At 40.2% G+C, this 57,671-nt stretch carries 52 protein-coding genes and 5 tRNA genes (1 of these 57 running past the window's edge); 12 read left to right on the forward strand and 45 right to left on the reverse strand.

Annotated features, from left to right (window positions below):
* From BLR11_RS06275 to BLR11_RS06300, 6 genes are all read right to left on the reverse strand, one after another.
* The coding region (locus BLR11_RS06275) for a GTP-binding protein (RefSeq protein WP_143006409.1) at positions 1 to 603 on the reverse strand (603 nt) is incomplete at its 3' end.
* Positions 604 to 761: 158 nt separating this feature from the next.
* Positions 762 to 838, reverse strand: a tRNA-Met gene (locus BLR11_RS06280).
* Positions 839 to 843: 5 nt separating this feature from the next.
* Positions 844 to 919: transfer RNA gene (locus tag BLR11_RS06285), tRNA-Thr, on the reverse strand.
* Positions 920 to 957: 38 nt separating this feature from the next.
* Positions 958 to 1,033: transfer RNA gene (locus tag BLR11_RS06290), tRNA-Met, on the reverse strand.
* An 8-nt stretch (positions 1,034 to 1,041) separates the two neighbouring features.
* Positions 1,042 to 1,127: transfer RNA gene (locus tag BLR11_RS06295), tRNA-Tyr, on the reverse strand.
* Between the two features lie 5 nt (positions 1,128 to 1,132).
* Positions 1,133 to 1,208: transfer RNA gene (locus BLR11_RS06300), tRNA-Thr, on the reverse strand.
* 272 nt (positions 1,209 to 1,480) lie between these two features.
* Here BLR11_RS06300 and BLR11_RS06305 point away from each other — a divergent pair.
* Complete coding sequence (locus tag BLR11_RS06305) at positions 1,481 to 2,785, forward strand: LL-diaminopimelate aminotransferase (protein ID WP_091649572.1); 1,305 nt, start codon at positions 1,481 to 1,483, stop codon at positions 2,783 to 2,785.
* A 14-nt stretch (positions 2,786 to 2,799) separates the two neighbouring features.
* Positions 2,800 to 3,906: a redox-regulated ATPase YchF gene (ychF, locus tag BLR11_RS06310; protein WP_091649575.1), complete on the forward strand. Its 1,107-nt coding sequence runs from the start codon at positions 2,800 to 2,802 to the stop codon at positions 3,904 to 3,906.
* Positions 3,907 to 4,325: 419 nt separating this feature from the next.
* On the opposite strand, the gene BLR11_RS06315 is transcribed toward ychF, so the two are convergent.
* The 11 genes from BLR11_RS06315 to BLR11_RS06365 all read right to left on the reverse strand — a co-directional run bounded on the left by BLR11_RS06315 (position 4,326) and on the right by BLR11_RS06365 (position 15,377).
* Positions 4,326 to 4,916 carry a DNA-3-methyladenine glycosylase I gene (locus BLR11_RS06315; RefSeq protein ID WP_091649577.1) on the reverse strand — a complete coding sequence of 197 codons (591 nt, stop codon included), beginning with the start codon at positions 4,914 to 4,916 and terminating at the stop codon, positions 4,326 to 4,328.
* Positions 4,917 to 4,961: 45 nt separating this feature from the next.
* Positions 4,962 to 6,893 carry an ABC-F family ATP-binding cassette domain-containing protein gene (locus tag BLR11_RS06320; RefSeq protein WP_091649579.1) on the reverse strand — a complete coding sequence of 644 codons (1,932 nt, stop codon included), beginning with the start codon at positions 6,891 to 6,893 and terminating at the stop codon, positions 4,962 to 4,964.
* A 146-nt stretch (positions 6,894 to 7,039) separates the two neighbouring features.
* Positions 7,040 to 8,149 carry a type II secretion system protein GspD gene (locus tag BLR11_RS06325; protein ID WP_091649581.1) on the reverse strand — a complete coding sequence of 370 codons (1,110 nt, stop codon included), beginning with the start codon at positions 8,147 to 8,149 and terminating at the stop codon, positions 7,040 to 7,042.
* 78 nt (positions 8,150 to 8,227) lie between these two features.
* A complete protein-coding gene (locus BLR11_RS06330) occupies positions 8,228 to 8,917 on the reverse strand; it encodes a hypothetical protein (protein WP_143006410.1) in 690 nt (229 codons plus the stop codon).
* On the reverse strand, positions 8,841 to 9,836 hold the full coding sequence (gene galE / locus BLR11_RS06335) for a UDP-glucose 4-epimerase GalE (RefSeq protein WP_091649587.1): 996 nt from the start codon (positions 9,834 to 9,836) through the stop codon (positions 8,841 to 8,843). Before galE ends, BLR11_RS06330 begins: the two co-directional genes overlap by 77 nt.
* 5 nt (positions 9,837 to 9,841) lie before the next feature.
* Positions 9,842 to 11,281 (reverse strand): glucose-6-phosphate isomerase, encoded by a 1,440-nt coding sequence (locus BLR11_RS06340; RefSeq protein WP_091649592.1) that lies wholly within the window; start codon positions 11,279 to 11,281, stop codon positions 9,842 to 9,844.
* A 285-nt stretch (positions 11,282 to 11,566) separates the two neighbouring features.
* Positions 11,567 to 12,334: an amino acid ABC transporter ATP-binding protein gene (locus BLR11_RS06345; protein ID WP_091649595.1), complete on the reverse strand. Its 768-nt coding sequence runs from the start codon at positions 12,332 to 12,334 to the stop codon at positions 11,567 to 11,569.
* A gap of 15 nt (positions 12,335 to 12,349) precedes the next feature.
* Positions 12,350 to 13,000 carry an amino acid ABC transporter permease gene (locus BLR11_RS06350; protein ID WP_091649598.1) on the reverse strand — a complete coding sequence of 217 codons (651 nt, stop codon included), beginning with the start codon at positions 12,998 to 13,000 and terminating at the stop codon, positions 12,350 to 12,352.
* Positions 13,001 to 13,112: 112 nt separating this feature from the next.
* The gene (locus BLR11_RS06355) at positions 13,113 to 13,916 is read right to left on the reverse strand and encodes an amino acid ABC transporter substrate-binding protein (RefSeq protein ID WP_091649600.1); all 804 of its coding nucleotides are present in this window, start codon (positions 13,914 to 13,916) and stop codon (positions 13,113 to 13,115) included.
* Positions 13,917 to 13,933: 17 nt separating this feature from the next.
* A complete protein-coding gene (locus BLR11_RS06360) occupies positions 13,934 to 14,731 on the reverse strand; it encodes an amino acid ABC transporter substrate-binding protein (RefSeq protein ID WP_091649602.1) in 798 nt (265 codons plus the stop codon).
* 160 nt (positions 14,732 to 14,891) lie between these two features.
* A complete protein-coding gene (locus tag BLR11_RS06365) occupies positions 14,892 to 15,377 on the reverse strand; it encodes a hypothetical protein (protein WP_091649604.1) in 486 nt (161 codons plus the stop codon).
* 144 nt (positions 15,378 to 15,521) lie between these two features.
* Here BLR11_RS06365 and BLR11_RS06370 point away from each other — a divergent pair, with 144 nt between their 5' ends.
* Positions 15,522 to 16,229 carry a GntR family transcriptional regulator gene (locus BLR11_RS06370; protein ID WP_091649606.1) on the forward strand — a complete coding sequence of 236 codons (708 nt, stop codon included), beginning with the start codon at positions 15,522 to 15,524 and terminating at the stop codon, positions 16,227 to 16,229.
* Complete coding sequence (locus BLR11_RS06375; RefSeq protein ID WP_091649609.1) at positions 16,222 to 17,094, forward strand: epoxyqueuosine reductase; 873 nt, start codon at positions 16,222 to 16,224, stop codon at positions 17,092 to 17,094. The genes BLR11_RS06370 and BLR11_RS06375 overlap by 8 nt, the downstream gene beginning before the upstream one ends.
* Here BLR11_RS06375 and BLR11_RS06380 read toward each other — a convergent pair.
* The 3 genes from BLR11_RS06380 to BLR11_RS06390 all read right to left on the reverse strand — a co-directional run bounded on the left by BLR11_RS06380 (position 17,091) and on the right by BLR11_RS06390 (position 19,309).
* The gene (locus tag BLR11_RS06380) at positions 17,091 to 17,657 is read right to left on the reverse strand and encodes a YIP1 family protein (RefSeq protein ID WP_091649612.1); all 567 of its coding nucleotides are present in this window, start codon (positions 17,655 to 17,657) and stop codon (positions 17,091 to 17,093) included. The genes BLR11_RS06375 and BLR11_RS06380 overlap by 4 nt on opposite strands.
* A complete protein-coding gene (sppA, locus tag BLR11_RS06385) occupies positions 17,654 to 18,604 on the reverse strand; it encodes a signal peptide peptidase SppA (RefSeq protein ID WP_091649615.1) in 951 nt (316 codons plus the stop codon). The genes BLR11_RS06380 and sppA overlap by 4 nt, the downstream gene beginning before the upstream one ends.
* Before the next feature lie 93 nt (positions 18,605 to 18,697).
* Positions 18,698 to 19,309: a LysE/ArgO family amino acid transporter gene (locus tag BLR11_RS06390; RefSeq protein ID WP_091649618.1), complete on the reverse strand. Its 612-nt coding sequence runs from the start codon at positions 19,307 to 19,309 to the stop codon at positions 18,698 to 18,700.
* 165 nt (positions 19,310 to 19,474) lie between these two features.
* On the opposite strand from BLR11_RS06390, the gene BLR11_RS06395 reads away from it, so the two are divergent.
* Positions 19,475 to 20,956: an aminotransferase-like domain-containing protein gene (locus BLR11_RS06395; RefSeq protein ID WP_091649620.1), complete on the forward strand. Its 1,482-nt coding sequence runs from the start codon at positions 19,475 to 19,477 to the stop codon at positions 20,954 to 20,956.
* Positions 20,957 to 21,090: 134 nt separating this feature from the next.
* On the opposite strand, the gene dnaB is transcribed toward BLR11_RS06395, so the two are convergent.
* The 10 genes from dnaB to BLR11_RS06445 all read right to left on the reverse strand — a co-directional run bounded on the left by dnaB (position 21,091) and on the right by BLR11_RS06445 (position 32,457).
* Positions 21,091 to 22,437: a replicative DNA helicase gene (gene dnaB / locus BLR11_RS06400; protein ID WP_091649623.1), complete on the reverse strand. Its 1,347-nt coding sequence runs from the start codon at positions 22,435 to 22,437 to the stop codon at positions 21,091 to 21,093.
* Between the two features lie 11 nt (positions 22,438 to 22,448).
* Positions 22,449 to 24,362 carry a Lon family ATP-dependent protease gene (gene lonC / locus BLR11_RS06405; protein ID WP_091649625.1) on the reverse strand — a complete coding sequence of 638 codons (1,914 nt, stop codon included), beginning with the start codon at positions 24,360 to 24,362 and terminating at the stop codon, positions 22,449 to 22,451.
* Between the two features lie 18 nt (positions 24,363 to 24,380).
* Positions 24,381 to 24,827, reverse strand: a complete 447-nt coding sequence (gene rplI, locus BLR11_RS06410; RefSeq protein ID WP_091649628.1) for a 50S ribosomal protein L9 — start codon at positions 24,825 to 24,827, stop codon at positions 24,381 to 24,383.
* A gap of 1 nt (position 24,828) precedes the next feature.
* The gene (locus tag BLR11_RS06415) at positions 24,829 to 26,835 is read right to left on the reverse strand and encodes a DHH family phosphoesterase (RefSeq protein WP_091649630.1); all 2,007 of its coding nucleotides are present in this window, start codon (positions 26,833 to 26,835) and stop codon (positions 24,829 to 24,831) included.
* A 19-nt stretch (positions 26,836 to 26,854) separates the two neighbouring features.
* Positions 26,855 to 27,817, reverse strand: a complete 963-nt coding sequence (locus tag BLR11_RS06420; protein ID WP_245675103.1) for a YybS family protein — start codon at positions 27,815 to 27,817, stop codon at positions 26,855 to 26,857.
* Between the two features lie 81 nt (positions 27,818 to 27,898).
* Complete coding sequence (locus BLR11_RS06425) at positions 27,899 to 29,560, reverse strand: ribonuclease J (RefSeq protein ID WP_091649633.1); 1,662 nt, start codon at positions 29,558 to 29,560, stop codon at positions 27,899 to 27,901.
* A 319-nt stretch (positions 29,561 to 29,879) separates the two neighbouring features.
* Entirely contained in the window at positions 29,880 to 30,722 is an 843-nt protein-coding gene (locus BLR11_RS06430; RefSeq protein WP_091649636.1) for a hypothetical protein, read from the reverse strand.
* Between the two features lie 39 nt (positions 30,723 to 30,761).
* Positions 30,762 to 31,562: a bifunctional hydroxymethylpyrimidine kinase/phosphomethylpyrimidine kinase gene (thiD, locus tag BLR11_RS06435; RefSeq protein ID WP_091649765.1), complete on the reverse strand. Its 801-nt coding sequence runs from the start codon at positions 31,560 to 31,562 to the stop codon at positions 30,762 to 30,764.
* A gap of 25 nt (positions 31,563 to 31,587) precedes the next feature.
* Entirely contained in the window at positions 31,588 to 32,070 is a 483-nt protein-coding gene (sixA, locus tag BLR11_RS06440) for a phosphohistidine phosphatase SixA (RefSeq protein WP_091649639.1), read from the reverse strand.
* 27 nt (positions 32,071 to 32,097) lie between these two features.
* A complete protein-coding gene (locus tag BLR11_RS06445; protein ID WP_091649643.1) occupies positions 32,098 to 32,457 on the reverse strand; it encodes an ArsR/SmtB family transcription factor in 360 nt (119 codons plus the stop codon).
* Between the two features lie 261 nt (positions 32,458 to 32,718).
* On the opposite strand from BLR11_RS06445, the gene BLR11_RS06450 reads away from it, so the two are divergent.
* Positions 32,719 to 33,243 (forward strand): nitroreductase family protein, encoded by a 525-nt coding sequence (locus tag BLR11_RS06450; protein ID WP_091649648.1) that lies wholly within the window; start codon positions 32,719 to 32,721, stop codon positions 33,241 to 33,243.
* A gap of 136 nt (positions 33,244 to 33,379) precedes the next feature.
* Here BLR11_RS06450 and BLR11_RS06455 read toward each other — a convergent pair whose 3' ends face one another.
* The 3 genes from BLR11_RS06455 to BLR11_RS14120 form a co-directional block, all read right to left on the reverse strand.
* The gene (locus BLR11_RS06455) at positions 33,380 to 35,107 is read right to left on the reverse strand and encodes a putative bifunctional diguanylate cyclase/phosphodiesterase (protein ID WP_091649650.1); all 1,728 of its coding nucleotides are present in this window, start codon (positions 35,105 to 35,107) and stop codon (positions 33,380 to 33,382) included.
* A 166-nt stretch (positions 35,108 to 35,273) separates the two neighbouring features.
* Positions 35,274 to 35,909: a methyltransferase domain-containing protein gene (locus tag BLR11_RS06460; RefSeq protein ID WP_091649652.1), complete on the reverse strand. Its 636-nt coding sequence runs from the start codon at positions 35,907 to 35,909 to the stop codon at positions 35,274 to 35,276.
* The gene (locus BLR11_RS14120; RefSeq protein ID WP_176762893.1) at positions 35,849 to 36,007 is read right to left on the reverse strand and encodes a hypothetical protein; all 159 of its coding nucleotides are present in this window, start codon (positions 36,005 to 36,007) and stop codon (positions 35,849 to 35,851) included. Before BLR11_RS14120 ends, BLR11_RS06460 begins: the two co-directional genes overlap by 61 nt.
* 142 nt (positions 36,008 to 36,149) lie before the next feature.
* On the opposite strand from BLR11_RS14120, the gene BLR11_RS06465 reads away from it, so the two are divergent.
* The 5 genes from BLR11_RS06465 to BLR11_RS06485 are packed head-to-tail and all read left to right on the forward strand — an operon-like array spanning position 36,150 to position 40,983.
* A complete protein-coding gene (locus BLR11_RS06465) occupies positions 36,150 to 37,088 on the forward strand; it encodes an ABC transporter permease (RefSeq protein ID WP_091649654.1) in 939 nt (312 codons plus the stop codon).
* Between the two features lies 1 nt (position 37,089).
* Positions 37,090 to 37,899, forward strand: coding sequence for an ABC transporter permease (locus BLR11_RS06470; protein WP_091649657.1), 810 nt, complete (start codon positions 37,090 to 37,092; stop codon positions 37,897 to 37,899).
* A gap of 13 nt (positions 37,900 to 37,912) precedes the next feature.
* A complete protein-coding gene (locus BLR11_RS06475) occupies positions 37,913 to 39,460 on the forward strand; it encodes an ABC transporter substrate-binding protein (protein ID WP_091649660.1) in 1,548 nt (515 codons plus the stop codon).
* Between the two features lie 16 nt (positions 39,461 to 39,476).
* A complete protein-coding gene (locus BLR11_RS06480; protein WP_091649663.1) occupies positions 39,477 to 40,241 on the forward strand; it encodes an ATP-binding cassette domain-containing protein in 765 nt (254 codons plus the stop codon).
* 1 nt (position 40,242) lies between these two features.
* Entirely contained in the window at positions 40,243 to 40,983 is a 741-nt protein-coding gene (locus tag BLR11_RS06485; protein ID WP_091649666.1) for an ABC transporter ATP-binding protein, read from the forward strand.
* 159 nt (positions 40,984 to 41,142) lie between these two features.
* Here the strand turns inward: BLR11_RS06485 and BLR11_RS06490 are convergent, their stop codons facing one another.
* Genes BLR11_RS06490 through BLR11_RS06500 form a run of 3 tightly spaced genes read right to left on the reverse strand, consistent with a single transcriptional unit; the run spans position 41,143 to position 43,076 of the window.
* Complete coding sequence (locus BLR11_RS06490) at positions 41,143 to 41,580, reverse strand: Fur family transcriptional regulator (RefSeq protein WP_091649668.1); 438 nt, start codon at positions 41,578 to 41,580, stop codon at positions 41,143 to 41,145.
* A gap of 4 nt (positions 41,581 to 41,584) precedes the next feature.
* Entirely contained in the window at positions 41,585 to 42,406 is an 822-nt protein-coding gene (locus tag BLR11_RS06495) for a metal ABC transporter permease (RefSeq protein ID WP_091649671.1), read from the reverse strand.
* Positions 42,399 to 43,076: a metal ABC transporter ATP-binding protein gene (locus tag BLR11_RS06500; protein ID WP_091649673.1), complete on the reverse strand. Its 678-nt coding sequence runs from the start codon at positions 43,074 to 43,076 to the stop codon at positions 42,399 to 42,401. The genes BLR11_RS06495 and BLR11_RS06500 overlap by 8 nt, the downstream gene beginning before the upstream one ends.
* Positions 43,077 to 43,192: 116 nt before the next feature.
* On the opposite strand from BLR11_RS06500, the gene BLR11_RS06505 reads away from it, so the two are divergent.
* Positions 43,193 to 44,134 (forward strand): metal ABC transporter solute-binding protein, Zn/Mn family, encoded by a 942-nt coding sequence (locus BLR11_RS06505; RefSeq protein WP_091649676.1) that lies wholly within the window; start codon positions 43,193 to 43,195, stop codon positions 44,132 to 44,134.
* Here BLR11_RS06505 and BLR11_RS06510 read toward each other — a convergent pair.
* The 9 genes from BLR11_RS06510 to ldhH form a co-directional block, all read right to left on the reverse strand.
* On the reverse strand, positions 44,125 to 47,235 hold the full coding sequence (locus tag BLR11_RS06510; RefSeq protein WP_091649677.1) for an efflux RND transporter permease subunit: 3,111 nt from the start codon (positions 47,233 to 47,235) through the stop codon (positions 44,125 to 44,127). The two genes, BLR11_RS06505 and BLR11_RS06510, sit on opposite strands and share 10 nt — an antisense overlap.
* A gap of 53 nt (positions 47,236 to 47,288) precedes the next feature.
* On the reverse strand, positions 47,289 to 50,414 hold the full coding sequence (locus BLR11_RS06515; protein WP_091649680.1) for an efflux RND transporter permease subunit: 3,126 nt from the start codon (positions 50,412 to 50,414) through the stop codon (positions 47,289 to 47,291).
* A 19-nt stretch (positions 50,415 to 50,433) separates the two neighbouring features.
* A complete protein-coding gene (locus tag BLR11_RS06520) occupies positions 50,434 to 51,594 on the reverse strand; it encodes an efflux RND transporter periplasmic adaptor subunit (protein WP_091649684.1) in 1,161 nt (386 codons plus the stop codon).
* 254 nt (positions 51,595 to 51,848) lie between these two features.
* The gene (locus BLR11_RS06525; protein WP_091649686.1) at positions 51,849 to 52,133 is read right to left on the reverse strand and encodes a ferredoxin family protein; all 285 of its coding nucleotides are present in this window, start codon (positions 52,131 to 52,133) and stop codon (positions 51,849 to 51,851) included.
* A 1-nt stretch (position 52,134) separates the two neighbouring features.
* A complete protein-coding gene (locus BLR11_RS06530) occupies positions 52,135 to 53,427 on the reverse strand; it encodes an FAD-dependent oxidoreductase (protein ID WP_091649690.1) in 1,293 nt (430 codons plus the stop codon).
* A 104-nt stretch (positions 53,428 to 53,531) separates the two neighbouring features.
* Complete coding sequence (locus tag BLR11_RS06535; RefSeq protein ID WP_091649692.1) at positions 53,532 to 54,257, reverse strand: ubiquinone/menaquinone biosynthesis methyltransferase; 726 nt, start codon at positions 54,255 to 54,257, stop codon at positions 53,532 to 53,534.
* Positions 54,250 to 55,185, reverse strand: a complete 936-nt coding sequence (locus BLR11_RS06540; protein WP_091649694.1) for a prenyltransferase — start codon at positions 55,183 to 55,185, stop codon at positions 54,250 to 54,252. The genes BLR11_RS06535 and BLR11_RS06540 overlap by 8 nt, the downstream gene beginning before the upstream one ends.
* Before the next feature lies 1 nt (position 55,186).
* Positions 55,187 to 56,212 carry a polyprenyl synthetase family protein gene (locus BLR11_RS06545; RefSeq protein WP_091649696.1) on the reverse strand — a complete coding sequence of 342 codons (1,026 nt, stop codon included), beginning with the start codon at positions 56,210 to 56,212 and terminating at the stop codon, positions 55,187 to 55,189.
* Between the two features lie 116 nt (positions 56,213 to 56,328).
* Positions 56,329 to 57,671, reverse strand: partial view of an L-lactate dehydrogenase (quinone) large subunit LdhH gene (ldhH, locus tag BLR11_RS06550; RefSeq protein ID WP_091649699.1) — the 3' portion only. It continues 814 nt past the right edge of the window; 1,343 of the gene's 2,157 nt are visible here — the last part of the coding sequence; its start codon lies beyond the right edge, outside the window; its stop codon occupies positions 56,329 to 56,331.

A 57,671-nucleotide genomic window follows, 5' to 3' on the forward strand; every position in this document is an offset into this window, starting at 1 on the left:
CGGGATATATTCATCTACCGCATCCATCAATTTCAAAATGCTGGCTTCTGCTTCCGGATCTTCTTCCAATGCCTTTAGCGCAGATCCTACGATAATAGGAATTTCATCGCCTGGAAAATCATAGCTGGAAAGAAGTTCGCGAACTTCCATTTCTACTAATTCAATCAATTCCGGATCATCTACCTGATCGGCTTTGTTCAGATATACTACCATTGCCGGTACTCCTACCTGGCGGGCCAGAAGGATATGTTCACGCGTCTGCGGCATTGGGCCGTCTGCTGCGCTTACTACCAATATTGCTCCATCCATCTGTGCGGCACCGGTGATCATGTTCTTTACATAATCGGCATGCCCCGGGCAGTCTACATGTGCATAATGACGCTTATCTGTTTCGTATTCTACGTGTGCTGTATTGATCGTAATACCGCGTTCACGTTCTTCTGGTGCTTTATCAATGTCAGCATACGCTTCAAACTTGGCATAGCCCTTTTTCGACAATACTTTCGTAATAGCTGCTGTCAATGTCGTTTTGCCATGGTCTACGTGTCCGATGGTTCCAATATTGACATGCGGTTTGGTTCTTTCGTATTTTTCTTTAGCCATTTTACTGTTCTTCCTCCTTTAGGAAAAAATAATCTACTTCTTATTGTACATTATTTTACAAAATTATTCTACTATTTTTGATGCGGCATCGGCTGCTTATTTAGTTTCATCTGTCCGCATACAGAAATAACCTCGTTAAAACGAGGTTATATGAAGTATGGTGGCGGCTCGGAGATTCGAACTCTGGACACTGCGGGTATGAACCGCATGCTCTAGCCAACTGAGCTAAGCCGCCATGTGTGGAGCTATTGACCGGGATTGAACCGGTGACCTTATCCTTACCAAGGATACGCTCTACCGACTGAGCTACAACAGCTTATACCGTTCAAAGCAGATATAAAGTTGTGAAAAATATGGTAGCGGGGGCAGGACTTGAACCTACGACCTTCGGGTTATGAGCCCGACGAGCTACCAACTGCTCCACCCCGCGACAAAAAATGGTGGTGGGGGAAGGATTCGAACCTTCGAAGGCGAACGCCGGCAGATTTACAGTCTGCTCCCTTTAGCCACTCGGGAACCCCACCAATTTTGGAGCCGACGATAGGACTTGAACCTACAACCTACTGATTACAAGTCAGTTGCTCTACCAATTGAGCTACGTCGGCAATTATTCCGTTGCATTGTTCAACAGAACATAAATAATTATACTTTCCAGATTCGTTTCTGTCAATAGTATTTCTATATTTTTCTTCGTTTTTTATTATTTTTCTATTCTTATATCATTATATTTTTTTGTATGGCTGCATATCTTAGTATATTACGCATTTTACTATTTATTTGTATTGCCAAGAATTCTCTTTGCAAGCCTCTCCGAATGTAGTAAAATGAATTGTACGCCATTATATCAATACTATTGTATATAAGGAGGGGCTATATTATGGCACATATTAATGAAAATTACTTAAAACTCCCCGGTAATTATTTATTTGCAACAATTGCAAAAAAAGTAGCCGATTTTTCACAAAAAAATCCTAATGCCAATATTATTCGTCTAGGTATCGGCGATGTGACTCGACCCTTAGCGCCGGCAGTTATTGAAGCTATGCATAAAGCTGTCGATGAAATGGGTAAAGCGGAAACATTTCGCGGCTATGGTCCGGAACAAGGTTATGAATTTCTTATCAACAAAATTATCGAATGGGATTATGAAACACGCGGTATCCATCTCGATACAGATGAAGTATTTATTGGTGATGGAGCCAAGACAGATGTCGCATGTATTCAGGAAATATTTGATAAAAATATGACATTTGCTGTTGCCGATCCCGTATATCCGGTATATCTCGACTCTAATGTCATGGCTGGCCACACAGGTGAATTCATTGATTTAAAGGGAGTTTATAAAGATGTTGTTTATCTTCCCTGCACAGAGGAAAATGGGTTTAAGGCAGAACCTCCAAAAGATAGAATTGAATCAATGGAATTAAAAAACTGCTGTTTCCCAGTACCTGCAAATAAGAAAAAAGAACATGTTGACCTCGTTTACCTTTGCAATCCAAGTAATCCTACAGGCACCGCAATGAGCAAAGAAGAACTTGCGGCGTGGATATCCTATGCAAAAGAAACCAACGCTATCTTGTTATATGATTCGGCCTATGAATCTTACATTACGGAACCGAATATACCGCATAGTATTTATGAAGTAGAAGGGGCTAAAGATGTCGCTATCGAATTCCGTTCTTACTCCAAATCAGCAGGATTCACCGGAACTCGCTGCTCTTATGTTGTTGTCCCAAAAACGGTTTTAGCATATACTGCAAAAAATAATGCCATTTCCTTAAATCAATTTTGGAACCGACGTCAATGTACCTGCTTCAATGGAACTCCTTATATTATTCAGCGCGCTGCCGAGGCAGTTTACTCAGAAAAAGGTCGAAACCAGTGCAAGGCTGATGTTGATTATTATATGGAAAACGCCCATATTATACGCGATGGTTTACAGGCTGCCGGCTATACAGTATACGGTGCCACTAATTCTCCTTATGCTTGGGTCAAGACTCCTGCGAACATGAAAAGCTGGGATTTTTTTGATCTTCTCTTAGAAAAAGCACACGTTGTCACCACTCCAGGGTCCGGATTTGGTCCTCATGGCGAAGGGTTCCTGCGTCTTACCGCTTTTGGCACAAGAGAAAATACTATTGAAGCAGTCCATCGTATTGCTGATTTAAAATTGATTAAATAAAAGGTGGAATATCATTGAGTACCAATCTGGAAGTCGGCATCGTCGGTCTGCCGAATGTAGGAAAAAGCACATTATTCAACGCAATTACCAAAGCCGGTGCAGAAGCTGCAAATTACCCCTTCTGCACAATAGAACCTAATGTTGGTGTTGTAGAAGTTCCTGATCATCGTATCCAAGTACTTACGGACATGTATAAGCCCAAAAAGACAATTCCTGCAGTTATGCGGTTCGTTGATATCGCCGGTCTTGTTGCCGGTGCTTCAAAAGGAGAAGGCTTGGGAAATAAATTTTTAAGTCACATTCGCGAAACAGATGCTATTGCTGAAGTTGTCCGTTGTTTCGAAGATTCTAATATAACTCATGTCTCAGGTTCTATTGATCCCTTGCGGGATATTGATATCATTAATACAGAGTTATGTTTAGCCGATATAGAAACTGTCCAAAAACGGGATGATCGTATCAAAAAAATTGCACAATGCGGTGATAAGGAAGCTAAAACAGAAGACGCTATCTTAATGAAGGTCTTATCGTGTTTAGAAATTGGCAACCCTGCACGCAAAGCAAGCCTTACCAAAGACGAGCTGGATATCATAAAAGATTTGAATCTCCTAACACTGAAACCCATTATATACATTGCAAATGTTGCTGAAGACGAAGCTGGCCATCCCAATGATAATCCATATGTCAAAAAGCTCGAAACATTTGCCACCGAAGAAGGGGCTAAAGTGGTTGCCGTATCAGCGAAGATTGAAGCAGAAATTGCGGAACTGCCAGAAGATGAAGCTGCCATGTTTTTAGAAGAATTAAACCTTCCCGAAGCCGGTCTTGACAAACTGATTAAAGCCAGTTATTCATTATTAGGTCTCATTAACTTTTTTACAGCCGGTGCCGATGAAGTCCGTGCTTGGACTATTGTCAATGGCACTAAAGCGCAAAAAGCTGCGGGCAAAATCCATTCCGATATTGAACGAGGTTTTATCCGTGCCGAAATCGTTTCATATAATGATCTCATTGCCTGCGGCAGTGAAACAACCGCTAAGGAAAAAGGACTTGTAAGACTGGAAGGGAAAGAATATATTATGCGTGACGGCGATGTTACGTACTTCCGTTTCAATGTATAACTTTATCCCCATGAGAACAACGTCATATCCGTTAATTTTCCTTTTTGTATTTATTCTACACACGTAGTACCTTCATGTGTTCGTTGTAATTTACATTATTTGAACAACTATATTTTTATACATACATATTGTATTTGAAAAACTTGTTATGTTGCTATATAGTAAAAAGCGCTCACCTTTGATTCATATGGGGTGAGCGTTTCTTGCTATATAGCTTTTTATTTTAAAAATATAATCTTATTTCTAATATTATACATAAACTGCTTGATATCGTATATTATAGGGTACATTTTTCACGCAGTCCAGTCTCCCATAACAAGAGTAGAAAAGTTGTAATATACAGAGTGTTACACAACCGTCATATCAACACACTACTATTTTCATCATCAGGAAGCCTTAAAACAAACAGACTAATATAATTATATTAGTCTGTTAAAGCAGCAATCGATGACATGATCATTTATTATCCCTATCGCCTGTAAAAAAGAATATATAATAACCGGCCCAACAAAAACAAATCCTCTTTTTTTTAAATCCCTGCTGATTTTTTCCGAAATGTCATTTTTATCAGGTATGCTTGATTCCTTTTCCCAATCTCCCTTAATTATATGATTATCTGTATAGTCCCATAAATACGAAGAAAAACTTCCATATTCTTTCTGTATTTGAATAACCGCCAATGCATTCTGTCGGACAGAATAGACTTTTTTTCTATTTTTTACTATACCATAATCAGTAATAATCCGTTCTAACTCATCATTATTCATTTCAGCACATCGCTGAATATCAAAATCATGAAAAGCTGCACGATAAGCATCTCGTTTGCTCAAAATAGTAATCCAAGAAAGCCCCGCTTGTGCCCCTTCCAAAGAGAGCATTTCGAATATATAGCGCTCATCATAGTTGGGAACACCCCATTCTTCATCATGGTATTGCCGCAACAAAAGATTCTTTTCAGCCCAAGGACAGCGTTGTACATGACTCGAAGTCACTACCTGTTGTTTTCTCATATACTGCTCACTTTCTTAAAATACAAAAAAATTTCATTTTCCATCTTACTCACTCAGAGTTTCCCATTTTTCATAAGCTTCATCAAGTTTTTTTTGTGTGTCTTCATACTGTTCCGTCAATGTTATCATTTTTTCAGCGTTAGTTTGATTTTCAGACAAATTCATTTGAAAATCATACATTTTTAAAGTTGCTTCCAATTCAGCAATTTTCATTTCTATATTTTCTATTTTTTTAGCTGCGCCATACAAAGGTGTTTTACGAATAGTTGCTTCCGTATTGTTTTTTTTAGGCGTTTTTTCTTTATCTTTTGCAGCAGACAAAATAGCATCTTCTTTTTTGTGTGTTGTATCTGTCTTCCCCAGTAATTCTTGAACGGCTAATTCTTCTTTTTCCCGCTCTTTTTCTCGATAATATGTATAATTCCCCAAATATTCCTTAAGTTTTTTATTTTCCAATACTAACATTCGTCCCGCAATTTTATCAAGAAAATACCTGTCATGAGACACAACAAGATAGGTACCACCAAAATCAATAAGTGCCTGTTCAAGAATTTCCCGAGTAGGTATATCAAGATGATTCGTTGGTTCATCGAGAATCAAAAAGTTCGGTCCGTGCAAAAATAATTTGAGCAAAGCCAGCCGTGCTTGCTCTCCCCCACTCAACGTGTCAATATGCTTATACACATCATCGCCGCGAAAAAGAAAACCACCCAAAACAGAGCGGGCATCTTCTTCACTATAACTAAATTCGTTCATAATTTCTTCCATGACTGACCATGTACCATGAAGTTCTGTATGTTCTTGAGCAAAATAACCAACATGCACACGGCTTCCCAATGTAATATGACCACTGTCAAATTCTTTTTCTCCCATAATCATCTGAAAAAGTGTTGTTTTTCCTGCCCCATTAGGCCCAATAAGTGCAGCTGACTCCCCTCGGCGCAGTAATAAAGATAAATGGTTAAAAAGTTGTTTATCTCCATAGCCACCGCAAATATCATCAAGAACAAGTACCTTTTGCCCGCACTCTTCTACTGGTTTAAATGCAAAGTGGAGAGAAGTACCTTCTGAAATTAATTCAATTCGTTCCACACGATCTAGTTGAGATTGACGTCCTCGAGCCTGTTTGGATTTAATACCGGCTTTATATTTACGAATATACTCTTCTGTTGCCTTGATCTGCTCCTGCTGTTTTTCATAAGCGCTTTCCATCGCTTTACGGCGCTGATTCCGCTGTTGAACATAGTGAGAGTAATTACCTTTATACTTTGTTATGCTCCCATTTTCCATCTCTAAAATTCCCGTTGTCACTTTATCAAGAAAATAGCGATCATGAGATACGATAAGTATGCCGCCACCATAAGACAATAAATAACTTTCCAACCATTCAAGCATTTCCATATCAAGGTGATTCGTCGGTTCATCGAGAAATAAATAATCAGGGCGGCATACCAGAGCTTTTGCCAAATTAATTCGTGTCTTCTGTCCTCCTGAAAAGCTCTGCACGGGACGATCCATATCTGCTTCCGCAAAACCTAATCCATGAATAATTTTTCGTGACATTGCTTCGTATTCATACCCACCAAGCCATTCAAACCGTTCTTGTAAACGGGAATATCGATTCATAAGTTCCTGAGAATCCGGATGATGCTGCATAGCTTGTTCCGTTTCTTTTAACTGTATTTCACAGCGAAGTACATCCTGCCATGCGTCGCTAATGGTTTGACGCAGTGTAACTGCAGCATCAAATGTTATATTTTGCTGCAGATAGCCGATCGTTTCTCCTTCAGAAATGACAAATGCTCCCGCATCATATTCTTCTTCTCCCATAAGACATTTCAAAAGAGTTGATTTTCCCACACCGTTAGCTCCGATAAGTCCTATTCGTTCACCACGATGTAGTTCAAAAGAAACATTTTGAAATACTGTATGTATACCAAATGACTTTGTTAATTTTTGTACCCTAATACTTCCCACAATATAGCCCTCTTATCTTTCCATAATCTATCGATTATTATATCATACATTACGTATAGCAGCATTGAAAAATCATAGATAATACCTATACGTATTCGTTATCAAGCAGTATATCGCAAAGACAACGGATTCTCAAAATTTTACTTTTATCCGTCTTTTACAATTTCAGCTTTGACCATAATAACAATTTCAGTTTCTTTGCTGGACGTATATTGACTGCGAAACAGCCGACCTATAAACGGCAAACTACTCAAAATAGGAATTTTTCGAAAATTTTCTATATCTTCTTTATCAATAAGTCCTCCAATAACAAGCGTTTTTCCTTGTTCAATCCGTACTTGTGTTTCTGCCTGCCGAGTCATGAACCGATATGCCTTAAGTTCTGTTACCAGAACAGGCGTACTTACTTCTGCTTGAATGTGCGCGGTAATAGATCCGTCATCGTGAATCCATGGTGTATAAATAAGTTTAATCCCTGCATCGGTATAGTCTGTCGTTGTAGTCATTTGTCCATTCTGCAAATGTTCCGTAAGAATGGGAATTCGATCGCCAATAAGAATTTTTGCCATTCTGCCATTACTTGCCATCATATGCGGTTTAGCCAAAATCTTAGCTTTTCCCTGGGTTTCCAGTGCATGAATCTGTGCGGTATAAGCAAAACTGTTCTCATGTCCCGGACCCCCCTCTGCATTCCGCCAATCCCAGTTAAGGCCTAACTCTTTAATAGCTTCTTGATTTAAAGCAGCAATCTCTACTTCAACATTAACTTGACGGGGTGGTATATCAATTTTTTTTAATAAATTTTGTACAGCTGCAAGCTCTCTGCTATTTCCTCGGATAACCAAAGAATTAGTTTCTTCATAACATCGGATATGAGAATCAGATATAATCGCCTGTGCTGCTTTCCGTGCTTCCTCCGCTGAAGCATACGCAAGGTCAAAGGTACGCAATTCTTTACCTCCCTCTGTCTTTCGTCCAGCTGTTATCATATAAATATAACCGCTTTTATCATAATACAGATTTTGACTGGAAGCGATAGCCGTTAACGCCTCTTCAACCGTCACATCAGAAAGATACATGGTTATATTTCCTTGGACAGTATCATCAACAATAAGGTTAAGTCCTCCGCTGCGAGCAAGTCCTTCTACAACAGACCGAACAGGTACATCATGTACATCAATGCAAATTGTCGACGCATGAATCTGCATAATACCCGATAAAAAAATCAAATTTGCCCATATAATCTTTTTTAACATGTTATATATCCTTCTCTGCCGTCACATTTATTCATAGATACATTCATTTTTACCGTATTTACTGTTGCAAATCTGATACTATATCTGTATTTCAATTAGTTTCCCCTCTTTTTTTAACCCAATTGCATTCATATGAATATACATTACAACCCAGTCGGCTATCTGGTCTCCTACAGCACAAGGACGTGTATCTTTTCCTGATTGCAGCAAAACCAAACGTTTCCCCGATGATTCCATAAATCCACAATATCGAGGAAATCGCTCATGTGATATTTTTTCCTGTAATTCTTCTGCATTTTTTTCTTTTGTTTGACTGCTACCTGTTTTTTCCATATGCTGCATATGTTTTTCAAACAAATCCGGCATATGTCTATTTCGCCGCACCGCAGATACATCATACACACAAATTGCCGGTTCAACAGATTCTGCCCCTGCTGCTCCTTCATTTTTATAATGTTGTTTCGAACTTGGTTGATCTTCTATTGTTTTTTGTTCTTGGGAAACAAAAACAGGGGATGAAACATTCCCTGAATGTTTCACTTCCCCTGTTGTCTTTCGGATTTGATTTATAGAATTATCATTTTCAAAAAAACATATTCCCGCAAGAAAAATCAAAATAGCTCCGTACGGAAACCACTTTTTATATTGTTTGGCTATATAATGCTTAACATCAAGCATCACAGCCTGCCGCTTATCTTGAAGTCCCATAACCATGCGGATGACCACTGTGCCACTGCCATGCATCGGCAATAATATTTTCCACATCACTATATTGTGGCTGCCAACCGATGACTTTTTTTATTTTCTGAGATTCTGCCACAAGAACCGCCGGATCTCCGGCACGCCGCGGTGCTTCTTCTACAGTGAAATTCCTGCCCGTTATTTTTTTCGCTGCATCAATAATTTGCCGAACACTAAAACCATGCTGCGAACCTAGATTAAAAGATTGCGATATCCCGCCCATAATGAGATAATCCAGTACCCGACAATGCGCATTTGCTAAATCAGTCACATGAATATAATCGCGAATGCAAGTACCATCTTCCGTCGGATAATCGGTTCCGAATATTTTAATGCTTGATCTTTGTCCCAACGCCGTCTGCAGAACAAGTGGTATAAGGTGTGTTTCCGGCATATGGTCCTCCCCAATTGTACCATCATGATCGGCCCCCGCCGCATTAAAATAACGAAGCGCCGCATACCTTAACCCATAGGCACGACTGAATTGGGCCAACATGCGTTCAATCATAAGCTTGGTCTGCCCATAAACATTAGTAGGTTTATACGGCATATCTTCTGTAATTGGTATTTTTCCCGGTTCTCCATAAACCGCCGCTGTCGAAGAAAATACAAAATACTGTACTCCAGCCTGCCGTGCCGCCTCTAAAAGGCAATAAGAGCCAACAATATTATTATCATAATATATGGTTGGATTATCCATTGATTCTCCAACTTGACTGTGTGCAGCAAAATGAACAACAGCTTCTATTTTATTCAGTTCCATTATATCCCGAACCGTATCTATATGATGAATATCTTCCGTAATCAAGGTTACCTCTGCCGGCACAGCTTGACGATGTCCACGAGACAAATTATCCAATACGAGAACTCTATGCCCTTGTGCCAACAATGCTCTTACAGTATGGCTTCCAATATACCCAGCCCCACCAGTCACTAATATATGCATCTATATCATTCCTCCTGCAATTCTTTTAATTTTTGCTTCAAGAAAGATTTATAAACCTCCACCCCTGGTTGATCAAAGGCATCCACATTGGCAAACTCTCCTTCATAAGCAATAGATATACAAAGCATAAACATAAGCTCACCCAAGTGGAACGGGGTCAATTCTGGAATAATAAATGCTGCATTATATCGATTTTCTTTTGCCAACGCATACGCATTTGATTTTTGTGCGGCCTCCAATATACTGCTTAGCGGCAATCCGCTAAAAGAAGACAAGGCTCCATATTCATCATAAATATGTGGAACCACGATATCTTGCTGCCACTTTTTCACCACCACAAACTGCACGACCTTATTTAAAGGACCTTCTTGATGTTCTTGTGTTTGAGCATGCATATCAGTTGTCCCGACAGCTACTACAGGAGTACGTCCGTAATGAATAATTTTACCATTTTTATCTACACGTTTTCCCAGTGATTCAGCGAGAAGTTGAACATACCATTCCGATAAAGATCTCAGGCAATCTCCATAGGGCATAAAAACTTCAATAGTACGTCCGTGATTAACTCCCGCCAAATATTTCAAAACACTATTAAGAAGTGCCGGGTTTTTCCAAATATCTGCAGACTGGCAAAGCAAATCCATCGCTCTTGCTCCGGAAAGAAAAGATTGAAAATCAAACCCAATCAACGCTCCTACAATAAGTCCTACCTCTGAAAATACGCTAAACCGTCCGCCCACTCCGTCAGGCACACAAAAAACAGGCCATCCTGATTTGCGGGCAACTTCATGAAGAAGTGTTTCCCGACTCCCCGTATGAGGATCGGTAACAGCTATCACCGCTAGTTCAATACCACTATCTTCCAGTTCTTTTTTACAAATCATAAAATTTGACATCGGCTCAATAGTAGAACCCGACTTAGATATAACAACTGCCATAACCTTATATCCGATTTTACAGCGGCTGTCCGATTTAAGATATCGGATCAATTCATTAAGCCTATGGGAATCTACATTATTGCCGGCAAAAAAAACTTTAGGCCATCCGTTCCGTTCTACATCACTTTTCAAATTCCAAAATTCACCGCACTGCACATCGAACAAAACCTTTCCCCCTAGATATGAACCACCTATACCAAAGAAGATTACCGCATCAATTTGTCCTTTAACAGAACGTCCCAATTCCTCTAATGCCATCATCCGTTCCGGACTATTTATATTTCCCTCCGCTATATAAGGAAGCTGTGTGTACAAAACACGTTCCGGTTCTCCGTCTTTAGATACGTGTCCTGATACTATACCGGTTTTACGCATGTTCATTACTGTATGATGAGCTTTAGTATACACCGGGGAAAATTTTCCCAGTTCTTCTTCCGTAATTTTTCCCGGTCCATATAAATTTTCCGTGTCAAAAACAAACCCTGTTTCTAGTGTAATCCCCGACATTATAATCACTACCCTTCGCATTCGATACATTCTGTTTTCATTATACCATAGCCAAAAGGAACATGCAGAAAAACCATTGTATCTGTTATTATTTTATTTTTAACTTTTAAGTCAATATATCATGTATATTAATTTTATTCAATCCATTTCCTATTTTTTTAATTATTAAATGAAAATTTTAAGTTAGTTCCAATTAAATATTAATCTGTTTTTAACGCGGTCAACAAAAACAAGGTGTGCATATAAAAAAAGCGATTCTGCCAACTTGGCGAATCACTTTTTTTATCAGAAGCGCAGCATAGATTTTAGAAAATTTTTAGTCCGTGCTGATTTAGGATGTTCAAAAATTTGTTCCGGCGTTCCTTCTTCTTCAATAATCCCTTCTGCCATAAATAAAATACGCTTAGAAACTTCTTTGGCAAAAGCCATTTCATGTGTAACAATAATCATCGTCATATTGTCATCAGCTAATTGCTTGATCGTCCGCAATACTTCCCCCGTTAATTCCGGATCCAATGCAGATGTCGGTTCATCAAAAAGCATAATGTCCGGATTCATTGCTAAAGCCCTGGCAATCGCTACTCGTTGTTTTTGTCCGCCAGACAGTCGAGAAGGATAAACATTGCACTTATCCCATAAGCCCACTTTTTTAAGCAGTGCTTCTGCTATTGGCATTATTTCTTCTGTTTTCTTGCCTTGTACAACACGCGGAGCTTCCAGAATATTGTCGAGCACCGTCATATGTGGAAACAAATTAAAATGCTGAAAGCACATTCCCATACGAAGGCATATTTTATGCACTTGTGAAGAAGGTGCATAAATAGACCTGTTCACGCCCTGCGGCTGCCGTGTCATAACATCTCCGCCGACTATAATAGTACCTCCGTCAATAATTTCCAAATTGCATAAACAACGCAAAAATGTACTTTTCCCGCTTCCAGAAGGCCCTATAATGGAAACCACTTCCCCTTCTTCCACATGCATGGTACAATCTTTTAATACTTCTAAACTGCCAAATCTTTTATGTATGTGATCCATTTCAATTAAGCTCATAATTACATTCCTCTCTTATTCATCGTATACGGCATAGCGTGCTTCCAAATAGCTAAATATTTTTGTCAGGATGAATGTAAAAAACAGATAAAATAGGGCGGCGACAATAAATGCCGTTGTATCGAAATCTCGTTGTACAATAGAGCGTGTAATGCGCAAAATATCATTCATTGCTAAAATATATACCAGAGAGGTATCTTTCAAAAGATTAATCGTTTCATTTGCTATCGGCGGCAAAACTCGTTTAACAACCTGCGGCAAAATAATACGGCGCATAGTTTGTACATATGTCAGTCCTAACACCTTAGCGCCTTCATACTGTCCCCGTTCGATAGACTGAATACCGCCTCTAAAAATTTCCGCAAAATACGCCGCATAATTAAATACAAACGCGATAATAGCGGCCGGAAAATCAGGAAGTCTTAATCCTTCAATAATAAACGGCAATCCATAATAAATAAACAAAATCTGCAACATAAGCGGAGTACCGCGCATAACATAAATATAAGCACCCATAAACTTGCGTAAGGGAGTCAGTTCAGAAATACGAGCCAATGCCATGAATATTCCCAAAGGCAGGCTTAACACAATTGTTATTACAAATATTTTCAAAGTAATTTGCAAACCTACAGCAACAGCAGGTACAATATTTAATAAATAATCCATGTAAACACTCCTTACATAATACTATCCCGGTAAAAAAACAAAGCTTATAAATGCTTAAATGAGGGGCCATCTGGTCCCTCATTTATCAGCATTCAAAACCTATACTTTTAATTTACTGCACAGGAATTGTAATATCTGTTTTAAACCATTTTTCCGATAACTTCTTCATTGTACCATCTGCACTCATTTCCTTCAATACAGAATTTAGTTTATTCACCAACACTGTATCATCCTGCCTCATTCCGACTCCAAACTCTTCATCCCCCATACTGCCTGCAAGTACTCGGAATTTTCCTTCTTTTTTGGTCATATAGTACCGGCCAACGACGCTATCGACTAAGACGCCATCCGTACGTCCTACTTCCAAATCCATCAAAGCTGCCACAAAATCACCGTACAATTTCACATCTTGTAAGGAATTTTTAAAACCTTGGTCTTTATCCAACGCATCTACAGAACTGCTTCCTTCCTGCGTACCAATAACTTTCCCTTTCAAATCATCCTTGGTCTGAATTGATGAATCTGCCCGAACAATAAGGATCTGCGCATTCTTCATATACGGTTTAGAAAAAGCAATTTGTTTTTTACGGCTATCTGTAATAGTAAGACCATTCCACAGCATATCTACTTTTTTACTCTTTAAAGCAGCTTCCTTACTATCCCAATCAATCGGTTTAAATTCAACCTTTACACCCATCCGCTTTGCCGCTTCATTAGCTAAATCAATATCAAAACCAATAAGCTTGCCGCTTTCATCCCGAAAACCCATCGGCGGAAAATTATCATCAAGACCAATAACAATTTTATCGGGCATTTTTTGACTATCTTGTTTCTGCGATTGACTTCCGCATCCAGCAATCAGAATTGCGGCGGTAACTGCAATCATACCTGCTAAAGCCGTTTTTTTCCAATTCATCATGATATCCTCCTATATTACATGGACACGTCCATGCCAAACCATTTTTCTGAAATTTTTGTTGATGTACCATCTTTATGCATTTCTTCTAAAACCTTATCAAGCTTTGCCTTCAATTCTGTATCATCCTTACGCATCCCCACGCCACTTGGAATATCAGGGTATCCTACATCAATAATGCGAAAATCCGATTTATTCTTTGTCATGAAATACCCTGCTGAGGTCTTAGCAACAACAACGGCATCAATGCGCCCAACTTGAAGATCCATAAAGGAAGTAACATTATCAGAATATGTTTTTAATTCTTTAAAAGAATCTCTTAATTCCGGTTCTTGATTAATTGCTTCAAGTCCAGTACTGCCTTGCTGCGTACCAACAATTTTACCAGCTAAGTCCGCTTTACCCTTGATAGGCGAATCTGCACGAACCAGCAATATCTGTGGACCATTTTCATAAGGTCGGGAAAACAGAATATTTTTTTCTCGTTCGGGAGTAATAGATAACCCATTCCAAATCGCATCAATTTTTTTACTTTTTAACTCTGTTTCTTTACTATCCCAATCAATAGGTTTGAATTCAACCTCAATCCCTAAGCGTTTTGCTGCTTCCTTAGCCATATCAATATCAAAACCGACCAGCTCACCGCTTTCGTTATGAAAGCCAAAGGGAGGGAAATTATCATCAAGTCCGATAACAATCTTATTTTTCTGTGCCGTTGCTCCAGAATCTGCTTTCTTTTGATCGCCGCAGCCAACAGCAAAAAAAACAACCATACTTGCCGCAAGCCCGGCAACAGCTAATTTTTTCCAATTCATGAGGACATCGCTCCTTGTATTGTTAGAATCAATATAAATATTGTACTTTATTTTGGTAAAACAGGAAAGTATTTTTGTAATCCAAAAATACATATTTATGACAATTTATCTTGTATTATCTAAACAATTCGACATTTTTCTCAATTTTATAAACTATTTTTCATTTTTCTTGTTCTTTTTTGATTCTTTGAATAACTGCCTGTTTGTTCTTAGAAGATAAAAACTGCAGATGAATAGGCAATACAGCTATACCGCCCTCTTCAGGCGCTCCCAGTTGAATTTCCCGCCAATCATCTGAAATGCTAAAAATATTTTCATACGGAATAAATACCAGCGACTTCTCTTCGTGGGTTTGTTCATCTATAAATTCACGAAGAGACATAAATTGCCTCCGTACAATAATTCCTTTCTCTGTCACATAGCATATGATATCGCGTTGCCGATGAATGCGCCATAAACAAAAAACAAGGACGCCCATATTATCTAATTTTGAAAAAAAAGTTGGTTCCGGCAACATATCCCAGAGAAAATATGCTCCAACAAGGGTAAATATAAGTTGCATAAACATCGAAAAAATACGGGAATTTTCATATTTTTCTTCTATTTCCCCACAGGAAAATCGTTGCATCAATCCTAATTTATCCATAAGATCTCCCTTTACCTATAATTATGTATTCAAAATATCTCACTTTTATTTTACACTATTTACGAATTGTCTGTCAGTTTTAGTGGTATTTGTGTGGTATAATAATTGCAAACCTATTTAGTAGTACTATTAAGGGGGATAATCATGACAAACCCAAATCAACGTTCATTAAAAACACAAATTTATCATATTATAAAAAAAAGATTATTAGACCAAATATATCAAGACGGCCAAATTCTTACAGAAAGAAAACTCTCAGAAGAGCTTAATGTCAGCCGTACTCCCGTTCGGGAAGCTATGCAGCGTTTACAAAAAGAAGGCTGGGTTCAATATGTCCGCAACAAGGGTATTATTGTAAAAAGCATGGATGCCAGCGATCTTATTCATATTTTTCAAATCCGCACTGCCTTAGAAATTTTAGCAGTTAAATTGGCTTGCTCGCGTATTAACTCTGACCAGCTTCAATTACTGCGTCTGTCATTAATACAACAAGCAGGAAAAAAAGAAGGGACTATGCCCGATTATCAAAAATTTATTCTTTATGATACAGAATTTCATAATATTATTATTGATGCTGCAGGAAACATGATGCTGCGGTCTATTATTGATGAAATTCGCGATAAGATCAAACGAACCGGCATAAATTCACTATACAGCCGCAAGAGCCGCATTGCTGAAGCTGTTACGGAACACACAGCAATCGTTGATGCATTGGAAATCAAAGATATAGACAGCGCCTGCCAAGCCATGGAAAAACATTTGGATATTTGTTATACCTCTGCATACGGCTATATTGTCCGGCCTGAAATTCAAAAGCAGCACAGCGCAGAAAAGGGAGATATTCATGGATAGTAACCGTCTTAAAAAGTATGCCCGCTCTTTAGGGTTGGATTGTCTTGGCATTACTTCTTCCGAATTAATCATCCCTGCGGAGGGGAAAAAAATTTGTCCGTTGGCTGCCGGCCAAGGTATAGAGCGGTATACACCGCAAGCTTTATTAAAAAATTGTCGTGCTGTTATCGTCGTTTTATTTCCTTATTATGTACCTACAGCGGAACCGAGCAATTTGTCTATATACACACAAAGTCTGGATTACCATCTCATTATACAAAACTATTTAAAACTTCTCCAACATTTTATGGAACAAGAATATCCGCAAAGCAATCATTACCTTTGTGCAGATACGTCTCCTCTTTGTGACCGATATCTTGCCCATCAAGCTGGTCTAGGCTTTATTGGTGATAATAATTGTTTTATCCATCCTATCTATGGGTCTTATTGTTTTATTGGCAGTTTATTAACAACAGTCCCCCTAATTCCCGATAAGCCGCTTACAAAAGAATGTTTTCACTGCGGTGCCTGCCGTAAAATCTGTCCGGGAAATTGCTTTATTAATTCTGACTATAATTATGAATGCTGCAAATCTTATTTAACACAAAAAAAAGGCGACTTAACGCCGCCTGAAATTGCAATTATAAAAAAAACTTCTCTTATTTTCGGTTGTGATGAATGTCAGCGCGTTTGTCCCCATAATCGATATATTCCAATCACTCCAATCTCGGAATTTCGCAAAGATAGAATTCTGCAGTTACGACGGACGGAACTACTTTCGCTAACAAATACTCAATTTCGCAGAACGTATGGAAATCGTGCTTTCGCTTGGCGTGGAAAATCGATATTACTGCGAAATTTAGAGTATATGGATAAAGAGCTCTAAAAACCCTTAACTAATGTTAATACGCTAAAAGCAAACCATATAACAAGAATAATAATCACACAAACAACGATAATCATCGGCATGCATACCGCCAGTGTGCTGCGGGCCGTACTCATACCATAAGCAGATCGAACTGCCAATACAGATAAAACCAGCGTCCACAGCAACGATGCAATTGATATGAAATGAACCAGAATCGATGGTAAAATAAATAGTAAGCTTTCTGCTAATGTAGCAAAATTAAGAGGTATATTAGAAAATCCCAATCCCGCCGCTAATGCTTTTATAGTACCGCTGCCTCCTAAAAGGCAGGAAATTCCATGGATGAAAATAATCTGAAGAATAAAACACACACATCCAAAAAGCAAAGCTCCGAATGCCGCTCCTATATGAGCGCCTGACAATTGGACTATCGCTGACACACAAGGAAGTATTAGTGTAAATATCCAAATTAACACTCCTTCACGAAGCCGCCTTTCCTGCACAATTTTATCCAGTGTGACTTTGGGCTTTGTAATAAGGTCATACGTATATTCCAGCGTATCTAAAATCAAAGATCTCATCGCTGCAGCACTCCTTTCATAAGAAGCAAGGGAAGTGGTACCGCCGTATCCGTACTAAACTGGGAACGTATAAATTGTGATAAAGAGCTGTTTCCTTCCAGCAATTGCTTCCAGGATACCGAATGATCGTACTCTACCGTAGGTACATTATCTGGATTTGCACCGATTCGTTTTCCCGCATCAGCCAAAGCATCATAATAATTTCCCATTTTATCTACGAGCCCCAGCTGCTGGGCTTGTGCTCCCGTAAAAACGCGTCCATCTGCAAGAGTTCTCACTTTTGCTTCATCCATATGACGGCCCTTTGCCACAACAGCTACAAACTGATCATACATATCATTGACCATTGTCTGCGTCATCTGCCGTTCTTCCTCGGTCATCGGTCTGAAAGGAGAAAATATATCTTTATGAGCTCCCGACTTAATTTTTTCTTCGGAAACGCCAAGTTTTTGACTCAGTCCCTGCAAGTCATAATATGACATATACACACCAATACTGCCGGTTATGGTAGATGGATTAGCATAAACTGTATCCCCATAGACAGAAAGCCAATACGCTCCGGAAGCAGCGGTATCTCCCATGGAAACAATAACCGGTTTTCCGCTTTTTTTAAGTCGTTCCAATTCTGTTGCTGCTTCTTGCGTTGCTGCCGCACTGCCTCCTGGACTATCAATACGCAGTAAAACGGCCTTTACTTCTTGATCCTTTCGTGCCTTACGGAATTCTCGCATAAGACTTCCCGATGTTGTAACGTTAGAGCTGCTAAATCTCATGGGATCATCATCGCCTCCCACAATAGGTCCGTTAACACGGATGACCGCAACTTTTCCTTTCTCTGTCAATTGATGCACCGGACCTGCTTTCGTATAAAAACCGGCAACACACACAACTGCCACTATAATGGCTGCCACAGCTGCCGTAATTGTAATCTTCTGTTTTCGTTCCATATGCATTCCTCCCTTGTTACTCCATATAATACCACAAGCAGAAGAAAAAAACGATAGTCCTGCTCAAGCAGTATCATGAGATCAATTTTTATATCAAGGCAGAAAGATACAAAATTGAATCAGCAAATTTACTCCGTATCCTATGATAACAATTCCACAAGTTTTATTGATAACATGAAGCACCTGAGGTGTAAAGCGGCGATTGCATAAAGACACAAAAAAAGTAATCCCCAAAAACCATAATCCCGATGCAGATATCATGCCCATTAGAAAATGAACAATCTCGGTTTCAGGCAATGTTGCCTGAAATGCGCCCAACATCATCGTTCCGTCAATAATCGCCTGGGGATTGAACCACGTAACAATACAGGCGGTGAACACCACTTTTATTAAAGAAATATTTGTATTTTGAGTGTTTTTTAAAAACGTTTCCGTTCTAAAAAGAATAATTCCAATATAAACCACCAGCAGTCCCCCCATTCCCATAATAATCAAACGCATCCAAGGATATATTTTCATTAAAGCCCCAACACCAAAAAAACAAAATAAAGCAAGAGTAACATCAAAGAATATAACAATAATCGCTGTCAGTAATGCCCGTGTCCGTCTTTGAGTAAGAGCAGTATTAATAACGAATAAATTTTGCATTCCGATAGGCGCCAAATAAGCTAATCCCAAAGTTAACCCCTGTAAATAATAAAACATGATTTACACTCTCCCAACCAAAAATATTTATTTTTATTTCTATTTACAAATACTTACATTGATATATACTTGTAACTGCAAGCGTTTATAAAGTATAGTATACGTTAATACTTATCACTTGTAACCAACCAACAAGCACTATACATCCCAACCAAAGGAGAGACAATGCGGCAATTAAACCGAATTCCTCAAAATCGCTGGAAGCCGGATAAAGCATCTTCCATCCCACTTTACACACAAATTATAAGATATATATGCGAGCGCATTACCAGCGGAGATTGGAAAATCGGTATGCGATTACCTTCACAGCGACAACTGGCAAAAACCTTTCTGGTAAATCGAAGTACCATCGTAACTGCAATGAATATGTTGATTAGTGACGGTCTTTTAGATACCGCGCATGGTGCCGGAACCTACGTTTCCAGTAATCCTTGGTCCCTTCTTATACACCGTTCCGTTAACTGGAGCCATTATGTATCCACCGGAAGTTTTCGAGAAAACCTTCCTTCTGTTCAAGCTATAAATCGCTATGAAGCCACACCCGGCATACTTCGTCTTGGAACGGGTGAATTAAGTCCCGATTTATTTCCCCGCAATTATTTTCAAACAGCGATAGAAAAAGTATCTCGTTCTGTATCTTCTTTAGGATACGCAGAACCATTAGGCCTACTATCTCTTCGTAAAACGCTTTCCTCCTTATTAGCAAAACAAGATATTAGCGCTTCTCCTTCTAATATTCTTGTAACCTCCGGTTCTCTGCAGGCCCTGCAGTTAATTTCTGTTTCCATACTTCGCGCAGGCGCTACCGTCTTCACCGAATCTCCCTCATATCTAAAATCGTTGCAGCTTTTTCAATCTGCGGGTCTGCACTTGAAAGGAATTCCGCTTGACAAAGATGGATTGGAATATTGGCGCATTTCTTCTAGTTTTTTCGATTTTCATCGTCAAACGCTGCTCTACACGATTCCCACAAATCACAATCCTACCGGAATCACCATGAGCGAACGACGCCGACATGAATTAATTGAGTTCTGCAACCATCTTCAACTCCCCATCATTGAAGATGACGCCTACGGTTCTTTATATTTTGAGCCAAATCCGCCCAAACCACTTAAAGCCCTTGATAAAAACGATGCAATTATTTATCTGGGTACCACATCCAAATCACTGGCAGCCGGGCTGCGTGTTGGTTGGCTCGTCGCTCCTGAAGCAATCGTCCAGCGGCTGGGTGATGTAAAAATGCAAATGGATTATGGAGCAAGTTCGTTATCGCAATTAATTCTAACTGAAATTATTGAAAGTGGAAATTATACTACCTATACTAAACAGCTGCAGCAAAAACTGCTGCAGCGTCGAAATATGGCTCTCACCGTGTTAAATGAATATTTTTCTGATTTAGGTACATGGAATATTCCTAAGGGTGGTTTTTACATTTGGGTTACTTTGCGGAAAAGAATCCCCATGGAAATTCTCTTCTGTAAAGCAATAAAAAAAGGGATTCTTTTGAATCCCGGTGATATGTACGACTTTAATCCTAATCATTCTCTCCGCATTTCTTATGCCTATTTAAATAAACAAGAGTTTACCAAGGGAATACAAGAGTTAGCTATATTGATTAGATCCTTATCAAAAAATAGTAGTTCTTAAAATTATTTATATTTCGTATACACATCTCTATCTTATTATAGTATACTGTGCTCTATAATAAAAAAATAAATCAACCATATGAAGTAGTTATAAAAAGACTGCCGCCTCAAATTAGGCCGGCAGTCTTTTTATGTTCAATTTATTCCTTCCCCATGATGGGTATCAAGATTCATAAACAACGTACATTCACTCTTAAAGAAAAGTTCTACTGTACCTACTGGTCCATTACGATGTTTCGCTACAATAACTTCCGTAATATCTTTACGATCACTTTCAGGATTATAATATCCTTCCCTATAAAGAAAAGATACAATATCCGCATCTTGTTCCAATGCACCTGATTCGCGAAGATCACTAAGCATAGGTTTCTTTTCTTGACGGCTTTCGACACTGCGGCTAAGCTGTGACAACGCAATAAGCGGAACTTTAAGCTCACGAGCCAACGCCTTTAACGAACGGGAAATTTCAGAAATTTCCTGTTGTCTGTTCTCACTGCTACGCCGGGATGACCCCTGCATAAGCTGTAAATAATCGACAATAATAAGGTCCAGTCCATGTTCTGATTTTAACCGACGTGCTTTAGAGCGCATTTCCGAAACGGTAATTCCCGGTGTATCATCAATATAAATAGGTGATTGATACAACTTATCGCAAGCATCAGTAAGTTTACTCCATTCTGCATCACTATTAAGTTGTCCAGTCCGCAATTTTTGTGAATCCAAATGAGATATCTGGCACAAAAGGCGCTGTACCAGCTGGTCTTTAGACATTTCCAAAGAAAAGAATGCTACTGTTTTTTGTTGACGTACTCCGACATTTTGTGCAATATTAAGTGTAAAAGCGGTCTTTCCCATAGATGGTCGCGCTGCGACCAAAATCAAGTCCGAAGGCTGTAATCCGGAAGTAAGTTTATCCAAATCGCGAAAACCTGTAGGTAACCCAGTAAGCCCCGCTTTATTCTCATATAGCTTGGTAATTTTATCAAACGTTTCTTCTACAACTTCACCAACCGAAGAAAAATCTCCCTTATCTTTATTTTCTGATAAATGAAGAATTTGACGTTCTGCATTATTCAATAATTCATCTGGCTCTTTTTCGCCATCATAGGCTTCCGTCGTAAGATCCGTACAAGTTGTAATAATATTACGGACCAGTGCCTTATCCGCAACTATATTTGCATGATATTCTATATTAGCTGCCGTAGCAACCATATTAGGCAAACTGAGAACATACTCGATGCCGCCTACATCATCCAATTTCTTCATCCGGCGCAGTTCTTCCGGCAGCGTGATGACATCAATTTCTTTGTTATCATGATGCAGTTGGAGCATCGCCTCAAAAATAATACGATGCACATCCCGGTAAAAATCTTCGGGACTAAGTTTCTCCATTGCCACGATAACAGCATTATGATCGATGAGCATCGCTCCCAGAACCGCTTGCTCCGCTTCTACATTTTGCGGCGGTATGCGTTGTTCCATCGTTTATCCTCCTACATATCTTTTACAAGCATAATATCCAGTACCTCATGAATAGTTTCTACTGGATGAACATTCAAATTCAAATGATCTTTTGGAATATCTTGTTCATTTTCCTTCGGTATAATGATTCCAGTCATACCGGCCTGACGTGCCCCATAAGCCTTTTCAAAAACACCGCCTACCGGTTTGACCATACCTTGAACGGAAATTTCTCCGGTAATAGCTATATCCTGCCTGACCGGCTGCTGCGTTACTGCCGATACAAGTGCCGTAGTAATAGCACATCCCGCTGAAGGACCATCAATATTCCCGCCGCCAATAAAATTGACATTTACATCATAATCGGATAGTTCCTGCCCCGTTACTTCCCGCACCACGGCAGCTGCATTAAACATCGAATCTTTAGCCATAGAACCCGCAGTATCATTAAATCGGTAATATCCCTTACCTGGATTTTTTGCAGGAAAAGCTATCGATTCTATTTCTATAGCCGACCCTAGATATCCCGCCACTCCAAGACCAAAAACTTTGCCTATTGCAGGAATAACAGAAGCTTTTTTCGTTACATATGGGACCAGTCGGCTAATTTGTGCTACACGATGAACATGATCCTTTGTAATTATAATGTCATCTTTGCTGCCTGCCTGATATACAGCAAGTCCATATGAATCCGCCAAAATATTAACAGCTTTACGCCCTTCAATGGTAAATTCACTAATGAGTTGAGGAACGTCTTTTTCCAAACATACATCCAGCGTCTCTGCTGCATTGCAAACAATTTCCTGAATATCTCCCGGCACAAGAGGTTCAAAGAATACTTCCGCACATCGCGACCGGATAGCCGGATTGATTTCTGATGGGTCTCTGGTTGTCGCTCCGATAAGAATAAAATCCGCCGGTGCTCCTTCCGCAAAAAGTTTACGAATATATGCCGGGACTTGTGAATCAGACTCATCATAATACGCTGATTCAAATTTTACCTTTTTATCTTCCAGTACTTTCAATAACTTATTTAGCAGCATAGGATCCATTTCGCCGATTTCATCAATAAATAAAATACCGCCATGCGCTTCCGTAACAAGTCCAGGCTTGGGTTCAGGTATCCCTGTTTCCGCTAAATCTCGGCGTGCACCTTGATAAATAGGATCATGCACCGACCCGATAAGAGGATTTGTCATATCACGAGAATCCCATCGCAAAGTTGTGCCATCCGTTTCTACAAAAGGTGCATTACTGCCGAACGGAGTAAACGGGAGTTTTTTAGCTTCATCCAAAATAATACGTGCCGCTGTAGTTTTGCCAACACCGGGAGGACCATATAATAAAAGATGCTGTGGGTAAGTAGACGCCAACTTGCTTTGCATAGCTTCTACGGCGCGCTCTTGTCCTACAATCGCACTTAATTTCTTAGGCCGCATTCGTTCCATAATAGACTCAGTAAGTTTAATACCATCAAGTTTCTGCAAATCCTGAAGTTTTTTCTTTGATTGAGGTGTTTCCACTTCATTCATTTCTTCTTTAATGACCTGCATCTTAATTTCCTGTACATATTCCTGCTGCTTTTCTTCCATCTTTTGAGAAATTTTCTTTTCCAAACGCTCTTCCACCGCTTGGCGGGCCAACATCTCAGCCAAAACCATTTCCAACTCATTCAAGATATCTACAACTTGATTATCATCGGGAATAGCCTCATAAGAAGCATCTTCATAGATCAACCGCTGGAGTCCGACTAGACGATGGCGCGGATCTTCGGAATGCACATAAGACAACGCCGAATACTTACTGGCACGCAATACCATTTTTTCCGGACCGATAAGTCCTGTAAAAGCACCATAAAGAACGTTAACTTGGCGGCGAAGTTCTTCTTCCGCCGTTGGTTCCAGATATTTATGACGTTGCAGTAATTTATCCAACAATTCTTTCATATCGCACCTCAGGGTATATTATCCTTCCACAACATGAAGCTTTATAATACTTGTAATTTCCGGGTGAACTCGAATAACAATATCATGATCACCCAACGTTTTAATGGGATCTTTGATTTCTACTTTCTTTTTATCCAAATCTAAATCATATTGCTTTTTTGCCGCGTCGCTGATAGTCTTTCCTGTAATAGCACCAAAAATTTTTCCTCCCTCGCCTACTTTTACAGGAATGACAAGTTCAACCTTTTTTAACTGACTTGCCAATATAACCGCTTCCTCTGAAGCTACTTGAGCTTTATGCTTAGCTGAAGCTTGTTTTTGCTTGGCATCATTAATATTTTCTGATGTTCCCGGTGCTGCCAGCTTACGGGGTAAAAGAAAATTACGACCATAGCCTTCGGACACTTCGATGATTTCACCCTTTTTCCCTAATTTTTTGACATCTTGCAGTAATATAACCTTCATATTATTCATTCTCCTTATGTATAACTTCATGCAACGCATCGATAACTGCCTTCTGCGCAGCTTCCATCGTTGTATTCTTCAATTGAGCACCCGCAACCGTACGATGGCCGCCGCCGCCTAAAGTCTCCATGACCAGCTGCACATTGACATCCCCATCAGAACGGGCACTGATTCCAATGATATTATCCGGAAGTTCATAAAAACTAAATCCGGTATTGACATCATCAATATTGATCAGCATATCTGCCAACTGAGCTGCTACAATAGGTGCATTTTTTACATCTTTAGGACATACAGCGATTGCAACTCCGTCTTCCAATATTTGAGTCTGCGATAAAAGTCGTGATTTCATTTTAATCGTTTCTAAATCTGTGCAGAACAATTCTCTGACAATCTGCGGATCTGCCCCGCTACGGCGCAGATATGCAGCTGCATCAAAAGTACGCACCCCCGTCTGTACAGCAAAATTTTTCGTATCCACGACAATACCTGCATACAGTGCCGTTGCCTCAATTTTCTGCAGTTCTACAGTATCACTATAATATTGTAATAATTCAGTAACTAATTCGCTTGTAGATGAGCTTGACGTTTCCATGTACGTCAAAAGCGGCTGGCGAATAAAATCTGTACTGCGGCGATGATGATCAATAACCACTCTGCGAGTCGTTTTTTCCAGCAGTTTAGGGGCTACCGTCATGTCAGAACGATGCGTATCAACAATAAACAGCAGCGTCTGATCATTGCACAATATTTCAGCCGTATCTGCTGAAATAAATAAATCCTGCAACTCCGGAACATCCGCAATTTGTTTTTCTAAGCGCATAACGGCATTGCTTTCCTTACTAATGACAATATGCGCTGATACGCCCGTCATTTTCGCCATATGAGCAATACCTACAGCAGCACCGATACTATCATAATCTTCCCGTTCATGCCCCATAACAAGAACTAATGCACTGGAATCAATAAGCTCACGCATCGCTTGTGCTACTACACGAGCCCGGACACGAGTATTTTTCTCTACAGATTGCGTCTTTCCTCCATAAAAATGAGCAGACCCATCTTCCTCATACACAACAACTTGATCTCCGCCGCGGCCTAAAGCCAAGTCCAGCCCAGCTCTTGCTTTATCCGCCAATTCATTAAAATTAGACAAACCGTTTTCTACAATTTCCTTAGGAAACGTAGAAATTCCCATACTAATAGTAACCGGAATACGGTTCACCGTATGAATAGCACGAATTTTTTCCAAAAAAGAAAAGTTGTTATGCTTTAATACATCCAAAGCCTGCCGACTCAAGCAAGCTACATAGTTTTCATCTCCATAAGATCGGACAAATCCACCTAATTCCGTTAATTCATCCAATAAGCAATTATTAACATCCGCCCATAAAGTCGCCCGCTGCATATCAGACATGCCTTTTGCAACTTCCTCCAAATTATCGATTTCAATATCACAAAATACAGGCATGGCTTCAAGACAAGCAATTTTTTGCTTTTCTGTATCTGTAATATCTTCAAAGTAGAGAATTAAATAATTGCTGTCATTGTCTGAATCGGTCTGCAAATATTTATAAACAACACGATAATATCGATCATTAATATGCTCAAAAAAATATCCAAACTTTCCCCAAAACTTATCAATATTAAGATTTTTCATGATTCCCTGAAGCTTTTGGTTATCTTCAAAATCTCCAATCCAATCGCGGAAAACACTATTAGCCCAGCATAAACTCGACTCCATATCAACAATAGCAATGCCGATAGGTAGATTCTGAACAGCATAACTGGAAGCCTGATCGACACTCTGAGAAATAGCATCGAAAAAGCGGCTCATTTCCTGATTATGCTCCATAATGTTTTTACGTGTCAAAACGTATACTCCACCTATGATAATCAGAGCCAACAAAGCTACAATCCAGTTATACACGGCGATAATAAGAAGTAATATTCCAATAACCAGGATAAACGGCTGATCATATCGTTTCGCCAACATATTTCTAAACATTTCTTGCCTCCCGTATTTGTTATGCGGCGTTATGTTTTTTACGATAATTCATCGCCATATCGACGATACCGGCAACAAATACTAAAAATTGGAAAAGCGGAAATACAAACAATAGAATAACAATACATGCTTGACCTGCCGAACCAAGTTTAAAATGACGATCCAGCAAATATAGAACAAAGGCAATGCCTTGTATGCAAATAAAGAAAACGGAAAGTTGTTCCAGATTCAAACCGATAACGCTTAATCCATCTATTCCTCTGGATGTTCCCCAATATTTGACGACTATTGCCAACACATATAAGTATAGCATACTCCTGGAAATTTCCCAATATCGTACCGGTAAAAAAGGACGCACCGCATATCCAAGACGAGTTAAAATAATCTGTGCTACTCGTATATTTAAATAAGACAACATCGCCAATCCCAAACAAACCATAAGTGGAATGATTGCCGGCAAAAGACGTGCCACTTCCTCCATCTGCTGCCGCCCTTGTGCCAGTTGTACCTCCGACATCCCACTATCCTTATACGATTCAATAACACTATCCATAAGCATTTGGAATTGCCCGTTCAGTAACTGCAGCACATCGACATGAAGTACAATATACATGATCCCAACCAATACCACCAGCCCAACACCCAATGCAATTGTTACGCCAAATAACATTTTAGCCGGTGGCCAATCACTACGGAATCCCATGCCCAAGGCTACTCCTACACAGCAAAAAGTCACCATCTGCAGCAGCGCCGTAACAGGATCTATAAACATCCCCATAAGCGCTCCTACGATAACGCCCATCATAAGCGACCATCGCAGACCAAAGCGCATATGGATAATGGCCATAGGAACCGGTAGAATAAAATAGCCTATAATAGAAAAGAAAGGAACATAGTTGCTAAGCAGTGCTAAAATCAACATTACAGCAGCAAAACACCCTGCTGTCGTAACAGCTCTGACATTTGTATTGCGTGGATCCACAAAATTTTCCCCTTTCACTACGGCACGACAGCGGAGGCATTTACTGCCTCCGCTGTCGTATACCGAATTGGTTGTTAGCCATTACACTTCCATAATAATCGGCAATATCATAGGACGACGACGCGTTTTTTCAAACAAATACCGACTCAATGTATCACGAACTTGAGACTTGATAACCGCCCATTCACGGATATTGCCGGCTTCACACCGTTCCAGGACAGCCGCAACTTTATCGTGCGCTTCATTCATAAGTGCCTCGGAATCACGTACATAAACAAAACCACGCGAAACAATATCCGGTCCCGCCAAAGGATGGCAAGTTCCCTTAGCCAAGGTCATTACGACAATAACCATTCCTTCCATCGCTAATTGCTGCCGATCCCGAATAACAATATTACCTACGTCACCAACACCTAATCCATCAACAAATACGCGGCCAGCATTAACATGTCCTGCTTTTTTGCCCGAACGATTAGTAAACTCAAATACCTGTCCATTATCGCCAATCAGAATATGGTCTTTTTTTACTCCCATCATTTCTGCAATTTCACCATGTTTTTTCAGCATGCGATATTCACCATGAACAGGGATAAAAAACTTGGGACGCACTAAATTAAGCATAATTTTCAATTCTTCCTGACTCGCATGTCCCGAAACATGAATTTTCTTTTCTTTACCAGCTACTACATTAGCTCCCAATTTCATAAGATTATCAATCGTGCGTCCTACGCTCGTTTCATTTCCAGGAATTGGCGAAGCTGAAATAATAACAGTGTCCCCTAGTATAATGCTCACGCTGCGGTGATTGTTAGCAGCCATTCGGCTAAGTCCCGCCATGGGTTCGCCTTGACTGCCGGTAGTCAATATAAGAATTTGATCTGCCGGATAGCGATTCATTTCGTCCGGTTCAATCATAACGCCCTGAGGAACATCCAGATATCCCAGTTCAATCGCAATTTGTACATTATTGACCATGCTGCGTCCAAATACCGCGACCTTGCGTTTAAACTGAACTGCCGTGTTGATAGCTTGCTGAATACGAGAAATATTTGAAGCGAAAGTGGCTAAAATAATACGTCCTTTTGCCTCCGTAAAAGCCTTGCGAAAAGCCCCGCCAACAATAGTTTCGGATTCTGTGTATCCTGGCCGTTCTGCATTGGTACTATCCGACATAAGCAATAGTACGCCTCTGTGACCTAATTCTGCAAACTTATGGATATCCATAACCAGTCCGTCGACAGGTGTCTGATCAATTTTAAAATCTCCTGTATGAACAACCGTACCTACAGGCGTTTTAAAAAATATAGCGCTAGCATCGGGAATTGAGTGATTTGTGTGAATAAAGCCCACTTTAAAAGCTCCAATTTGGAATTCATCGCCATGATGAACCTCATTAAGTTCATAGTGGGTAATATGATTTTCCTTAAGTTTACCTTCAATAAGACCGCACACAAGTTTTGTTGCATAAACAGGTACATTGACCTCATTAAGCAGGTATGCCAGACTCCCAATATGATCTTCATGTCCATGTGTAATTACAACCGCTTTTACTTTATCCTTATTTTCAATAAGATAACTCATGTCGGGAATAACAAGATCAATCCCGAACATATCATCATCGGGAAAAGACAGTCCTGCATCCAAAACAATAATATCTTCACCGTATTGGAATACTGTCATATTCTTCCCGATTTCTCCCAGCCCACCGAGGGGAATTACTAATAATTTTTCTTTTGCCAAAATAGTATACCTCCTATACTGCTATATCCCGTTCCGGCCGCATTTTCAGTCAAGTATCCTCTGCACGCTTCATACTCCTGCTGCGACTATATCCTTACCAAATTATAACAGGCCGTTCCATCACACCGCTCGCAACCATCATGATGGCTCTGTCGCTCTGTTCTTTTCACGGACGTCAACGAAAAATATTTTAATTGTTCACTTATACCATATTTTACGCTATATGTCAAATATTATCTAGTCTAATCTTATTTTTTTGCCCGTAAAGCAGCATAGATTTTTCACGAATTCAAGTTTTTTCTCTGTTTCTCGTATGCAATTTCTAATTCCCCGTTGCAGCTGTCCGCACCATTTTCGGCACCGCTATAGAAATTCCGTCAGGAAGCGGTTTACTATCTATGGTGATTGTCATACTGCTCTGACCAATCAGTTCTCCAACCAACGCTTTAGCTTTTTCAGACCCATTAAACCTCGAAGCGACAGCATTGGCTACTGCCTGTACCTGATCAGTCAACAGTCCTTCGACATGAATAATACGTTTTGTTTTAGGATCAATCGTCACGACAAAAGAAATATCTCCCGCCTTCTGCAAAGCCTGTAATGCTTGCGCCGCTATCTCTGCCTGCTGTGAACTGAGTCCTTCTTTTTCCCAATTTGCCTTATCTGTATCATTATATATGCGGCGTGCGTCAAAGACAACTTTATACTGATTCAAACCAACGATATCCACTGCTTTTACACCAGACATAATTGATCGTTCCGTTCCAAACGTATCTGAAAGCGGGGCTTTGTTCTTCAATGGGTGTACCTGTTTGTTCCACAACGTCTTATCTTTTTGATTGCAGCCAGAATAAACATTCAGATGATCTCCGTCCTGTTCCACATATACAGTTGCAAAATGACTGTTCGTTTTATTGAAAGAAGACATCGTAACTACACTTTTAACTTTAAACGGTTTTTCCTGCAAATCAATTGTGTCGGATATGGCCATTGATGTTATGGGCATCTTCAAATTAAGCAGTATAACATACTCGCCCTCAGGATGAACTGCCATGGTTTGAACTGCTTCTTTATATGCGATATCCGGATTCGCCGCCAAACAGGTACTACTCATAAAGACCGCTGCTGCCGCAGTGCAAACCATCTGTTTATATTTTTTTCTCATATACTATCACCTCCTATACGATTGATATAACATGTAAAATTATAACAACCCAGCTTTTTTATACATTTCATAAAAATGATGAATCGGTCCATGTCCTTTGCCAATAGGTTCTGCATGCTTGATACCTTCAAACACAAATGCCTTAGCTTTGCCTACTGCCGTTTCCAGCTCCATTCCATTTGCCAAATTAGATGCAATAGCACTGGATAAAGAGCATCCGGTACCATGTGTACTCATGCTTTCAATATGCTGGCCCTTAAAATAATGGAAACCATTCCCGTCAAAAAGTATATCTGTAGCGTCAGATACACGATGCCCGCCTTTGACCAAAACAGCTTTTGCTCCCATTGCCGCAATTGCGCGGCAAGCCGCTTCCATATCAGAAAAATCATATATTTTCTTTCCTGCTAATACTTCTGCTTCCGGAATATTCGGAGTCAATACATCTGCCAACGGCACTAAAACAGTTTTGAGTACCTGCTCTGATTCCGGAGCTAACAATCGATGTCCGCTAGTTGCCACCATGACAGGATCAACAACAATAATGGGTGGTTTATATTGTTTTAATTTTTCACCAATAACACGAATTGTTTCGGGAACGCTTACCATCCCAATTTTCACAGCATCCACAGCAATATCTTCAAACACCGCTTCCAGCTGTTCCGCAATCAAATCCGGCGTTATATCCATATAATCTATGACACCTTGTGTATTTTGTGCAACTACTGCCGTAATAACATTCATACCATAACATCCATGGGCACAAAATGTTTTTAAATCAGCTTGCGCTCCCGCCCCTCCTGACGGATCAGTTCCCGCTATGGATAAAAGATGTTTCATTACCATTAGAAAATCCTCCTTGTATCTATAAAATCAAAGTTGCTGCTTTTGGCTGTACATATAGTAATAAATTTCCATATCCCAGCGATCCTGCTGTCGGATCATATTCAAAGATAGCTATACTGCCGGTTTTAAAGTCTATGGGTGTTCCCGTTATTTCCTTACTCCAATGACCCAAAAAAGGCTCATGACCCACAACCAAAACAACATCATTTTTCTCTTTAATTAAAACGTCTTGATAAAAGCTTCGCAAATCTCCCGCTGCAATAGACGAATGCATGTCCATATAAACAGCTTGGATTGCTCGCCCCATAATTATCGCTGTTTCACGTGCCCGAACCAGCGGACTAGACCAGATAATTGTATTTCCTGCAGGCCACCAGCGCTTTGCCAAAGAAGCCATAACCGTTACGCGCTGCCGCCCATTTTCTGTTAAATGTCGTTGGCTATCATTACTGCCATGCTTCAATATCTCTGCTTTGCCATGTCGCATTAAACACAAAAACATAGTTTATTCCCCATTTTTTTAGTATGACTATTCAGCCACATGTTCTAACCCTACCGCCAAAAGAGTAAAGACATGATTATCCGCTAAAGAATACCAAATAACCTTACCATCCCGTCGAAACTGTACTAACCGCGCATCCCGCAATATTCGCAGTTGATGAGAAACCGCCGATTGCCCCATCCGAATCTGTTCAGCAATTTCACATACACACATTTCACCCTCCATTAACGCGTGAAGTATGCGTAATCGTGTCGGATCCCCAAGTACCTTAAATATGGCCGCCAATGGCTGTATATATTCCTTGGGAAGATTCGGCTGCAATATAGTTTTTTTTTCTAATTCCACAATGCCGCAATATTTTCCGTGTGTATGTTCATGATTCACCATTATCGCCTCTATTTATCAAAAAATAATCATAATTCGCTGTTATCACGCAATCTCCGTCATTGTTATCTTATTATATCATAACTCTTTGCGAATATCCGTACCGCTACGAATTTTTTTATATTTTATCGTTAATTTTTACTGAACCTGTCGAATCTGTCGAATCTATAGATATATTTCTTTTATTTTTTTTCACATAAAATAATGCTATACTAATTATAGTGTATGGTATTATTGATTATTCCTTGAAAGGGGCTGACTTTTATGAATGAAACGATTCAAACACTACTTACCCGTCGGAGTATCCGCAAGTACAAACCTGAACAGATAAAAGAAGAAGAATTGCAGAAAATAGTCAAAGCCGGAACCTTTGCCGCCTCTGGCAAAGGACAACAACCCGTTACTATCGTAGTAATTCAAAACCATGACCTAATTGCTAAATTATCCGCTATGAACGCGGCAATCATGGGTACTAGCAGTGATCCATTTTATGGAGCACCTACTATCTGCCTCGTACTAACAGATACAAAAAAATCCGTCAACGCTTGGTCTGACGGCTGTCTCGTCATGGGTAACCTCATGAATGCTGCCGCAGCACTCGGCATTGGTTCCTGCTGGGTCAATCGCGCAAAAGAAGAATTTGAATCTCCAGAAGGCAAGGCACTGTTAAAAAAATGGGGACTTCCTGAACATCTTACCGGGGTCGGCCATTGCACTCTCGGTTACGCTGACTGCCCGCTTCCCGCTGCAGCCCCGCGCAAAGCTGATTTTGTAATATATGTAAAATAAAGTTACTATAATCAATAACAAACAGGAATGTACTCAACGGGTCCGTACCCTAGTCTCTTTTCATAAATGACCGGTTGCGGACCTTTTATAATATCTAACCAACTCCGCGCCTTGCAATACTTTCTTAATGATTCATTTACGAACGTATACAATTCGTTAAGTCAAAAAATGTTATTAAATATATATCTCCATTATTACGCATCCCCAAATAATGTGCCTGCGCATGCATCAACATAGAATGTCCATCATAATGGATGGAGTGATACGTAAATGAAACAGGCCTTTTCTTACATTTAGCCTGTTCCAAAGACTGCTGCACAATAATTTGATCAGCAGGTTGAATCGGATTCCATCCATCATTGTTTGTTGATAATGTATGCCGTCCCCAAATTTGTGCATATCCATGATTAGCCCATAGTAAGGTCAATACACTATTTTTAAGTTCATATAAACCCATTCCATTGAGTAAATCAAGCAAGGCCATAATTTTTCTGTCGTACGCCATTATTGTTTTGTAACAACTCATATTATAATCTATATTAATAATTTCTTCTGATACAGGCGGCGTATATTCATCCATAAAATGAAAAAAATCTGTTTCCGAAATCGGTTTCGAAAAATAGTACCCCTGCCCTGCATTGCAGCCTATATTCTTCAAATATTCACTCTGTTCCCTTGTTTCTACCCCTTCCATAACCGTTTCCAGATTTAGCCATTGTGCCATTTGGACAATACTTCCGATAATATCTCCCGCCCGCTGCGAAATATCCATTTGTCGAATAAACAACATATCAATCTTCAGTGTATCGACGGGAAGATTCATCAGCATATTCAATGATGAATACCCACTGCCAAAATCATCCATAAGAATATGAAAGCCCACTTCTTTAAGCTGCGTTAAAATGACACGCATTTGCCGTGGATCATCCATGTAGGCAGATTCGGTCACTTCCAGTTCCAATACGTGTGGTGGCAAGTCATATTTTCTCAATAGTATAGTAAGCAGCTCGACGATATCCTGATGATAAAAATCTACACGTGACACATTAACAGAAACCGGTACGATGGAACGCATAGCATCCAAACACTGCCGTTGATACCGGCAAACAGCTTCCCAAATATATTGGTCAAGAGCAACAATCATTCCATTTCGTTCAAAAAGCGGAATAAATTCGTTAGGATGTACTGTACCTAATTCATGATGAAACCACCGGATTAAGGCTTCCGCACGAATAATTTGTTTCGTCGAAAAATCATACATAGGTTGATAAAATACTTGGAACTCACCACGATCCAATGAATTTTTCATTGAAGCCGCCAGCATTTGGTCACGCCGCATTTTATCATGCATAATATTATCATATACAGCATATGGTTTAATTCCATTCGGAGTAACGGATTGGAGAGCCACGATAGCACAATCCGTCATCTCTTTGACCGTCATATTTTCATCATTTACCTTATATATGCCAAAGGTAAAATTAACATTGATATTTAAATCCAGTTTTTCCAATACCGCCTGACAATACTCAATGAAAGACCGTATATGCAGCCGGCCTAATGGCAAACATCCGACAAAATGATCCGAATGAAGACGCCCAAATATATCTCTGCCATGTGAGTCTCTTTGCCAGCTGCGGACAACCTCCCCCAGTGTTTTCAATACATAATCGCCGGCAGAGGTTCCAAAAAGCTCATTAACTAATTTAAATTTGACAATATTGCTGCAAACAACGATATATTCTTTCCGCTGATGAGTCGACAATACCTTTTCTGCTTGTGCAAAAAAATATTGCCGGCTGTAAAGTCCCGTCAGTCCATCGTATTTTGCAAATTCTGTTTGTCCGATAGCATCCGCCTTCACAACACATTCTCCATAAAAAAAACAAATGAATATATCTGTTCAGTAAAAACAAATATCTTGTTTACTATGTCTATATAACTATAGTTAACATTATATATGATGAAAAAACGTTTCGCAATTTGTTTATGTTTATTTATTTATTTTTATTATATTTCGTATGTAATTTTCACATATTGCAATATACAGGTTTATATCCGCACAAAGCAAATAATGGCAAGGTATCATATTGCATATCTTGTGAACAGTGTACCATGGGACGAATATCAGCACAATAGGAACAATCGACAAAGCCAACACGCTGTAAGCACTGTAAATCCCATTGCGGGCGATTTTTCTGACTAATAGAGAGATCTTTTTTTAAGTTCTCACATTCCCACAATATTTTTTTATCTAGCTTATGATGTACATTTTCTTTTTTTTCGGCTTCAGCTGCAAAATTAACAGATCCGTAATTAGAGTCAAAATTCAGCAAAATGCCCCCTGGTTTAAGAACCCGCAGCCACTCCGTATATGCGGCTGTCACATTGGGCAGATTCCACGTTAAATTCCGTGAAACAACTACTTCAAAAGTATTACTGGCAAAATCAAGTTGCTGCGCATTGCCACATTCAAAATGGATACTCATTTCATTGATCTGCGCCGCTTGTTCTGCCTCCCGCAGCATTTTTTCTGATGAATCAATTCCCGTCACACAGTACCCTGATTGTGCCATAAGAATAGCCAAAAAACCTGTTCCCGTTCCTACATCAAGGACACAGATGTCTTTTTTTCCGGTAAATAGGACGTTATAAAATTTTTCCAGGCTTGTGCATCAGGTCCTGCCAATTCTACGCGCCGTATATCACCAAACTCTTTACTGCGCACATTCCAATAATTTTGTACTCGCTTATCAAATTCCATGCTAATCCTCCTTCAACTTTACGTACTATTATACAAGAATTTTTTATTTTAACAAAATATATTTAAAACTGCCATTGACATGAAGCCCCCTCCATGTAATATGATAAAAGAATATGTTTTACATAAAGGAGTTTTTATAACAATGAAACATTATATACAAACCAGATTGCTCCATCTGATTCCCATACTTATAGGCATTACCTTTTTATCATTTGCACTTATGCATACAGCCTCAACGGATACAGTCGATTTACTATATGAGCAAAACGGCGGTGCTTCTCCTGCCGCAATCACCGCTCATAAAATTGCACTCGGCTTAAATAAAGATTTTCTTGGTCAATACAGTGACTGGATTTGTAATATACTGCAGGGAAACATGGGTACTTCATTTGTATCCGGGCAACCCGTATCATCGGTCATTATAGAAAAAATTCCTGCTACGATCGAACTGATGGTTATAGCTGTATTAATCACACTTTTTATATCAATACCGTTAGGCATGGTAACTGCTGTAAAAAAAGGCAGCTGGATGGATTATATGATTCGTTTTTCAGCTTTTACCGGCAATGCTTTGCCTGATTTCTTCATCGGTTTGCTGCTCCTTTATTTTTTTGCTGTTAAAATACCTGTTTTTTCTTTTTTGAATACTGACAGCAATACGGCTCCTATACTTCCCGCCCTGACACTGGCAATTGCAATGAGTGCTAAATATACGCGGCAAATACGCGGTATTCTGCTGGAGGAACTGCATAAACCGTATATACAGGCAGCTCGCATACGAGGCGTACCTTATTTCTATATTCTTACTCATTATGTATTGCGTTCTGTTTTAGCTCCACTGCTGGCACTTCTGGGAGTATCTGTCGGTTCTCTGCTGGGAGGCGCCGCTATCGTCGAATCTATTTTCCTCTGGGACGGTATCGGAAAACTTGCCGTAGATGCCATCGTTATGCGCGATTATCCTATTATTCAAGCCTATGTGATTTGGATGTCTCTTATCTACGTCCTTATTAATTTAGCAGTTGATATACTTTGCTGTTTTATTGATCCTCGCATCACGATTCATGAGGAGGGACATTAAGATGATACACACTGCTAAAAATTGTCGTTTTTTTACTCTTTTGTTACTGATTACCGCCGGACTTCTTTTTTCATTGGCAGCCGAATATATCCTCCCGTTTGATGCTTATAGTCAAAATTTATTGCAAGCGTTGCAACCACCAAGCGCGGCTCACCTGCTTGGTACTGATCGTTTCGGCAGAGACATGCTGGCTCGTACAATTGCTGGTGCTAAAATAACAGTATTCACCGCATTGATTATAACTTTTCTGGCAAGTTCTTTAGGATCTCTCATCGGTCTGTTTTGCGGATATCATCGCAACCGCCTAGTCACAATTCTTTTACGTCTTACGGATGTATTTTTAGCTTTTCCGTCCATGGTTTTTGCTATTGCTGCCGCTGGATTACTGGGTGGAGGTACGTTTAATGCAGCTGCGGCTATTATGCTTGTTTCCTGGCCGAAATACACCCGTCTGGTACGTACGCAAACACTACCTTTACGGCAGACAGAATATATAGAGGCCGCCCGCATGAGCGGTTCGTCTTCTTGGCAAATTATGTTCTTTCATATTTTACCCGTCATTGTCGGTCCCATTTGTATTACAGCAGCACTCGATATCGGTACCATTATTACTGAAATTGCAGGTCTGTCATTTTTAGGATTGGGAACTGCACCTCCAGCCGCAGAATGGGGTTCGATGATGAGCGGAGCTCGTAATTTATTGCAAACAGCACCTTGGACTATTTTTGCTCCTGGTATTGCCATATTTATCACAGTTTCTTTATTTCAGTTATTCGCAGATTCTCTGCGTGATTTTTTTGATATCCATTAAGCGAGGTATTTATATGAACAAAAAAACTATTTTTTTTACTGCTGCATTAGGAATTATGTTACTTTTATCTGGTTGCAGCCAAAATAATTCTGCAACAACTTCCCCCCACAGTGAAAAAATATTTCACTACGGCACTATGGCATATGGAACAGCCATGCAGGATGCCGGAATAAATCCTCATGATACATACTGCGGCTGGAGTACTGTCCGCTATGGCATTGGTGAAACATTGTTCCGTTTCAACAAAGAAATGAAAATTGAACCATGGCTGGCCGAATCTGCTAACCAACTAGATGATTATACGGTAAAAATTACTCTACGCAATGATATTACGTTTTCTAACGGCAAAAAAGTGACTGGGAATGATGTAAAAACATGTTTGGAAGATTTATTGAAAAAAAACGATCGTGCTCCGCATGATTTAAAAATCAAAAACATTATCGCAGACGGACAAACGGTAACCATTCAATCTTCTGAAAAAGTGCCCGCTTTACTTCATTATCTAGCTGATCCCTATGCAGCGATCATTGACATGACAGCGGGAGAAAAAGATCGAATTGTCGTGGGTACGGGACCTTATGTCGCAGAAAAAGTAACAGACACCGAAATTGATTTAAAGAAAAACGCTCATTATTGGGGAAAAGTGCAACCAAAATTAGATAAGATTATTGTCCGCAGCATTACAGACGGAGATGCGCTTTCAATGGCGATGCAAAGTGGGGAACTAGACGCTGCACAAGGTCTTCCTTATGCCAGTTTATCAAATTTTCAAGATACCAATAAATATAAAATCAATTCTGCCGCGACCTCCCGTGTATATCAAGCACTCATGAATTACAGGACCCCGGTTCTTCAAAATAACAACGTCCGCAAAGCTATTGCTATGGCAATTAATAAAGACCAATTTGTATCTGTACTATTAAATGGAAATGGCGTACCCGCCATAGGTGCCTTTCCTGACAATATGCCCTTTGGGCGCGGGCTTAAGGCTGCCCCGTATGATCCGGAAGCAGCACGCCGTCTGTTAGCACAAGCCGGTTACACAGAACGTGATGCTGACGGTTATGTATTAAAAAACGGGAAACCACTGACACTGCGCTGGCTTACCTACACCTCTCGGCAGGAATTGCCTCTTCTTGCGGAATATGCGCAATCAGCCTTAAAAGAAATTGGTATTAAGTTAGAGGTAAATGCTACCGATAATTATAAGGACTTTCTAAAACGAAACGAATTTGATATATATGCCAAGGCCATTGTCACTGCTCCCACAGGAGATCCTGAATATTATTTTACCTCTAATGTCATGTCTGATTCACCTTATAATAACGGAGCATATAATAATCCCGATGTAGACCACCTCTGCGATCAGCTGCGCAATACATTTGACACTAACAAAAGAAATGAATTAGCAATCCAGATCCAGCAACATATTCTTGATGATAACGCAATTATTTACACGGCATTTTTAAAAATGTCTTTTGTTATGAAAAAAAATGTAACTGGATTAGAAGCACATCCCTCAGACTACTATGAAATAACCCCTGAATTAGATATAAACTAAGGAAGTATACCTAACAATGTCTACCATATTATCGTTTCAAGACGTAACTGTCACCAATGGAAATAGAATCTTATTAGATGCGCTCCGATTTACTGTCTGTAAAGGAGAAATTCTTGTTATTGTCGGTGAATCAGGAAGCGGCAAAACAACACTGTTAAAAGCTGCCAGCGGTATGATTTCACCTCCACTGCAGCTACTGGGAGAGGTTTGTTACAAGGGACATACATTGCAGTCATCCGACTGGCAAAAAATATACGGGTATGAATTGTCGATACTATTTCAAAATGCATTATCTTCTTTTTGTCCTGTACAAACCATCCAAACTCAATTATGGGACGCCGTACGTCTTACAGGGAAAATGAATCATTCGGAATTTACGGAAATTGTAAAAAAACGTGCCGTAATGCTAGGACTTCCCGAGGAAAGTCTACACAAGTATCCGATTACGTTTTCCGGTGGCATGATTCAAAGAGCTGAACTTTTATTCCCCCTTATTATGCCTCCTCATCTGCTGCTGGCGGATGAACCAACATCTGCAGTGGACAGTTTAACACAACAAAAAATTGCGGATGCACTACTGCGTCTGCGCCGTTATCATCAAACGGCGATTATCTTTGTTACACATGATATCCGCTTGGCTCGTTATATGGCAGACACACTGCTTGTTCTCAAGCAAGGTCATTTGATCGAATACGGCAAAGCCAGCAGTGTGATCGGAAATCCACAACAACCGTATACAAAAGAGTTGTTGTTCTTGGCCGGAATACGAAAGGACTTCTAATATGCTGCTCACTGTTAAAAATTTAACAAAAACGTATTATCAATATAAACCGATACAAGCGTTAGATCACATTTCTTTCCAGATGGATGCCGGAGAAATAATTGCTGTAATCGGTGAAAGCGGTTCAGGCAAAAGCACGTTAGCACAATGTTTATGTCGTTTTATAAATAGCGACGAGGGTGAAATTTTTTTTGATGGACAAGATATCACTCATATTTCTGAACAACACTGCAAAAAAATATATAGCCAGATGCAAATGGTTTTTCAAAATCCCATTGAATCCTTTCATCCACGCAAAACCTTGCGAAAAAGTATCATTGCCGGACCTCAAAATTTTCATATTCATATAAGTCAAGCAGCATGGCATCAACTTGTCGAAGAAGTACAACTGAATACTTCTTTTTTAGACCGTTATCCCCATCAAATCAGTGGAGGAGAATGCCAACGAGCAGCATTACTACGGGCATTATGCATTAATCCAAAGCTTCTTGTTTGTGACGAAGTAACCAGTGCGCTCGATGTAAGCACACAAGGAAAAATTGCAGACCTTATCAAAAGCATATGCTGCAGCCATCACATTGCATGTCTTTTCATTACACATGATCTTTGTCTAGCCCGCTGGATCAGCACTAAAACGATGGTACTGCATAATGGCAGGCTAATTGAAAACGGTCCTACAGAGAAAATTTTTACAAATCCGCAGGAAAACTACACAAAAGAATTATTATCTTCACGTATATAACATACGATTTTCTTTAACTGCCGTACATTATATATATTACAGTAAAAACACGATATAAGTCTCAACATACATAAATCACGCGCAGCGAATATTTCTTCGCTGCGCGTGATGTATGATAGATACAGAAAAATAAAAACTTACAAAAAATGGCTTATCCCGCTATTTCATAATTTTTCTGCATTCCGGACAATACCCATAGATTTCAAGATGATGCCCGACAATTTGAAAATCTGTTTTCGCTGCAATCTGCTTTTCCAAATCAGACAAAGGACACGGTGAAATATCAACAGTCTTATGACAGCGCAAGCAAATCAAGTGGTGTGTATGCCCTACATGGCATACAGAAAAAACATTTTTCTGCGTACCGGGAAAAAAAGATTTTTCCACAAGACCTTTTTCAACAAACAGTTCCAAAACGCGATATATCGTAGAAAAATTCACAGTTTCTCCCTGTTGAACGGCAGTTTGATAAATTTCTTCTGCCGACAATATTCCATCATGAGTTAACAGAATTTCCCATACCAAATTACGGGGCCGCGTACTTTTAATACCATGTTGATGCAAATATTCACGATGATCTTCTAACGAACATGCCATACTTTCACATCCTTTCTATATCAGTATGATGTCCAGCTAACCGGATTTGTTGAAACGCCATAACCATCATCAAAAGAAGAACAGAAGCAATCGCCGTTACCCCGCCAGGCGCCGCATCTATCCAATAAGAAACAAAAAGTCCTGCAAGAATATCAATAAAACTAAACAGCACCGATAACTGCAATGTTCTTCGGAAGCCCCGCTGCAACTGCAGTGCTGTCGCTACGGGTAATGCAATTAATGAACTAATAACTAAAATTCCAACAATTCGAATAGAAACAGAAATTGTTGCCGCTACAAGTACCGCAAATATATAGTTAATAATCTGACTTTTTACTCCGGCAATTTTTGCTCCATCTTCATCAAAAGTCAGAAAAACCAATTGAGGATAAAGCCGTAAAATAAGAAAAATGGAAATAATGCTGAGAATAAAAACAGACCAGACATCTTCGCGCGAAACAGTAAGTATACTTCCAAACAGAAAAGATTCCACATTTGCATGGACCAAGCCGGAACTAATAATTGTAATAGCAATACCCACCGATAAAGACAATACAATTACTAAAATAAGTTCGGCGTAACGACGAAATCGTCGACGCAAAGCTTCTATTACTACGCCAAAAAAAGACGTAAGGCAAAAAGCGCTAAGAATCGGATTTATATTCAATAATAGTCCCACAGCTACTCCGGCTAAAGAAGCATGTGCCAAGGAATCACCAATCATGGAATATCGCCGCAGCACTAAAAACATTCCAATCAAGGGACATACCACAGATATTAATACCGCTACAATAAAAGCATTTTGTATAAACGCATATTCAAACATAAGCTTCACTTCCTGTATTTTCGGATACATATTCACGGATGTATTCTTCCGGTGAACAAAGATGACCACTGCCGCCGGCAACATGATACATCTGCTTGGAATTTCGAATAGCGGCACGCAGATTATGTTCCACTGTAATAATGGTGATACCGTGTTCTTGATTAAGGCTCTTCAAAAATGGATATAACTCGCTTTGACTTTTTACATCAATCCCGGTCGACGGTTCATCAAGAATAATAAGATCTGGGTGTCCCATGAGCGCTCTTGCAATAAAAACTTTTTGGCATTGTCCGCCGGAAAGGGTTCCGATAAGAGATTCTTCGTATCCTTTCATTCCCATCAACTCCAAATAATGGTTAATACAATCTTTATCCTTAATATGCAGCACCTTCCGATAACAATTCAGGACCTCCCGAACTGTAATAGGAAATTGACTATTCAACGATTCAAAACGCTGTGGCACATAAGCGGTCCGCGTAAAATCGTTACGCAAAGACCCTTTCACTGGTTTCAAAAGGCCTAGCAGCAATTTAACAAATGTGCTCTTACCACTGCCATTCTCACCGACAATAGAAATATAATCCCCATTTTTTATCATAAGATTCAAATCCCGGAGAAGATACGGACTTCCGGTCTCATAGGCATAATATACATGTTCCAGCAAAATCATGGTATGTTCTCCCTCCCAATGCATAAATCCTTATTTTCTTGACATCTTGCGTAACATATTATATCCTATTTTAAAGCGCAAATGCAAGTTGTTCGCATTTAGAGAGAAGGGATTTCTTGAAACGCATAGTATATGCCTTACTATTTATTTTTTCTCTGTTTCTATTAACTTCCTGTACACTAGAAAAGGCCCCCTTTTCGGAAGCCTCCTCAAATAACCAAAAATTGCAAGTTGTCGTTTCGTTTAATGCCATGCGCGAATTAGCAGAAGCTATAGGCGGAAATAAAATAGAAATTAAAACTATCATCCCCGACGGTGTAGAGCCGCACGATTTTGAGCCTAAAGCATCTGATGTAACAGCACTTTCCACTGCCTCTGTTTTTATTATCAATGGATTTGGTATGGAACAATCATGGGCGGAAAAAGCAATTAAAACCGCAGGAAACAAAAACTTGCTGTTCGTCATTGCCTCAAATGGAGCCACCCCCATTTATGATACTGCCGCTTCCGCTTTTTGGAATAGCCAATCTCAGCGTCACGACATAGATCCACATATCTGGCTTAGTCTACAAGGAGCCAAATGGGAAGCCAAGAATATCCATAACGCGTTCATAAAAGCAGACCCGGCAAATAAAGCGTACTACGATGCGAACTATGATGCGTTTTCCGCCAAGATAGATTATTTGTATACCGACTATAAAACAAAATTCGACCAAAGTCCGTCCAAGGTATTTGTTACTGGTCACGCTGCGTTTTCTTATATGGCACGTGACTTCGGGCTGCAGCAGAACAGCCTGGAAAATGTTTTTGCCTCTGGTGAACCAAGTGCCCGCCGCCTAAAAGAACTTGCTGATTTTTGCTTAAATCATCATATCTCAACAATTTTTGTAGAAGATATGGAAAGTCCCAAAATTTCCCAGACACTCGCACACGAAGTAGGCGCTAACGTAGAAGGTATTTATACATTAGAAAGTTCCAACGGCAGCAAAACGTATTTACAAACACAAAAGGAAAATTTAGAAAAAATATATCAAAGCCTATCCACCGGTCATTTATAACGTCTTACTACGTTTTCAACAACGACAAATAATATAGGTATAAGGAATATTCCTATGGCAGTTGCCGCCAACATTCCCCCAACAACAGCCGTTCCCATAGAGGTACGTGCCCCCGCACCTGCCCCAGACGCCAGCATAAGAGGCAGACAACCAATAATAAAAGCGAGTGAAGTCATAATAATCGGGCGTAACCTCAACTGGGCCGCTTCAATGGCAGCTTGCTCTAATTTCATGCCTTGATCAACTCGTACTTTTGCAAATTCTACGATTAAAATAGCATTTTTAGCAGCCAGACCAATCAGCATAATCAACCCAATTTGCATATAAATACTATTTTCCTGTCCCGTGAGATATTGGAACAAAAACGCGCCAAAAACTCCTGAGGGAATAGCCAATAACACAGCAAATGGCACACTCCAGCTTTCATATAAAGCTGCCAGACAGAGAAACGCAAACAAAAGCGCCATCCCAAACACAATCGGAGTTCGCCCTGCCGATTGCTGTTCTTCCCGGCTTTGACCAGTCCATTCATAGGTATATCCATCCGGCAACGTTTCTTTTGCGACTTCGGACAATGCCTCCATAGCTTGTCCTGAACTGTAGCCACCGGCTTGTGTCCCGCTTATTTTAGCTGCTTGTACACCATTAAATCGAGTAATAACAGCCGGTGCCAGTACTTTTTTCATTGTAACCAGTGTGTTAAGCGGTATCATATCTCCATTACTACTTTTGACAAATAAGTAACGCAGGGCATCGGTATTACTTCTATACGGACTTTCCGCTTGAACGATAACCTTGTAGTTCCGTCCAAATCTCGTAAAATCATTCACTTCATCAGCACCTAAAAAAACCTGCAAAGTGGAAAAAATATCATCTACCGATACTCCCAGAATCTCTGCTTTCTGGCGATCTACATCAAATCGATAACTAGGTGTTGATGTACTGAAATTAGAAGATACCGCTCCAATTTCCTTACGTTTTTTAGCCTGTTCAACAAATTGCGTCGCTACTTTATCTAAATCAGTCAGTGTTCCTCCATTTCGATCTTCTATCATAAGTGAAAATCCGCCGACTGAACCCAATCCGGGCAGTGCCGGTGGATTAAATACCGCTACATTTCCTTCCAAGAAAGATGACGCATCGGCTAATGTATCTTGTATCTCCGATTTGACTTGTAATGCAGGAGAAGTTCGCTCTGACCAAGGTGTTAATGCTACAAAAAGTTCTCCCGTATTTGTTTTGGAAGATCCTGTCAAAAGATCTGTTCCCGCCAAGGTCATAACTTGTGTAACTCCCGGCTGTTTTTGAATCATTTCAGAAATATGATCCATTGCATGAATCGTACGGGTCAAACTAGCTCCCTCCGGCAGCGTAACTCCCACCATATAATATCCTTGATCTTCTTCTGGTACTAAGGAGCTGGGAACAACGCGATATAGTAATCCGGTAACAGCCAAGATACCCACTAAAAACAACATACACAGTTTCGCTTTAGGGATTAAATGCTGTATTTCTTTGCCATAGCGAATCGTAGTCATTCTTAAATATTCATTAAAAGATTTAAAAAATCGCTTCAATATACTCTGCTTCTCTGATTCACGAACCGGTTTCAAGATAAGTGCGCAAAGTGCCGGTGTAAGTGATAATGCTACAAATGCCGATAATCCCATAGAAATAGCAATAGTCAAAGCAAACTGCTTATACAATACCCCCATAATGCCGCCAAAAAATGCTACGGGTAAAAATACCGAAGCCAAAACAAACGCGATTGCAATAACCGGTCCGGATACTTCCTTCATGGCTTGTACCGTTGCTTCCCGTGGACTCATGTGATCGTCTTTAATATGTCGTTCAACAGCTTCAATAACTACAATTGCATCATCCACCACCAACCCAATCGCCAAGACCATGGCAAATAATGTCAGTGTATTAATTGTAAATCCTAGAAACGTAAAAGCTGTAAATGTACCAATCAACGATACCGGTACTGCCAAAAGAGGAATAAGCGTAGCTCTCCAGCTTTGTAAAAATAAATATACTACTAAAACAACGAGTGCCAGTGCTTCTAAAAATGTCCGGCATACTTCGAGAATAGATTCATAAATAAACTTAGTATTATCAATGGTAATGGCATAATCCATATCAGTCGGAAATTTATCCTTGGCATTTTTCAATAACTCTTTGATTTTCCCAATTGTATCCAATGAATTAGCATCGCTGTTTAATTTAATAGAAAAGCCAGCACTGGCATGCCCATTTTGTTTAGAATCATAAATATAATCCCGGCTTCCCATTTCGACCTTGGCAATATCTTTCAACCGTACCGCCGCACCCGTTGGTTTTGCCATAATAATAATATTGCCAAACTCTTTTGCATCTATAAGTCTGCCTTGCACACGTACGGTATACTCAAAAGCCTGTTTTGTTTCTGTCGGCATTTTTCCCAAAGAACCTGCAGGGGCTTGGACATTTTGACTTTCAATAGCTGAAATAACATCACTCGTCGACACACCCAGTTTCGCCATTTTTTCCGGCTGAAGCCATACCCGCATGCTGTAATCCGCACCAAATGCAGACACTTCACCGACACCTTTAATGCGTTTAATGTCATCGAGCAAATAAAGATTTCCGTAATTTTCTAAAAATTTAGCATCATATGTATTATTTGGAGAATACAAGGTAAACGTCAGTGCGCTATCATCTGACGATTTCGTTGTGGAAATCCCCTGCGTTTGAACCGAATCAGGCAAAGATGCCTTAACCTCCGATACGCGGTTTTGTGTTTGAACAGAGTCCATATCCGAATTTGTCCCAGTTTCAAATTGCACATTCAGTGTATAAAACCCCGTATCCGTACTCGTAGACGTCATAGACTCCATACCATCTACCCCATTGACTTGTTCTTCTATTACTTGTGCTACGGTGTCATTAATAACCTCGGCATTAGCACCTTGGTATTTGGTACTGACGGAAATCGTAGGTGGGGAAATATTAGGATATTGCGCCACCGACAATCCCACTGCCGATACAATTCCCAAAAGCACGATAATGATAGACACTACAATAGCAAAAATAGGTCGATTTATAAAAAATTTAGCCATGTTTCTCCTCATATTTGCTTCATCACGTTAAATTTGAATTTTTATATATTTTTTTATTGTTTATGCCAAAAGTGGAATTTCCCCGTTTTCTTTTCAATAACTACAAATAAAGTAGGAATGAGAAAAATTCCGATTGTTGTTGCCGCAAACATGCCACCGACGACAGCAGTTCCCATAGAGGTACGTGCTCCGGCTCCAGCACCACTTGCCAACATCAAAGGCAAGCAGCCAATAATAAATGTCAATGAAGTCATAATAATGGGACGCACTCGTAACTGTGCCGCTTCTACCGCAGCCTGGGATGCCTTCATTCCCTGATCCACGCGTATTTTGGCAAATTCCACAATAAGGATTGCATTTTTAGCCGCTAAGCCGACAAGCATTACCAATCCAATTTGCATGTATATGCTGTCCTCCAGACCACGCAGATATTGAAAGAAAAAAGCTCCAAATATACCCGCCGGTATAGCTAATAAAACAGCAAAAGGAACACTCCAACTCTCATATAAAGCAGCTAAGCAAAGAAAAGCAAACAGAAAGGCAAGCCCAAATAAAATAGGAGCTTTAGATGAAGATTTTTGTTCTTCTCGACTTTGTCCGGACCATTCATACGTATACCCTTGCGGCAGCGTCTGAGCTGCAACTTCTTCTAAGGCTTTCATTGCCTGCCCGGAACTGTATCCAGGCGCCTGACTTCCATTAATTCGTGCCGCCTTTACGCCGTTGAAGCGGCTGATTACAGAAGGGGCATACACCTTCTTAGGAGTAATCAACGTATTGAGCGGCACCATATCACCATTTGCATTTTTTACATGCAAATACTGTAAAGCATTCACATCTCCGCGAAACATACCATCTGCTTGAACAGCCACTTTATAGTTACGTCCAAACAGGGTAAAATCATTCACTTCATTTCCTCCCAGAAAAACCTGCAATGTAGAGAATATATCACTGATAGATACACCTAATACTTTGGCCTTATCCCTATCTATGTCATATTCGTATCCCGGTGTGCTGGCTTTAAAGTTAGAAGAAATCCGGCCAATCTCCGGTCGTTTCTGTGCCGCTGCGATAAACTGCTGCGATACAGCATCTAAATTATTCAATGTTCCACCGGCCCGATCTTCCAGCATGAGCGAAAAACCGCCAACTGCACCCAATCCCGGCAATGCTGGTGGATTAAGCGCCAATAATGTCCCCTCCTGTAAATGTCTTCCACTCATCATCGTTTTTCCTATCTCAGATTGAACACTTACATCACTGCTTTTTCGTTCTTCCCATGGCTTGAGCGAGACAAACACCACTCCGGCACTAGATTTATTACCGCCTCCCAACAAATCCATGCCAGTCAGCGCCATAACTTGAGCGACTCCCGGCTGCTGCTGTATCATTTTTGAAACCTTTTCTACCGCTTCTTTTGTACGTCCTAAGCTGGAAGCTTCTGGTAAATTTATCGCGACAATATACCTGCCCTGATCTTCTTCCGGTATAAAGCTAGTCGGAACTAATTTATATAAAACCCCGCTGAAAATAACTAAAAATATAAGAAAACAGATACTTAACTTAGTTTTAAGCATAGACTGACGTAGGAATATTCCATATTTTTCTATATACGCTGCAAGCTTACCATTAAATTTTTTAAAAAACCGGCCAAGTACACTTATCTCAGAAATCGGCTGATATGGTCGAAGAAGTTTTACGCATAAAGCAGGTGTCAAGGATAATGCAACTAATGCGGACAATCCCATAGAAACAACAATAGTCAAAGCAAACTGACGATATAAAATTCCTGTCATCCCTTGAAAAAACGCAACCGGTAAAAATACGGAAGTCAATACACAGGCAATAGCCACAATAGGACCCGATACCTCTTTCATAGCCAAACAAGTGGCATCATGAGGATTTAAATGATCATATCGCATATGATGTTCTACCGCTTCTATGACAACGATAGCATCATCTACTACTAACCCAATTGCCAAAACCAGTGCAAACAGTGTCAGCGTATTGATATTAAATCGCAAGATGATAAATGCCGCAAACGTTCCAATAAGGGATACCGGTATCGCCAGCAGTGGAATAAGCGTAGCCCGCCAATTTTGTAAAAATAAAAAAACAATCAAAACGACCAGCATCAACGCTTCCACAAAAGTCTTACTCACTTCCAGCATAGATTCTCGAATAAACTTTGTATTATCAACAGATACAACATAATCCATATCCGGCGGAAAATCTTTTTTTGCATTTTCCAAATACGTTTTTACCTCATCAATAGACTTCAACGTATTCGCCTTGCTATTTAAAAGAATTGCAAAACCAGCACTTTCATTACCATTTTGTTCGGTAATGTTAGTATAGTTTTCACTACCCATTTCAATTTTTGCAATATCTTTCAAATAAACAATGGACCCATCTGATTTTGCCAAAACAATTAATTTACCAAATTGAGCTGCATCAGACAATCGTCCTTTTATACGCGCTGTAAATTGAAGTGCTTGTTTGTCATCCGCCGGCCGAGCTCCTAAGGCACCTGTCGGTGCCTCTAAATTTTGTTTTTGTATGGCTGCTACCACATCGCTAGTAGATACTCCTAATTTTGCCATTTTATCCGGTTGGAGCCATACACGCATACTATAATCAGCACCAAAGGCATTGACATCACCAACTCCATCAATGCGCTTCAACCCATCAACAAGGTATAAACTGCCATAATTTTTCAAAAATTTTGCATCATAGGTATGATTGGGAGAATATAATTGAAAAACAAAAGCCATATCTTCCGATGAATTTCTGCTAGCAATTCCTTTTTGTTGTACCGTTGTTGGCAAAGAAGGCTCTGCTGACGACACTCGATCTTGGACTTGTACAGCTGCCACATTGGGATCTTTGCCCGCTTCAAATTGAATCCGCAGTTTATACGACCCATCATCGGCCACAGTTCCCGTCATATTGTCCATTCCGTCAACACCATTTACCTCTTGTTCTATGACCTGTGCCACAGAATCATTGACAACCTCGGCATTGGCACCCTGATAGGAAGTACTGATAGAAACAGTCGGCGGCGTTATTTTAGGATATTGTGCAATAGACAAATTCAAAATAGATACAATTCCCAAAAGAACAATAATAACGGACAGTACAATAGCAAAAACAGGCCGTTCAATAAAAAATTTAGCCATGCTTACTCCTCACTTCTGTTTATGTATTACTGAATTCATCTGCAGTAACAAATGTAGGTTCTACCATACTGCCATCTTTAATTTTATCTACCCCATCGACGACAACAGACTCTCCTGCTTTTACTCCATCATCAATAATAACCATATTCCCGACCTTAGGTCCTAATTTCACTTTTCTTGTTTCAATTGTATTATCTGCCTTAATGATATATACAAAAGAACTATCCAATAAATCTTTTACCGATTGCTGCGGCACTAATACAGCATTTTTTCGTATTTCTCCTGTTGCAATAATTTTAGCAAACATCCCCGGTATCAAAAAGTGCTGTGGATTATCAAATACAGCTTTTATCGTCAATGTACCCGTATCACTGCCAATTCCTTTATCAATCGCATCAATTTTCCCCCGCAGCGGATATTCACTGCCGTTACTCAAAATTAACTTTAAATTACTTTTGAAATCTTCCGGCAGAGACGCCTGTCCGTTTTGTGCCAGAGTAATATATTCATTTTCACTGATGGTATACTGTACCCATATCGGATCCAAAGAAGATACGGTCGCCAAAGTCGATGATCCTGCTGAAACGTATTGTCCTACGCTTAAATCATTAACATCAATACGCCCATCTACAGGAGATAAAATCAATGTATCTTGTTCATCTTCCATCGCTTCATTAAGTGCTGCCTGATCCGAGTCAACCGTAGCCTGATCTTCTTCCGCCTGCGCTTCATAGGAGTCTACCGTTTGCTGTGCTATTCCTTGGACTTGTGCTAACATCTTATATCGTTCCAGATCTCGCTGTGTACTCCGTAACGCGGCTGTATCTTTTGACAAAGTTCCTTTGACGGCATTAATTTTAGATTGATATTGTTTATCATCAATTTGAAAAAGAGGCTGTCCTTTATACACCACGTCTCCGCCTTTAACCATCTTGTTTATGATATTTCCCGATATCTTAGACATAATGGAAACTTCATTTTTAGACGCTACTTTTCCAACAAATTCATAGGTCACCGGAGTATCCTTCGCTTCTACCTTCATGGCTTTCACTTCTACTGCCTGCGGCCTTTTAGGTATGTGAGAATTAAACAGTATCCCCGACTTAGCTATTCCTATGCCGGCTGCCATAATAAATATTATAATTCCAAAACATACTTTTCTGGATGGTTTTTTTAACATAATATTCCCCCTGTATGTGATGTGTTCATCACAGCATTATGTATAAATATATAGCGGTTTGCTTGCATTTACTGTTATTATACGTAGTTAATATATACGTAGTCAATATACTGCAATTATGTTACGTTATTGTTACGCTATTATCACATTTTTGTGACAATAACTATAAAAAAAGAAGAACTCGGCAATAAAGTGCCCGAATTCTTCTTTTTTTATTTCAACACACAGTCCCATCACATCTACTGAAAATTTTCTTATCCCTGATGAAATTCTACGCCATATCCAGATTCCGGATATTCCCAGCTTTTAATAACTTTTCCATGAGACAATACTCGGCAAGTCCCGCATTCCAAGCACCCTTCGTGACTGAAAACAAGCTTCCCATTTTCGTATTTGTATAATTCGGCAGGACAAGCTTTTACAATACGCATAATTTCTTTTTCATCAGTAAAATCTTCATTAATGATGATATGGGATTTTTCCTCATTTGTGGTAAACTTGAGAGTCCCCAGCTTATCATCAATGCTCATTTTTGCCATATTAGAACGCCTCCAATGCTTTAGAACCAAGATCAACCAAGCCTGCTAACCCGCCATTCTTAGCCAGAACCATCATAGCAATCATCGGAATCGCCATCGGTGTTCTGCCATCAACAGTAAGCAGTTCAGATGCAAATTCATCTGCCATTTTAGGAATATCATTAAATACCGCATGACATTCAAGCAAACTTGGGAAGTTCTGGTACATCTTTAATTCCTTTAGTACAAAGCTATCTTCAAGCAAGGTTTTGTAACAAGCAAGTCCACCGGCAGAAAAATCTTCTTTTGCTTTTGCTTTGATAACCGCTTCAGCCGCCAGCCGGCCGGATTCAATAGCAAAATCCATACCACGTACAGTATACCCAAGGTTAATAACGAAAGCAGCTGCGTCCCCAACTAAAAGAACGCCGTCTTTAACCAATTCCGGCACCATCTTATAGCCGCCTTCTGTCACCAAATGAGCAGAATATTCTTGTAATTTACTACCAGCAATCAACGGTTTAATCACCGGATGATTCTTAACACGTTCTACCATATCTGGCACACTGGTATCCACACGACCAATATCACTTATGGTCGTAACGATTCCAAGAGAAATACTGTCTTTATTAGTATATAAGAAGGCCCCTCCCAGGTTGCCGCATGTCGGATCACCCGCCATCATCATAGCAGTTCCCTCTCCGTCCGCAACTCCGAATCGTTCATTAATCACCTGTGGATCCAAAGCGATAACTTCCTTAACACCCACCGCTACTTGCGTCGGATCAAGTTCTTCTTTCATTCCCAATTTCTGAGCCAGCAGAGAGTTAACTCCATCAGCTAAAATAACCACATCACCAAATACTTCTTCACCGCCGCAGGAAATACCAATCGCTTTTCCATCTTTCATGATAATATCCTCTACGAGAAGTCCCGTAGCAACCATGGCACCGGCTTCTTCAGCTTTATCGGCCAGCCATTTATCAAATTTGGCACGCAGCACGGAGTAAGAGGCACATGGCTGCGCACCTAATTTTCCTGAGCTGTATTCAATCGTCATAGCGGTTTCTTCCGTCATTAGAGCAATGCGCTCTTTGACAATTTTACGTTCTATAGGCGCTTCTTCTGCAAAATTCGGAATCAGCTTTTCTAAGCTATGACCATAAAGGCGGCCGCCGCTGGAATTCTTGGCACCGCAAAATTTGCCGCGCTCTACAACCATAACATCCAGACCCGCCTGGGCCATTGCATAGGCCGCAGATAATCCTGCCAAGCCGCCACCTACGACAATGGCATCAAACTTTTCTTCACTCATAGTCTTATCCTCCTTGATTTTACGATTAATATCAATCAACCGTTGACATTATAAATCCGCAGTATAATCAGGTTTCTTTTTATCTCTACAGCGTATATACTTTCTTACATAGTTACTACATCATTTTTTACAGCATATGGTTTTTGTCCCCAGTGCAATACGCAGGCTCCGAACAAACGGCTTTTATAACCTGCTTCCACCAGTCCAACATTACAAAATAATGTTAAAAGCTGATCCCTGCGCAAAAAGTTCCGTGTCGACTGCCACAACCATTGATACTCTTTATGATGACCAAACCCACCTCCTAAAACAGGCATGATCATACGAAAATATATATCATAAAAAGGCTGGACCCACGGAGAATCAGGAACAAAGGAATCTAAACAATATACCCATCCGCCAGGGCAAACAACTCGTCTCATTTCCTGCAGCACCCGTTCATAATCAGACGTATTTCTAAGACCAAAAGAAATACAAGCAGCTGAAAAACTATTATCAGCAAAAGGAAGTTTCATTGCATCCCCCTCCTGCCAGACAAGGTTAGTTAACATCCGGCCCTTTTCCTGTGCTATTGTCAGCATCGCCGGGGAAAAATCCAGTCCTGTGATTTGCAAATCCGGTCGCCTTGCTGCCAAAGCAATCGCAATATCACCGGTACCGCTGCATACATCCAGCACCGCTCCTGCTGCACTTTTTAAAACCGCATCAACCAGAAGTTTTTTCCAGCTCTTTTCCAATCCCAGACTAATACGGCGATTTCCGCTGTCATAAGAATGAGAAATATGCTGAAACACCTGAAACACCCGATCTCGTTTTGATACCTCAGCCATAAATACTCGCTCCCATCAATACGCAAAAGCCCAGCGTAATGATATACGCACCGTTACCGAATACATTGGCTCGAAGAATTCCTTTCATCTGTACGACACGCTGTCCGGGGGGCAAACTTGAAGTAAGTAAAAACCTAAATATCTTATGCGCCGATACTGCCATCAGCATGGGACAAATAATTCCCCAGAAGCCCACCAACCATACCGGCAGTATACAGAGAAACATTATCCATAGTACCGTCACTATATGATACAACCGTACAGCATGTTCATATCCCAAAAGAACAGGCAGTGTTTTTCGTTTAGCTTCACTATCTTTTACAATATCACAAATATTGTTAGTCATCATAATGAGGCCAATCCCTAGAACAAACGGCAAAGCTGCAAATAATACAATCCAGTGAAAATCCCCTGTAATTGCTGCTAAAATTCCCAAAGGAATCAATCCGCCCATGACAAGTCCCGATACCAATTCTCCCACCGGCAAATAAGAAAGCGGAAAAGGTCCTCCCGAATAAAAAATGACAGCAGCTCCGCCGGCAACACCAACTATAATAGGTGCAATGCCGGCAGTCAGCAGCACTGGCATGACCACCAGCACCGCCACTCCCAAATACATTACTGCCAGCAATAACGCATGTGCCGGATTTAGATTTTCATACACCAGTACTGCATCGTCAGTTTCTACGTAATCTGCCGCACTATCGGCACCTTTAACATAATCAAAAAAATCATTAAACGTATTTACGGAGGACTGCATCAATATACACGCACACAAAAGCAGTATGCCTACTATAATATGCAATTGGTATCCTGCCAGTACACAATACAGTTCTCCAAACAAAGCCGGACAAATCGAAGCAGGCCAAGTATGAGGCGCTGCCAACCGTAATGCCAGCTTGGGTGTGAGCACATTCCGTTGTTCCATATCACACCGTCCCCAGCTTGCGAACCAATTTTAACAACAACCGAGAATATTCGCATTGCGGAAGTTCATCTGCAATTGCTTCTGCCTGGGATTGAAGCTTTTTTACTTCCTGCCAGGCTGCTTCGACTCCACCCAATCTAGTTACTGCCGTTTCCATCTGAAACATCTCTTGTAATGTCAATGCACCTTCAGCATTACGCCGCATGAATGGAATCAGCGTTTCCCGTCCTCCTGGCTGTTTCATGGCACAAAGTATCGGCATTGTATATATGCCTTCCTGGAAGTCCTTATGCGCCGATTTACCGATGGTCAAAACATCTGACGTAAAATCCAGCAAGTCATCCCGAATCTGAAACATCAAGCCGAGACACTCACCGAATAACTCCAAATTACGGACCAACCGTTCATCACAGCCACTCTCCATAGCTCCTATCCGGCAGCAAGCCATAAATAAAGCAACTGTCTTTCCGTGAATGTTGTTCAAATATTCCTCAACCGTCACGTTTTCCTTATATCGGCACATGGCTTGACCTATTTCTCCGGCACACATCGCCTCAATGGTCTTTGATAAAACAATACCTGCACGATTCATAGCTTCCTTCATCATGTAATAACTGATTCTTCCCATGAGGAAATCGCCTGCATATACAGCAGCATCTTTCCCGTACTTTTTTTGAATAGAAGGTTTTCCTCTGCGGTAATCTGAATCATCAACAATATCATCATGAATCAATGATGCCATGTGTGTCATTTCCACAATAGCAGCCAGTTTACAAAGTCGGTCCTGAGCTGTCTTGCAAGCTGATCCGAACTCACCTGCCAGCAATAACAACCTAGGCCGGATCATCTTTCCCCGGGTAGAAACCACATCATCCAATACAGTCCCCACTTCTGATCCGGAAAAAGAATGAACCGAAAAGAGATCAATATACCCTTCCACTGCTTTCATCCGCTTGTCGTACACATTCCCAATGTGCATCGGCATTACTTTGCTGACTTTGTTGTCAAATAATTCTTGTTTGGTCATCAATATGCTCACGTACACCTTTCCAGAGAATGTTTTCGTTTTAGTGAAATTCTGCAGTGAATATCACAGATTTTATATCTTTGTTACAGAAATGATTGAGTCACAGAAACTTGTTTTTAAAGACCACGTTTTTCCGTAAGGATCTGTGCCGTATGTTTAACTTTGATATCATCCCTGCCGCGAGCATCGAGACCGCCCCTGATCTGCAATAAACACCCCGGGCAATCAACAGCAACCGTATCTGCTCCGGTTTCAAGGATATGATTTATTTTTGCTTGCAAAATCGGTGCTGAAATTTCTGGATATTTGATGGAATATGACCCGGAGAACCCACAGCAGCTGTCACATTCGGTCATTTCAGTAAGTTCCACTCCTTGGGTCTGCGTAAGCAGTTCACGCTGTTCTTTCCAAACATTCATGGTTCTTCTCATATGACAGGAATCATGATATGTAATCTTCATCGGGACGCCGTCACCATCACCCGGAATACCGCCGAGCATGTAAACAAGTTTGGAGAAATCAAAAGTTTTTTCAGCCAGAATTTTTGCACGTTTAAGCATTTCCGGATCATCCTGGAACATATTTTGATAATCAATCAAAGCATGCGTACAAGTTGGGCAGGCAGATACGATATAATCATATTTTTCGGCTTCCATTGCTTCAATATTAATAACAGCAGATTTTTTGGCATTATCCTCATCACCCATATAAGTCGCCGGAGCTCCGCAGCAAGACTGGCCCTGAGGCATTTCAACCTTATATCCGCATGCATTTAGCCCCTTAACAACCGCTTCTGCAATATCTACATAAACAAAGTCTAGCAAACACCCCGTAAAAATACCAATCGTGCCCTTAGGATTTGGTACGTCCTGTTTCATTGTAAGAATAACATCACGAAAAGGTACTTTGGCAACCGTCGGCAAGCTTCGTCCCGCTGTAAGACCGGATAAAAACATCGGCATATGGCGAATCATCGGTTCACCTTTGCTGAGCGCTCCCTGTGCAACAGAAGCAATACGCAGCATGGAGTGGAAAAGATGACGATCACTCACTGTATCAAGAGCAAATTTATGAATCGGATTCAGTCCATCACGCTTTGCATATCTCGTACGCAGTTTCAAAATCATGCCCGCAATATCCAGTTTGCCCGCACATACTTCATTACATTTTTTACACTGCAAGCAGAGATTCTGAATATTTTCAGCTCGTTCCTGAGAAGTCAGGAATGCTGTCAACAAGGTACCAATTCCACCAGTGTATACCTTACCGCCATACACGTGACCACCTACAAGGCGAAAAGCAGAACAAACATTAAGACAGGCTCCGCAGCGGATACAGCAGAAAATATCTTTAAAATCAGGATCTTCCAGAATTTTGCTGCGGCCGTTATCCAAAATAACTACATGAAATTCTTTTTGCGCCTTTTCATCCGTTTCTTTATTTACCACAACTTCATTCG

It is taken from the genome of Megasphaera paucivorans, assembly GCF_900103535.1.
In the GTDB taxonomy this organism is placed as follows: Bacteria; Bacillota; Negativicutes; order Veillonellales; family Megasphaeraceae; genus Megasphaera_A; species Megasphaera_A paucivorans.

Excerpts from the sequence above, each read along its gene's own strand:
- BLR11_RS14120 (WP_176762893.1), bottom strand. The coding sequence starts at position 36,007 with ATGGAATTTGATAAGCGAGTACAAAATTATTGGAATGTGCGCAGTAAA.
- BLR11_RS06315 (WP_091649577.1), bottom strand. The coding sequence starts at position 4,916 with ATGAGAAAACAACAGGTAGTGACTTCGAGTCATGTACAACGCTGTCCT.
- BLR11_RS06510 (WP_091649677.1), bottom strand. The coding sequence starts at position 47,235 with ATGGCTAAATTTTTTATAAATCGACCTATTTTTGCTATTGTAGTGTCT.
- BLR11_RS06355 (WP_091649600.1), bottom strand. The coding sequence starts at position 13,916 with ATGAATTGGAAAAAAACGGCTTTAGCAGGTATGATTGCAGTTACCGCC.
- BLR11_RS06430 (WP_091649636.1), bottom strand. The coding sequence starts at position 30,722 with ATGAGAAAAAAATATAAACAGATGGTTTGCACTGCGGCAGCAGCGGTC.
- BLR11_RS06530 (WP_091649690.1), bottom strand. The coding sequence starts at position 53,427 with ATGAGTGAAGAAAAGTTTGATGCCATTGTCGTAGGTGGCGGCTTGGCA.
- lonC (WP_091649625.1), bottom strand. The coding sequence starts at position 24,362 with ATGAAAGAATTGTTGGATAAATTACTGCAACGTCATAAATATCTGGAA.
- BLR11_RS06350 (WP_091649598.1), bottom strand. The coding sequence starts at position 13,000 with ATGGATTATTTATTAAATATTGTACCTGCTGTTGCTGTAGGTTTGCAA.
- BLR11_RS06480 (WP_091649663.1), top strand. The coding sequence starts at position 39,477 with ATGTCTACCATATTATCGTTTCAAGACGTAACTGTCACCAATGGAAAT.
- BLR11_RS06485 (WP_091649666.1), top strand. The coding sequence starts at position 40,243 with ATGCTGCTCACTGTTAAAAATTTAACAAAAACGTATTATCAATATAAA.
- galE (WP_091649587.1), bottom strand. The coding sequence starts at position 9,836 with ATGCATATATTAGTGACTGGTGGGGCTGGGTATATTGGAAGCCATACT.
- BLR11_RS06415 (WP_091649630.1), bottom strand. The coding sequence starts at position 26,835 with ATGTTTAGAAATATGTTGGCGAAACGATATGATCAGCCGTTTATCCTG.
- BLR11_RS06360 (WP_091649602.1), bottom strand. The coding sequence starts at position 14,731 with ATGAATTGGAAAAAATTAGCTGTTGCCGGGCTTGCGGCAAGTATGGTT.
- BLR11_RS06370 (WP_091649606.1), top strand. The coding sequence starts at position 15,522 with ATGACAAACCCAAATCAACGTTCATTAAAAACACAAATTTATCATATT.
- BLR11_RS06445 (WP_091649643.1), bottom strand. The coding sequence starts at position 32,457 with ATGGTGAATCATGAACATACACACGGAAAATATTGCGGCATTGTGGAA.
- dnaB (WP_091649623.1), bottom strand. The coding sequence starts at position 22,437 with ATGGAACAACGCATACCGCCGCAAAATGTAGAAGCGGAGCAAGCGGTT.
- BLR11_RS06340 (WP_091649592.1), bottom strand. The coding sequence starts at position 11,281 with ATGTCGGGGATTACACTAGAAACAGGGTTTGTTTTTGACACGGAAAAT.
- BLR11_RS06345 (WP_091649595.1), bottom strand. The coding sequence starts at position 12,334 with ATGAGCTTAATTGAAATGGATCACATACATAAAAGATTTGGCAGTTTA.
- BLR11_RS06365 (WP_091649604.1), bottom strand. The coding sequence starts at position 15,377 with ATGGATAAATTAGGATTGATGCAACGATTTTCCTGTGGGGAAATAGAA.
- BLR11_RS06525 (WP_091649686.1), bottom strand. The coding sequence starts at position 52,133 with ATGGCAAAAATGAGCATTGATGATAAGCTGGGGACTCTCAAGTTTACC.
- BLR11_RS06380 (WP_091649612.1), bottom strand. The coding sequence starts at position 17,657 with ATGAGATCTTTGATTTTAGATACGCTGGAATATACGTATGACCTTATT.
- BLR11_RS06520 (WP_091649684.1), bottom strand. The coding sequence starts at position 51,594 with ATGTTAAAAAAACCATCCAGAAAAGTATGTTTTGGAATTATAATATTT.
- BLR11_RS06390 (WP_091649618.1), bottom strand. The coding sequence starts at position 19,309 with ATGTTTTATTATTTACAGGGGTTAACTTTGGGATTAGCTTATTTGGCG.
- BLR11_RS06500 (WP_091649673.1), bottom strand. The coding sequence starts at position 43,076 with ATGATTTTGCTGGAACATGTATATTATGCCTATGAGACCGGAAGTCCG.
- BLR11_RS06495 (WP_091649671.1), bottom strand. The coding sequence starts at position 42,406 with ATGTTTGAATATGCGTTTATACAAAATGCTTTTATTGTAGCGGTATTA.
- BLR11_RS06515 (WP_091649680.1), bottom strand. The coding sequence starts at position 50,414 with ATGGCTAAATTTTTTATTGAACGGCCTGTTTTTGCTATTGTACTGTCC.
- BLR11_RS06475 (WP_091649660.1), top strand. The coding sequence starts at position 37,913 with ATGAACAAAAAAACTATTTTTTTTACTGCTGCATTAGGAATTATGTTA.
- sixA (WP_091649639.1), bottom strand. The coding sequence starts at position 32,070 with ATGTTTTTGTGTTTAATGCGACATGGCAAAGCAGAGATATTGAAGCAT.
- rplI (WP_091649628.1), bottom strand. The coding sequence starts at position 24,827 with ATGAAGGTTATATTACTGCAAGATGTCAAAAAATTAGGGAAAAAGGGT.
- BLR11_RS06325 (WP_091649581.1), bottom strand. The coding sequence starts at position 8,149 with ATGTTAAAAAAGATTATATGGGCAAATTTGATTTTTTTATCGGGTATT.
- BLR11_RS06465 (WP_091649654.1), top strand. The coding sequence starts at position 36,150 with ATGAAACATTATATACAAACCAGATTGCTCCATCTGATTCCCATACTT.
- thiD (WP_091649765.1), bottom strand. The coding sequence starts at position 31,562 with ATGAAACATCTTTTATCCATAGCGGGAACTGATCCGTCAGGAGGGGCG.
- BLR11_RS06470 (WP_091649657.1), top strand. The coding sequence starts at position 37,090 with ATGATACACACTGCTAAAAATTGTCGTTTTTTTACTCTTTTGTTACTG.
- BLR11_RS06375 (WP_091649609.1), top strand. The coding sequence starts at position 16,222 with ATGGATAGTAACCGTCTTAAAAAGTATGCCCGCTCTTTAGGGTTGGAT.
- BLR11_RS06305 (WP_091649572.1), top strand. The coding sequence starts at position 1,481 with ATGGCACATATTAATGAAAATTACTTAAAACTCCCCGGTAATTATTTA.
- BLR11_RS06545 (WP_091649696.1), bottom strand. The coding sequence starts at position 56,212 with ATGACCAAACAAGAATTATTTGACAACAAAGTCAGCAAAGTAATGCCG.
- BLR11_RS06540 (WP_091649694.1), bottom strand. The coding sequence starts at position 55,185 with ATGGAACAACGGAATGTGCTCACACCCAAGCTGGCATTACGGTTGGCA.
- sppA (WP_091649615.1), bottom strand. The coding sequence starts at position 18,604 with ATGGAACGAAAACAGAAGATTACAATTACGGCAGCTGTGGCAGCCATT.
- BLR11_RS06535 (WP_091649692.1), bottom strand. The coding sequence starts at position 54,257 with ATGGCTGAGGTATCAAAACGAGATCGGGTGTTTCAGGTGTTTCAGCAT.
- BLR11_RS06450 (WP_091649648.1), top strand. The coding sequence starts at position 32,719 with ATGAATGAAACGATTCAAACACTACTTACCCGTCGGAGTATCCGCAAG.
- BLR11_RS06395 (WP_091649620.1), top strand. The coding sequence starts at position 19,475 with ATGCGGCAATTAAACCGAATTCCTCAAAATCGCTGGAAGCCGGATAAA.
- BLR11_RS06490 (WP_091649668.1), bottom strand. The coding sequence starts at position 41,580 with ATGGCATGTTCGTTAGAAGATCATCGTGAATATTTGCATCAACATGGT.